Source organism: Nostoc cycadae WK-1, from assembly GCF_002897135.1.
GTDB lineage: Bacteria > Cyanobacteriota > Cyanobacteriia > Cyanobacteriales > Nostocaceae > Nostoc_B.
The window spans coordinates 121561-169111 of sequence record NZ_DF978422.1 but is presented as its reverse complement, the minus strand read 5'-3'; the positions used below and the strand labels follow the sequence as shown (position 1 = coordinate 169111).

Below are 47551 nucleotides of genomic sequence, written 5' to 3'. Positions count from 1 at the left end.
TTCTCTCTACGGAAAGTGACAGAAGAGGGTTATTACACCGAGAGCAGAGATTTAACGAAAAATTTCTTTGCCAGTACAATCAGGTAGGTAATGCTGTACCTCCTATTCTTGCTAAGGTAATTGCAACTCATCTTCTGGAAAAATTAGAGCTATGCCCACAAGTGATAGAAACCCTTTAGTTCATGGATCTAATCTAGAACAGAAGGAGAATCACCGGAAAAAATACCGTGATCCTGAAAGTAAAAGATATCTCACAGAGATTAGAACTGAGTATAATAATTGGCACTCAGCCAATCTCCAATTAGTGGGGCCAACATCTAAACTTACGGAGCAAGATGATGCCATTATTGCTAGTAGGGTAAAACTTCTTTCAGCATACAAGGACTTTTTAGATCAGCAACATTATGCTGAAAAGTTTGACTCTAGATCCAACCTCCACTCTAGTGTACTGGAAGAATTTCTTTACTATTTGTTTAGAGATTTAGCCAGAGATTTTGGAGAAAATGCTCTCATTGGTAAGTCTCATACATTCAAAGATATTTTCTTTGTTCCACCAAGATATTCTGAGATGTTAAAACGTCCCTATGCACGTATTGAAAAGAAAGATCATGATTTTGTAATTGGTGCAACTGTTCACGCATCTCTCGAAGCAGCAACCCCACCTGAGCAAGATGAAAATCCTGGTGAAATGCTAACACTTATTACAGAAGAACCAGAAAACTATTCTGAAGTTAAGGTCACAGGTAGTACTGAAACACACATTTTTGATATACCAGTTGTTGCAATTGAATGTAAAACTTATCTAGATAAAACTATGCTTGAAGGTTCCTCACGAGCAGCAGAGGATTTAAAAGCAAGAAATCCAAATAGTTTATATATTGTACTCATGGAATGGATCAAGCTGACCAGTGATGTAAATCTTCGGAAATATAAAGTTGACCAAATCTATGTGCTACGTCAGCAGAAAAACACTGACAGAGAATATAGATATGAAGAAACATATATTAAAAATCCAATTAACCCAACTGTGATTCAACATCTATATTTATAAAGTGCGGAAACATCTAATAATGGACTGGACTGGCGGAATTGAACACGGAATACAGAGGGGGTGGCTAATTGACGAGTAGTTAATCAACTATGCCTTTTGTGGTTTGTTTATCACTTTAACTTATAACTGCAAATATTGATATTTGTTAGCAAAGATCATTAATTTCAAAATTAATAAAAACGGTAGAGTAATTAACACTCTACCGGTTGCTAATATTTATTTGAGACTCAATCCCAAATATTAACTAAGACTCAATTCCTTGAGGTAACAACTCTCGGCGCTGTTGAGAACTGACTTGCACGTTGCCGTTTTCATCGACATCAACAACAGCGGTATCGCCATCTTTGATGCGACCAGACAGAATCTCTTCTGCTAGGCTATCTTCTAACAAGCGCATAATTGCCCGACGCAACGGTCTTGCGCCATAGCTGGGGCTGTAACCTTCTTGGATGAGCCTGTCTTTGAAGCGTTCGGTGACTTCTAAGGTGATGCCTTTTTCTGTCAGGCGACCAAACACTTCTTTGAGCATGATGTCGGCGATTTGGGTGACTTCTTCCCGGTTCAATTGACGGAAGACGATAATTTCATCCAAACGGTTGAGGAATTCTGGGCGGAAGTACTGCTTGAGTTCTTCGTTAACCAGAGTTTTAATGCGGTTATACTGCGATTCACCAGCATCTTCATTAAATTCAAAGCCGATGGTGGAAGCGCCTTTTTCAATTACCTTGGAACCGATGTTGGATGTCAAAATCAGCAAGGTGTTCTTGAAGTCAACGGTGCGACCTTTAGCATCGGTTAATCGCCCGTCTTCTAAAATTTGCAGCAGCATATTGAAGACATCGGGGTGGGCTTTTTCGATTTCGTCGAACAGCACCACGGTATAAGGACGACGGCGTACAGCTTCGGTTAATTGACCGCCTTCGTTATAACCAACGTAACCAGGAGGCGAACCAATTAGTTTGCTGACGGTGTGGCGTTCCATATATTCCGACATATCCAGGCGGATCATTGCTTCTTCGGAACCGAAGAAGTAAGAAGCCAAGGATTTTGCCAACTCAGTTTTACCTACCCCAGTCGGCCCGGAGAAGATAAAGCTGGCGATGGGTCGGTTGGGGTTTTTCAAACCGACACGCGCCCGACGGATTGCCCGTGAAACTGCTTTCACTGCGTCTTCTTGTCCGATTAATCGCTGATGCAAGGTGTCTTCCATGTGCAGCAGCTTCTCGGATTCAGACTCGGTGAGCTTGTTGACTGGTACACCTGTCCAGGAAGCAACGATGTGAGCAATGTCTTCTTCGGTAACAACTGGTTCTACACCGTCACCACTTGCACCGTTGGTTTTGCTTTGAGCGATCGCCCGGATTTCGGCTTTGATTTCCATTTCCCGATCGCGCAGTTCCCCGGCTCTGTCAAAGTCTTGGGAACGCACTGCATCATCTTTTTCTTTTAAGATTTGGCGCAGTTCTTTATCTAACTCTTTGGCTGCGGGGGGCAGTTGGGAGTTGATTAACCGCACGCGCGAACCTGCTTCATCAATCAAGTCGATGGCTTTATCTGGCAAGTAGCGATCGCTGATATAACGGTCAGACAATTTCGCTGCTGCAATCAAAGCTTCATCAGAAATTTTCAACTTGTGATGTTGCTCGTAGCGATCGCGCAATCCATGCAATATTTCTATAGTTTCATCAACTGATGGCTCACCTACCATTACTGGTTGGAAGCGGCGTTCTAAGGCTGCATCGCGCTCGATGTGTTTGCGGTATTCGTCGAGGGTGGTGGCACCGATACACTGCAATTCACCTCTGGCCAAGGCTGGCTTGAGGATATTTGCTGCGTCGATTGCACCTTCGGCTGCACCTGCACCAATTAGGGTGTGTACCTCATCAATCACGAGAATGACGTTACCCGCCGAGCGAATTTCGTCCATGATTTTTTTCAGGCGTTCTTCAAATTCACCCCGGTATTTGGTACCTGCTACCAGCAAACCAATATCTAGTGTGACTACACGCTTGTCTTCCAGGATGTCGGGGACATCTTTGTTAGCAATGCGGCTCGCCAAACCTTCAGCGATCGCAGTCTTACCAACCCCTGGTTCACCAATCAGCACTGGGTTATTTTTTGTCCGGCGACCCAAGATTTGAATTACGCGCTCAATTTCTTTCGCGCGTCCTACGACTGGATCAAGTTTATTGTCCGTCGCCATCTGGGTTAGGTTCGAGCCGAATTCATCCAAGGTAGGAGTCTTAGTGCGTCCCGATTGCCCGGTCGCCGAAACCTCTGCTGTTTCTCCCAGCATTCGGATGACTTGGGTTCTTACCTTAGATAGATCCACCCCAAGGTTTTCTAGCACCCTGGCTGCTACACCTTCCCCTTCCCGGATCAGGCCCAACAGCAGATGCTCGGTGCCAATGTAGTTATGCCCTAATTGGCGCGCTTCTTCTAGGGATAGTTCCAGAACCCGCTTTGCCCGTGGCGTAAACGGAATTTCCACGGCCACAAAGCCTGAACCCCGGCCTATAATTTTTTCTACTTCAATACGGGCATCTTTGAGATTGACACCCATTGATTTCAGCACCTTGGCCGCAACTCCTGTGCCTTCCCCAATCAGACCCAGGAGGATCTGCTCGGTTCCCACAAAGTTGTGACCTAAACGGCGGGCCTCTTCTTGGGCCAGCATGATTACCTTAATGGCTTTTTCTGTGAAGCGTTCAAACATGGCATTTTTCCCATCACCTGCGTCGTGCCGGTACGCTGATTTTAGCACAGGCTAAGGTTTTGGGTGCCTGTATCACAGATAATCAACATCCAAGGAAGACTACTCAAATTGATGGGTGGATTTGTCAACTGTTGATGAATTTTGCTACGGCTACTGACTTGAGGAGCTTTGATTTACTAGCTTTTCAGCTTGGCTTGTAAATAGTTAGCCGTGATGATTGTAAATTAATTTTTACCAGTCACAAATATTAATTATTAGCATATTTTGACTGTAGATGTCAAAATTTTCTCAAATATATTTTTTATTTAAAACAGAAAAATTATATTTATTAAATATTCTAATGAATTAACAAGTGTAAAAGTTCATTTTTTCTTGGTTGTGAACGGTGATTTGTCCTTTGACATTTGTCATTAGCTGTTTTAGTTCCAGTGCTTTCTCTGATCCCGCTACTAGAAAAGAAAGCTTTTCATATTTGGTTATGAGGTGAGCTTGTGAAGAATTCGCTGGAGAAAGTGCTGATGACTGAGCAAAAATACCAGCCTCTTAATCTCTCTTTTCGGCTAATTAATCAACTGCCAAGAAAATTGATTCAACTGTTTGCTGACAGTAGTGTGCCAGTTGTCTAAAGTTGTTTGAAACTTTGGATGCTGCAACTCTGATAACCAAAGAATTAGGGCATCCTCGCCATTATCTTTGTAATAACGCCGTCGTAACCCAGCGGTTTTAAAGCCAAATTTCTGATATAAGGATATAGCAGCAAGGTTAGAAGCTCTAACTTCGAGGGTGGCTCGCTCTAAACCGCGATCGCCAGCTGTCTTCAAGAGAGCATACAATAAAGCCTGTCCCAAACCTTGACGGTGATATTGGGGATGAATTGCCAAAATTGTAATGTGGGCTTCGTCTACAATCGACCAAAAGCAACCCATCCCCAAAAGTTGAATACTAGACAATGGTGCAAATAACCCAAGTAATTCGCTGTTGGGACTGTCCAACTCTCGTTGGTAGCCATCCATTGTCCAAAGACCACCAAAACAAGCTTGATCAAGTTCGAGGATTGCACTTAGATCATTGGTTGTGAGCGATCGCAATTGTAAGTCTGATGAAATCACAATTTATTCAAAGTGCTGAGTTGAAGGTGCTGAATGTTGAGTTTAAAGACCACTCTGACGTGGTAGTTGATTTATGCCTATGCGAAGTTTTCTCGGATTTTTTACTTTACTCAGCACTCAGCACTGTGTTGGTAAACTGAAAATCGGGATACTTCCTCACGCCCTTAATTTGAACAAGGACAATCTATATAGTTATGGTATCGACTCACCCCACTGAGGTTCAACATACTGGAACTCAGTATTTGCCTCAAAAGCGCAACCCAAACGAAACTATTTCGCCTAACCAGGAACTATTACCTTTAACGGCCAAAGTTAATAGTGATGACTGCCTGGAAATTGGTGGGTGTGATGTCACAACCCTAGTTCAGCAGTTTGGTTCGCCTTTATATATTTTAGATGAAGACACTCTCCGTTTAGCTTGTCGGCAATACCGAGATGCGTTTAAGCAATACTACCAAGGTGAAGCTCAAGTATTGTACGCTTCCAAAGCATGGAATTGTCTAGCTGTTTGTGCGATCGCTGCCTCTGAAGGGTTAGGAATTGATGTTGTTTCTGGCGGTGAACTCTACACAGCTTTAACTGCTGGCGTTAGTCCGGAGAAAATTTACCTCCACGGCAATAATAAATCCCATTCAGAGCTAGTTTTAGCAATTGAATCTGGTGTGACGATTGTCGTTGATAACTGGCAAGAATTACACAATTTGGTGGAATTGACCCAAAACACCCAGCCAGTCCGCATCATGCTGCGGTTAACTCCTGGGATTGAATGCCACACCCACGAATATATTCGCACAGGACACTTAGATAGTAAATTTGGCTTTGACCCCAACGACTTAGATGAAATGTTTACCTTTGTTAGCAAGCAACCTTCCTTGAATTGTATAGGCTTGCACGCTCACATTGGTTCGCAAATTTTTGAACTGCAACCCCATCGAGACTTAGCCGCGGTGATGGTGCAATGGTTCCGAGATACTGCTAAGTATGGTTTAAATTTAACCGAACTCAATATTGGTGGTGGGTTAGGTATTTGTTATACAGAATCAGATGATCCCCCAAGTATTGAAGATTGGGTAAAGGTAATTTGTGAAGTTCTTCAAGAAACTTGTGCAGCCGAAAATTTGCCTTTACCAAAGCTATTATGTGAACCAGGGCGATCGCTGATTGCGACATCTTGTGTAACTGCCTATACCATTGGTGCAACCAAAATAGTCCCAGAAATTCGTACCTACCTATCTGTTGATGGTGGAATGTCCGATAATCCCCGGCCAATCACTTACCAGTCAGTTTATCGGGCTGTAGTTGCTAATAAAATGTCGGCTCCGATCACACAAACAGTCACAGTAGCTGGTAAACATTGCGAATCAGGAGATATCCTAATTAAGAATGCCCAACTACCAAAAACTGAACCAGGCGATATCCTAGTGGTTATGGCAACTGGTGCTTACAATTACAGTATGGCATCTAACTACAACCGCTTACCCCGTCCAGCAGCAGTAGTAGTGGCTAATGGCGAAGCAAATTTGATTTTGCAGCGCGAAACTTATCAAGATTTGATTCGGCAAGATTGCCTACCAGAGAGACTTAAGATTTAGTCAAAAGTCAAAAGGAGCCAGTGCGTTGGGCGGCTTGGCCGACTTGTAGCAACTGGCGTTCCATAGTCAAAAGTTCATAATCAAAAATATTGGACTATTGACTATTGACCATTGACTATTGACAAAAAGTATTAGAGACAGAAAGATAATCCAGATGTCATGAGAGATTGGTCAAAGCATTGGCTGACAAACCTAGGATGGTCGCAGTCCTTGCTACTTGGGACTCTGGATATTGTATTAGTGCTGGCGCTGACGTACATGATACTAGTTATTATTAGCGAGCGCCGGACACTTTGGATGGTGCGAGGATTTATTATTTTAATGCTGGCATCGGCAATCAGCGGTAGATTGGGCTTACCCCTGCTAAATTTTGTCCTAGAAAAATTAGTGATTGGTTGTGCTGTGGCGATGGCGGTAGCCCTACAATCAGAATTTCGGAGATTTTTGGAACAATTAGGCCGTGGAGAAATACGCCAGTTATTTCAAACATCCAGTTTGTCCATCCCCAAATCTGATAGTGTGATTGATGAAATTGTGGATGCGGTTAAAGAACTTTCAAAAAACCGAATAGGAGCTTTGCTAATTTTGGAAACCACTGGCCCAATTGACGAGCGAGATTTTTCTGTGCCTGGAGTTAAGCTGAATGCTGAAGTCTCTAAGGAACTTATACAAACAATTTTTCAGCCGAAAACTTTGTTACATGATGGGGCGACTTTGATTCGCGGCTCAAGAATCGTATCATCAGGTATAATTTTACCACTTTCGGGACGCACAGCCTCGCGCCAGTTGGGTACACGCCATCGGGCAGCAATGGGAATTACTGAGCGGGTCGAAAATTGTATTTGTGTAGTTGTATCAGAAGAAACGGGTTCTATTTCCCTAGCGGAACGGGGAACCCTAAATAGACCACTGACCATTAGAAAACTCAAAGAGTCCTTAGAGGCTCGCTTATCTCCAACTGTAGATCGGGAAGCAGTGGCTCCTGGTCTGTTAAGCTGGGTGCGTCAGATTGGTAGTAAAGCACTGGTACTAGTTTCACGTTTACTTGGATTACCATCGACCGCTTCTCGAGATAAAAAATGACTGTACAACAAACTGAACTGCTATATTTGCCTCCCGACTTGAAACGGGAACTACTGCCCAAACACGTTGCGGTGATTATGGATGGCAATGGTCGATGGGCTAAACTTCAAGGTTTGCCGCGAATCATGGGTCATAAGCGTGGTGTTGATGCTTTGAAAGACTTGCTGCGTTGTTGCAAAGACTGGGGAATTGAGGCACTGACAGCTTATGCTTTTTCTACAGAAAATTGGAAAAGGCCGCAGGAAGAAGTAGATTTTTTGATGACTTTATTCCAAGTAGTTTTACGTCAAGAACTGCGGGAAATGGTTGAGGAAAATGTGCAAATTCAGTTTGTGGGAAATTTGCAGGCTTTACCGCGATCGCTGCAAGATGAAATTACCCGATCAATGGAAGCCACTAAGAATAATCGCAGTATTAAGTTTTCTGTGGCAACTAATTATGGCGGACGGCAAGAAATTTTACAAGCTTGCCGCGCGATCGCCCAAAAAGTTCAGCAAGGTATCCTCAAACCAGATGAAATTGATGAATCAGTATTTGAAAGCCATCTTTACACTGCTGGAATTGATGACCCTGATTTATTAATTCGTACTAGCGGGGAAATGCGCCTTTCCAATTTTCTCCTCTGGCAAATGGCTTACGGGGAAATTTACATCACTGAGACTCTTTGGCCTGATTTCGACCGCGCTGAGTTTCACCGGGCTTTATGTGCATATCAGCAACGAGATCGGAGATTTGGCAAAGTCTAAAATCTGAAATATAAATTTCATCCTTTTTCATACTTTACCCTTGAGACTTCGACCTTTTAAGGGCCAGAAAACACAGCTTGTTCTATATCTTCACGGCTAAGAGAATACTTGAAGGAGCGTTGGATGTCTTGTTGATTGTCTCCAGCCTCAAGATATCTAACTACAATTTGCTCAATATCTAGCCAAAGTTCAGCTTGCCAATCGGATCTTTGCACACGCCAACAATGACGTTGTGTTTCATCTTGTTGACAGCCTTGGTCTTTTAACCATTGCTCAATTTGTGGCAGAGGATGATTATATAAAGGGGTATCTGCTGGCAGAATAGACATAATAATTTGAGATTTTGAGGTAGGAAACTGTTTATTTGAATATGGAAAAGTTATAGTTTTGAGACTCTCCAGAACTAGTTAATTGGGATACATAAGAAATATGCTTCTCGACTTTGGGGGTAAGTAGAGGAGATTGGGTTTGAAAAGCAGCTTCACCACGAGCAAATCCAATCGCCAGTGCTAGTAATAAACATCCTACAAAGGTCAGCCCCAGGATAAATAAAGCGAAGATTTCGCCAGAAGAAAGCGGGCGATCGCTGGCATCAAGGTAAGCTGATTTAGAGTAATCATAAGAATAACGCACAGGACGATGCAAATCCGCAGGTGCTTGAATTACACCAAAGCGAGAATAGCCAATTTTCAAGTCATAGCTGAGTCGCCGTTCTGGATGGCTTAAAGTGGCATAAGCTTCATTAATTTGCTGAAATTTAGCTGTAGCAAGGGTAGCAGGTAATTCTGTAGTGTCAGGATGATAGCGCTTGCTTAGTTCCCGATAAGCACGGCGAATATCAATCACCGATGCTGAGGGATGCAGTCCTAGCAGCGAGTAGTAGGAGGTTTCACTACTTTGTGGCATGGCCCCATTTTGATTCACGGCTGTTTGAGGTTGGCGATCAAGTTTTTTATAATATTGTAAACCTCCTACTCCTGCTCCATACGAATCTTTTATTGTGATGGCATGTACAAGGTACGATAAATTTCATTGCCTAAGTGCCTCTCCATATCGATGTCCAAACGCGCAGATGTTAGCACTAAAAAATTAATCAGCCTTGCACCTGACAACTGGGTAAGATGGGTAACAAAAATACCTGATGTCATTGCTGGGGAAATTCTCAGTTCTGAATTTCAATGGATCAGCAGAGAAAGTGATGTTTTAGTCCGTGCTACCAGTCTTGAATACGGTGAATTTCTCGTCCTCAACGAATTACAATTACGCTATCAATCGCAAATGCCGCGTCGGATGCGTGCATATTCAGCCCTGGCCGAAGAAAAATATAATCTACCAACATATCCTGTTTTAATTAATATTCTGAAGACTACTAATGAACCAATACCTACTAGTTTTGAATCAAACATTGCTGGATTGCGGTCATTACAAGATTATCGTGTGATTAACTTGTGGGAAGTTGATGTGAATATTGTTTTGGAACAACCTCTACCATCTCTACTTCCCTTTGTACCGATTCTTAGAGGTGGTGAAAATGAGTCGATAATTCGAGAAGCATTACGAATTCTCCGTGCTGATGAACAGCTAAACCAATTAGAAACAGTCTTGGCTTTTTTTGCTACGTTTGTTTTAGAAAGTGCGTTAGTTCAAGAAATTATGAGGTGGGATATGGCTGTGTTACGTGAGTCACCTTGGTATCAAGAAATTTTACGCGAAGGCGAGGCGCGGGGTGAAGCGCGGGGTGAGGCGCGGGGTGAAGAACGTGGTCGACGGGAGGAATTATTTTCCGGGATTGAACTGGCCTTGGAAATTAAATTCGGCAATGCTGGGTCAGAGTTGATGCCAAATATTTCCCAAATTAGTGATTTACAGCGATTAAAAGCTATTCAACAAGCGATTAAAACTGTTAACACTATTGAGGAACTGCAACAACTTTTATAAGTTCGTGAGTAGAAAAACCTAACCTAGTAAATCAGCGCGGGGTTTAAAGGTTTCAATTTGCCGAATTTTTTCGTAAAGTTCTTTTTCTTCGGGGCTAATATTTTTTGGTGTAATTATCTGAATCTCCACCAATTGATCGCCGCGTTTACCATTGTCGGTAGGGTAGCCTTTATTTGCCAAGCGGAATCTTTGACCAGACCTAACACCTGGGGGGATGGTCATTTTCACAGGGCCATCGAGGGTGGGTGCTTCAACAGATCCGCCGAGAACTGCTTCACTGGGAGTTACGGGTACTTGACAGGCTATGTTTGCACCTTCTAATTTAAATAAGGGATGTGGCTCGACAGTAATTTTTAGGTATAAGTCGCCACCGCTGATACCTTGGTTTTTTAGGCGGATACTCTGACCTGTAACCATAGCTGGAGGCATTGTCACTTCTAGCGATCGCCCATCTTCTAAACGAATGCGCTCGTTACCACCTTGATAAGCTTTTTCTAATGGTAAGGTTAATCGAGCTTCAATATCTCGCCGGGCTGGTTTTGGCGGATTTTTAGGAACTGTATATTGAACTCTGCTGTTCGGCGAACGAAACGGATCGGTTTTTGTAGTACTGCCATTTCTGGTATCTTGGCGACTACCAACACCTACAACTTGATTGATAAAGTCTTCAAAATTAGCAAATTGACTGGAATCTACATTTTGATTGCCATTGCTGCGATCGCTTGGACGTTCTCCCCAGCCTTTGGTTTTTGGCGTTTGTTTGTTCCCAGCAAAGCCTTTTTGCTTCCAATAGCGGCTAAACTGGTCGTATTGCGCTCTTTTGGCTGTGTCGGAAAGCACTTCGTAAGCTTCGCCAATATCTTTAAATTTTTCTTCAGCGGCTTTATTCCCTGGATTCAAGTCAGGGTGATATTGTCTAGCTAATCGCCGATAGTTCTTTTTAATTTCTTCATTAGAGGCATCTTTATCTACTCCTAAAATCTCGTAGTAATCGCGGAAATTCTGCAAATTTTGCATAGTTCAGTTATTTAAATTTAAATTTTAGATTTTAGATGTTGGTAATAATTATTAAGTAATCAGTACGTAGAAGGCAGGAGACAGGAAGCAGGAGGCAGAAGGTAAAAGCTAGTATGTGATAGGGTTTCACAGGTTGGCATTTTATATTTAATTATGTCTACCTACTTAATACTATTGACTCATTACTTATTACTTATCACCAACGGCTAAATCCGTATTTTGAATCAAATTTCTCACCTTAGTAACGGTGGTTGTTGCCATCTAAGGGCAGTATTACAACCAATCATCGTCATTTTCATCCCAATTATCTTGATAACTAGGGCGGGATGTGCGGCGAGATGGGCGACTGTCATAGGCTGAAGAACGACTGTCTCTACCGTATTCTCTGCCATTGTCTCTACCGTAGTCTCTACTGTTATAGGAATCGCGATCGCGGTAATTATCTCGGTAGTAATCAGGTTCCCGTTCTCTTTCTTTATCGCCGCCTCCTGTGAAAATTTCTTTAATTGTGCCGAACAAGTCATCGTCTTCGTCTTCAGCATAATACTGGCGGACTTCTCGGTTTAGTTCATAAAGGGCATCTTGCAAGTCAGCGTAGGCTTGATCAATGCCGCGATCGTCGTTGGCTTGTAAACTCTCCTTGAGTTCGCGGCTGATATTATCAATGCGTTGGCGACGACTGCGGGCAAATTGCATACCAAATTCTAGGGCTACTTCTCGCAGCTGTCGTTCTGCTTGTAAAATCAATGCTTCGGAACGGGTGCGTTTTTCGACTCGTTCTTTACGTTCGCGATCGACATCAGCGTATTTTTGCGCGTCCTGAATCATCCGATTAATTTCTGATTCACTTAATGTGGAAGCACCTTGAATAGTGATACTTTGTTCCCTGCCTGTTGTTCTATCTAAGGCTGTTACCTGTAAAATCCCGTTGGCATCAATATCAAATGATACCTGGACTTGGGGAATGCCGCGCGGGGCTGGGGGAATACCATACAGCTTGAACCGTCCCAGAGATTTGTTATCTCCTGCCATTTCCCTCTCACCTTGAACTACGTGAATTTCCACGGTATTTTGGTTATTTTCCGAGGTGGAGAAGATATCCGAACGGCGGACTGGGATGGTTGTATTACGGGGAATGAGTTTTTTCATCACACCGCCGATAGTTTCCAATCCCAAAGATAAAGGTGTGACATCCAACAACAGCAAATCCTTCAGTTCGCCGGCGAGGATACCTGCTTGAATGGCTGCACCAACGGCGACAACTTCATCAGGGTTAACATTTTCGTTAGGTTCAATGCCAATTAAGTCACGGACTAGTTGCTTAATCATCGGGATTCTGGTTGAACCACCAACTAACACAACTTCTTCGATATCTTCTGGCCTGAGTCCAGCATCTTTTAATGCCCTTTTGACTGGTGTGCGGACGCGTCCGACTAAATCACTACACAAACCTTCAAATTGAGAACGCGTCAGACGAGTTTCGATATGTTTTGGCCCGTCTTCTGTGGCGGTGATGAAGGGCAAATTGATATCCGTGATGCTCACAGCAGATAATTCAATTTTAGCTTTTTCTGCGGCTTCCATTAAACGTTGTAGAGCTTGGCGATCGCGTCTTAAGTCTACACCTTCGGTTTCTAAAAATTGCTCTGCTAACCAATCTACTATCTTTTTATCAAAGTCATTTCCACCCAGTTGGGTATCACCACTGGTGGCTTTAACTTCAAATACCCCATCGCCAACGTCTAAAATGGATACGTCAAAAGTTCCACCACCCAAGTCAAAGACTAAGATGGTTTCGGTGTCACCTCTATCTAAACCGTAAGCTAAAGAAGCCGCAGTGGGTTCGTTGAGAATTCGCAACACTTCTAAGCCGGCAATTCTGCCAGCATCACGGGTTGCCTGTCTTTGAGAATCGTTAAAATAAGCAGGAACTGTCAAAACTGCGCCTGTAACTGGTTCCCCTAAATAACGGCTGGCATCATCAGCTAATTTCTTGAGTACCATTGCCGAAATTTCTTCGGGGGCAAAATCTTTACTCAGGCGGGGACAAGCAACTTTGATATTCCCGATTTCGTCTTTGCGGATGGTGTATGGCACACGCTTAGAATCTGGGCTGAGTTCACCATACTTTCGTCCAATAAAGCGTTTGACTGCAAAAAAAGTATTTTGCGGGTTGAGGACGGTTTGCCGTCGTGCCATTTGCCCAACCACTCTCTCGCCATCTTTGCTGAAACCAACTACGGAGGGTGTTGTTCGCATTCCTTCTGCATTGGCAATCACCACCGGCTTGCCACCCTCCATCACGGCGACTACTGAGTTGGTTGTACCCAAGTCGATGCCGACTACCTTGCCCATGCGTTACTCTTCTCCTAGTGTGTCTTATATCTATTAATTTATTATGATTGGCCAGGACTACCAATAGCATGAAGCTATTAGTGGAAAACACCTCAATGGTATAATAGTCAATTAAGGCAAAAGTTGAATAAATTTAAGGTTAAGGAGCTAGTTGCAAAACTAGGATAGCATTCACAATGCTGAGTATGTCTAAGTAGCTGGAAATCTCCATAGTCGAAAAACTCTACTTTATCAGCGCTTTAAGTTGGGTAATCCACCCTTTTTTCATTGATTGTTGACTTACTCCTGATACTCAGAAGTTTATTTGAAGAACACTTGCAAGCTTTGAATTTACAAGAGCAATTACGAATTCATCTGTATGAAATCGCCAGAGAACGCGATCCTTTCTTCGCCACAGCAGGACATTTCTTTGTCCAAGAATACATTCGTCAAGAATTAGCACAATGGGGAAGTGTGGAAATCCACACCTTTGTAGTGAGAGGGAAAACCTGCAACAACCTGATTTTAAATTTATCAAGTCAAACAATAGGGAAGCACCAAGATTTACCCCCAATTTTGATTGGGGCGCACTATGATGCTGTACCTGGAACACCAGGGGCAGATGATAATGCTACAGGTGTAGCGGTATTATTAGAATTAGCGCGGAAATTTGCAGCGGAACCTGCTAAATATCCCTTGCGGCTAGTAGCTTTTGATATGGAAGAATATGGCTTACTAGGCAGTACTGAATATGCAAGTTTATTGCATCAACAACAGCAATCACTCCGCTTAATGATTTCTCTGGAAATGCTGGGTTATTGCAACTCTACCCCAGGTTCTCAGGCTTATCCCCGTCCGTTGGAGAAATTTTATCCAAATCAGGGTGATTTTATTGCTTTAATTGGGAATTTGCGGACAATTCGGGATTTAATCAGTCTCAGCCGGAATATTCGCAAAGCAGGTTTACCCAGTCAATGGCTACCAGTACCTAACCGAGGCTTAATCGTACCTCAAACCAGACTTAGTGATCATGCACCTTTTTGGGATTTGGGCTATCCAGCAATTATGGTGACAGATACGGCATTTTTACGGAATCCCAATTATCACAAACCTAGTGATAATATTGCCAGTCTAGATTTAGATTTTCTGACAAGTGTTTGCCAAGGTTTAGAACAGGGAATTAGACGGTTAGCTTAGTCTTTAAATGGCGATGTTATCTGGAAGCGATCGCACATTTGGCGGCAAACTAATTAAATCATCAATATTGCGTTTCATGGTGTTGCAAATTGCATCTAGTGGTAAGTCATTGGCATCATAACCAAAAGGATTTTCGATTTCTAAGCCGATAGCCTCAATGCCAAACAAGGTAAAACTAATTAAAGCGACAATTAAGCCTGTCCACCATCCTAAAGTTTCTACCATTTGAAAGGGCAATAAGCAGCAATACAATAACAATAATTGCTTGAGATGTATGGCATAAGCTAAAGGCATAGGAGTTCTTAAAATCCGTTCGCAAGAGCCTAAATTATCGACTAAATTATTTAATAGTTCTTGCAGACTAGTTAACTGGTAGCTATTTAAGCATTTGCGGTCATACTGTTGTTGTAAATAGTCACCAATCCAAAAAGCAACTTCTAAAGGTGGATGGTTCATCGTCTGCAATTTTATATACTTAGATGTGGGAATTAATTCTTCTAGTTCACTGTTAATTTTTTCTTCTCTTAAATGCAATTTAGTTGTAACTGCAAAGGCTACTAATAAACGTAAGGCAGCAACTTTATGTTCTCTATCTTCTGGAGATACTTCGTCAATAGATACCCAAATTTGTCGGGCTAAATTACGTACAGTGTTGACTATAGATCCCCAAGCTTTTCTACCTTCCCAAAACCGATCATAAGCAGTATTTGTCCGAAAAACTAATAATAAACCTAAGACAATACTGGGAATAACATTTCCTAAAATTGGTTGAGATACAGGTAATTTTAAATAATAAAGAACCGAAATTACAACACCAAAAAATCCACACCAAAAAACTCGTGGATAAATTGAAGATATCACCGAGCCTTTCATCTGAAAAGCCATTTTAGACCAACTGATTTTTTCAACTGCCATGCAATTCCCCTAAAAATCTTCAGCGAACCAAGCAAGTAACTATCTGATAACTTAAAAATCATAACCTTGGCAGTAGCAAAATCGGCATAGAGGAATTTACTATGACTGGGGCATCACCATCTTTGGCAAGTTGGGAATTTTGGATTGATAGAGGCGGGACGTTCACCGATATTGTGGCGAAGCGTCCTGATGGGGATTTGGTAATTCACAAGCTGCTGTCAGAAAATCCTGAACGCTACACCGATGCAGCAGTGCAAGGAATTCGGGAACTGTTGGGAATTGCGGCTGATGCGCCAATTCCAGGCGATCGCATTGCGGCGGTGAAAATGGGAACAACTGTGGCGACAAATGCTTTATTAGAGAGAAAAGGCGATCGCACTGTTTTAGTAATTACTCAAGGATTTCGGGATGCTTTACATATCGGTTATCAAAACCGTCCCGATATCTTCGCCCTTGAGATAATTTTGCCAGAAATGCTGTACGAAAAAGTAATTGAAGTCGATGAACGTTACAGCGCCCAAGGTGAGGAATTAATACCTTTAAATATCGATGCAGTTCGTCCGCAATTACAAGCAGCATACAATGATGGGATTCGTTGCTGTGCGATTGTTTTTATGCACGGCTACCGCTACACCGCCCATGAACAACAAGTCGCCACTTTAGCCAAAAGTATTGGCTTTACTCAAGTTTCCATATCTCACAAAGTCAGCCCTTTAATGAAATTAGTTAGTCGGGGTGATACGACGGTTGTTGACGCTTATTTATCACCGATTTTGCGGCGATATGTTGATCAAGTCTCGCATCAACTCAATAACGAACAAACCACAAAACTAATGTTCATGCAATCCAACGGCGGACTAGCGAATGCAGAGAACTTTCAAGGTAAAGACAGCATTTTATCTGGGCCGGCTGGTGGGATAGTTGGAGCAGTCCAGACAAGCGTTATGGCTGGATTTGACAAGATTATCAGCTTTGATATGGGCGGTACATCAACTGATGTGGCGCATTACAATGGCGAGTATGAACGCACCTTTGAAACAGAAGTCGCCGGAGTGCGTCTGCGAACACCGATGATGGCAATTCACACAGTTGCGGCTGGTGGTGGTTCGATTGTGCAGTTTGATGGTTCTCGCTATCGGGTGGGGCCGGAATCTGCGGGAGCAAATCCAGGCCCAGCGGCTTATTCCAAGGGCGGAAGGTTGACGGTAACTGACTGCAACGTGATGGTGGGTAAGTTGCAACCAGAATTTTTCCCTAAGATATTCGGGGTGAATGGGGATTTACCCTTGGATGTAGAGGTTGTGCAGCATAAGTTTCGGCAATTAACGAGGGAAATTGGGGATGGGAGAACACCGGAAGAAGTCGCTACGGGTTTTTTGGCGATCGCAGTTGATAAGATGGCAAACGCTATCAAAAAAATCTCTCTCCAGCGTGGTTATGATGTGTCAGAGTATACTTTATGCTGTTTTGGTGGTGCTGGTGGGCAACACGCTTGTTTAATTGCTGATGCTTTGGGGATGAAGCAGGTATTTATCCATCCATTCGCGGGGGTGTTGTCTGCTTATGGTATGGGTTTAGCAGATGTCAGGGGAATTCGGGAAAAGTCGGTGGAAGCGGTTTTGGATGAGGGTTTATTGGCGGAGTTGGAGTCAGAGTTTGTAGCTTTGGTGGGAGAAACGAACCGCCAAGACGCAGAGAGCACCAAGACAGAGGTTTATCGCAAAGTGCATCTTAGATATGAGGGAACGGATGCGCCTTTGATTGTGGATTTTGCTGATGTGGCGATGATGCAGCGGCAGTTTGAGGAGTTACATCGTCAGCGTTATGGGTTTATTGCTGCTGAAAAGCAGTTGATTGTGGAAGCTGTGGCGGTTGAGGTGGTTGCGAAACATGATGCGCCGGAAGAAGCTGTAATTGCACGTAAAAATGGGAAGGAACCCGTAGCAGTAGCTACTGTAAAGATGTATACGGTTGGTACATGGCAAACGACACCAGTGTACCAACGCCAAGATTTACAACCAGGAGATTGTATCGCAGGCCCAGCCATTATTGTAGAGACGACGGGTACAAATGTCATTGAACCCCATTGGCAAGCGGAATTAACTACACGCAATCATCTTGTGTTGTCTGTGGTTGGTGTTGCAGACAACAAAGGACAACGGACAAATGACCTAGACGCGTTAGCAGCTTCCCGCAGGGTAGGACAAAAACCAGATCCCGTTATGCTGGAGATTTTTAATAATTTGTTTCGGGCGATCGCAGAACAAATGGGTATAACCTTACAAAATACCAGTTCTTCTGTAAACATCAAAGAAAGGCTAGATTTCTCCTGTGCAATTTTTGATGGCTTTGGTCAATTGGTAGCGAATGCGCCTCACATTCCTGTGCATTTGGGTTCGATGAGTGAAAGTGTACAAGCTTTAATTACTAATTATGGTGACACCATCAAACCCGGTGATGTCTTTGTCTCTAATAACCCCTATAACGGCGGTACTCACTTACCAGATATTACTGTTATCACTCCAGTCTTCCCCGATTTAACACTCAGTACTCCCGACTCTCCACTATTCTACGTCGCCTCACGGGGACACCATGCAGATATCGGCGGTATTACTCCCGGTTCAATGCCACCCAATAGTACAAATGTCGTAGAAGAAGGCATATTAATCGATAATTTTCAGTTAGTTGCAGCAGGTCAATTCCACGAAGCAGAATTAGTAAATTTGCTTACAAGTAAACCTTACCCTGCACGTAATGTTACCCAAAACTTAGCAGATTTACAAGCACAAATTGCTGCTAATGAACGCGGTGTGCAAGAATTGCTAAAAATGGTAGAACACTATGGGTTAGAAACTGTACAAGCTTACATGATTTTTGTGCAAGACAATGCCGAAGAATCTGTACGGCGTGTCATCGAAGTTTTGCAAGATGGCAGTTTTAGTTATGCTTTAGATAATGGTAGTATGATTCAAGTTGCAATTACCATTAACCGAGAAAAACGCAGCGCTAAAATTGATTTTACAGGCACTTCCAATCAGCAGATAAATAATAATTTTAATGCTCCAGCAGCAGTTTGCAAAGCCGCAGTTCTATACGTTTTCCGTACATTAGTTAATGATGATATTCCTTTAAATGCTGGTTGTCTGAAACCTTTAGAAATTAACATTCCTGAAGGTTGTATGTTAAATCCTCGTTACCCAGCGGCTGTGGTGGCGGGAAACGTGGAAACTTCCCAAGCAATTACCGATGCTTTATATGGCGCGTTGGGGGTTTTAGCGGCTTCTCAAGGCACAATGAATAATTTTACCTTTGGGAATGAACGCTATCAATATTATGAAACAATCTGTGGTGGTTCTGGTGCAGGTGCAAATTTTGCTGGTACAGATGCAGTGCAAACCCACATGACTAATTCGCGTCTGACAGATCCAGAAGTATTAGAATGGCGTTTTCCAATTGTGTTAGAAAATTTTGCTATTCGTAAAAATAGTGGTGGTAAAGGCCATCATTATGGCGGAAATGGTGTCATTCGCCGCTTGCGTTTTTTGGAACCGATGACCGCAGCAATTCTATCAAATCATCGTGTAGTTGCACCTTTTGGTTTATCTGGTGGTGAAGCTGGAAAATTAGGAAAAAATTATGTGGAAAGGTGTGATGGAACAGTTGAGGATTTAGGTAGTAAAGCTGTGGTGGAAATGAATATTGGTGATGTATTTGTAATTGAGACACCCGGCGGTGGTGGTTATGGTTTTGCTGATAATATTAATTATTAATGAATGAGAGGACGATTCAGGCGATCGCCTCTCCTAAAATTTAAATGGCTACTTTCTGACGGGGACAATCAAACACCACGACAAAATTAGCTTCCGGCATAAGTTGACGTAAACTTTGTACATGACCATCTGCATCAGAACGGCTGCGAAATCTCGCAACTGTTACCCTTTGCATATCTGGAAATAACCGCGCAACAATCCAAGAATTTAGCCGTTCTTTGTAAGCAAATACCTGAGTCTGCGTTTCTGAGGAGAAATCTTTGTCATCGCTGTTGTGTGGCATGATTAATCTATCCATAAGCAGTCTAATGAAGAGCGTTAGCTAGTTTCTTGGCGGGGATACTGCGGGATTTATATCAATGCACTGAAGCAGAACTGATGCAAGCAGTCCAAAAATTGATTTCGGATCAAGATACTTAGCTTTGCTTGAATATTGTCTGAATAACTGAGTTGCTTTTTGATCAGCAAGCGATCGCATACTCTCACACTAGAGATAAATCAGTCCTCTCCCCTGCGAGAGAAGACAAAAAATAAAGACTTATTCTCGAAAAAAGAATTTTCAGCCTGATGCTGGGATTTTGCAAGTCAACCTATCAAAGTACTTTTGTTGTCCACAATTATCTAATTAACTGCGCCGCTGAGTTAAAAAACTGACGACACAACCCCCTTGTAACTAAAATTGTCGTCAGTAAGTTTGCCACAGCAACCATAAACACAATTAAAATTTCATAAGAGACAGCATCTAAAGGGTTCACACCGCCTAACAACTGTCCAGCGGTAATACTGGGAAGGGTAGCCATACCAATGAGCATCATTTGATTGATGGTAGGAAGGAATGCGGCGCGAATGGCTTCTCGGCGGTACTGACTGACAGCTTGTTGGGGCGTTGCGCCTAAACTTAAGTGAGTTTCAATTTCCCCAGCGGAATTATTGACTGTACTAACCAGACGTTCACCGGCGATCGCTGCTGCATTCATTGCGTTACCAATAATCATCCCAGCAAAGGGAATCATATACTTTGCTTCGTACCATCTATCTGGTTGGAGAATCAAGAAGTTGGTGTAAAAGAGCGTGAAGGCGGTACTTACTAAAATTGCTCCCCAAACCACAGGTAATACTAAGGGAATTTTCTGGCTGATTCGGTTGCGGGCGACAATCGCTCCCATTGTCAGCATAATTGCTACAATTCCCAAAACCGCCCAAGCATTATTTACGGCAAAGATGAAATCGAAAACGTACCCCAATACCAGCAGCTGTAAGATGGTTCTGCCAGTTGCAATTGCCAAATTTAACTCTAATCCTAATTTTTCCCAGGCGGATAAACCAATGGCGATCGCCATTAACCCCACAGCCAAGGCTAAATCAGCTAAATCTAGTTTGATTAAATCCGGCACAGTTTTTTCACCTCCTGGAATTGTCTGATCACAACAGCTTACATACTTGAGAGTTGAATTTCAATTATTCAAGTACAGAGAGAGTATCCACCTCAGATCTGTTATATGAATCAGGTTATGTCTGCTAAACAGAATAATTCTCTATCATCTTTGCGTGAGGTTTTGATCAATTTCATAAAATGACTCCCTATAAGTCATGTATATTGACACTTTTTGAGAGTGGCCTAATTACAAATTACAAATTACAAATTACGAATTAGTATGATATTTTTGCCCATACAATAATTTCAGTAACCACCCTTTTTGATGCGTATCCGGGGAGACAGTCTATTAGCCAACTGTTTGATGAAAATTCAAGCAGCTAAAGTCTACTGTCGAAGTGCATCCTTTGTATCTTCAAATAACATAAAAACTCATGTTCCAAAGCGTAAATTCTGTTCCTGCCTTTGATATCAAGCAGCAATACGTCACTATCGAAGCAGAAGTGAGTGCAGCAGTGCTAGAAGTTTTGTCTTCCGGGCGTTATATTGGTGGCCCCATAATTGAAAGCTTTGAGCAACAATTTGCTGACTATCATGGTGTTACTAATTGTATAGCTTGTAACTCTGGAACTGATGCACTCTACTTAGCGCTACGAGCTTTAGAAATTGGTGCAGGCGATGAGGTGATTACAACACCGTTTACCTTTATTGCGACGGCTGAGGTGATCAGCTCTGTAGGAGCCAAGCCTGTATTTGTGGATATAGATATTAATACATTTAACTTAGATTTGCGGCAAATAGCTGGGGCGATTACACCCAAAACCAAGGCGATTATTCCGGTGCATTTATTCGGACAGCCTGTGGATATGACAGAGTTAATGGCGATCGCCAATACTCACAATTTAGCCATAATTGAAGATTGCGCTCAATCTACAGGTGCAGTTTGGGATAATCAAAAAGTTGGCAGCATAGGGCATATTGGTTGCTTTAGTTTTTACCCTACCAAGAATCTCGGCGGTTGTGGCGATGGTGGGGCAATTACAACTAATGATCCAGAGTTAGCAGCGAAGATGCGGGTAATTAAGGAGCATGGGCAACGAAATCGCTATTACTACGAGGAAGTTGGCGTAAATAGCCGCTTAGATGCCATTCAAGCCGCAATTTTGCAAATTAAGCTGCGTTATCTTGATAATTGGAATCAAAAGAGACAAGCGATCGCATCTTACTACCAACAGTTCCTCAGCCAACTTCCGGGAATTGTTGTCCCTGAAGAACTTCCTGGCGGCGAGAGTGTCTGGAATCAATTCACAATTCGTGTAGTTAGTGAATCACGCAATGGTGCTAGTGCTTCGCGGCGCGATTGGGTAAAAAATCAATTGCAAGAACGGGGTATAAATTCAATGGTTTACTACCCTTATCCACTGCATTTACAGCCAGTTTATCAACATTTGGGTTATCAATCAGGGCAATTGCCAGTAGCCGAGCAAACCTGTCATGAGGTTTTATCTTTGCCAATGTTCCCTGAACTTACAACCCAGCAGCAAGACCAGGTGATTTATGCGCTAAAGGATTGTTTGGTTTAAGGGGAGTGGGGAATCGGGAGTTGGGGAAGTAATGTACTAGTCATCAATACTTTTCAAATATAAAGTTGGGTCATCCCAGATTAAGATCCCCCACCTGCGGCGACCCCCTTTTTAAGGGGGTAAACGAAAAAATAGCCCCCCTTTTTAAGGGGGGTTGGGGGGATCAACAAAAACTCATAACGGTAAACTGAGAATTATTGATTTACTACTCCCTACTCCTTAGACAACTGCGCGGTTGTTGGCAGTTGCTAATGCTTCTACTAAACCACGTACAGCAGCAATCATAGCGATTTCGCTGTTGAGTTGGTTGATAGCAGAACCAACACCAACACCAGCAGCACCAGCAGCAATAGCTAATGGTGCTGTAACGTTAGAAATACCGGAAGCGCATAATACTGGTACAGATACAGCGCGAGAAATTTCGTAAGCTGCTGCCAAGGTGGGAGCAGCTTTTTCAATTAATCCCAAAGTGCCAGAGTGAGCAGGTTGGCTGCTGGTTCCGCCTTCGGTTTGGATGATGTCAGCACCAGCTTTAACGAGTTCTTCTGCTAGTTGTACTTGCTGATCTAGTTCCAGAATGTGAGGAACTGTCACAGATAAGGTGATTTCTGGTAAAAGTGCGCGGGTTTGCTGAGTCAAGGCTAAAACTTCCTCAGCTTCAAATCTGCGTCCTTGCGCGTAGAAAGAATCAAAATTACCAATTTCAATCAAGTCTGCGCCAGCTGCCACAGCTTGCACAAATTTTTCTGGTTCAACTGCTGATACACACACTGGTAAATTAATCAAGCTTTTCGCCATTGCGACTATTGCCGGATCAGCAGCGATATCAACAAAGGTCGCACCACCAATTTCAGCAGCTTTAATAATAGCAGCCACGCGATCGCGGTCAAAGTTATGCAAACCACTAATAACTTTCAGAACGCTGCGGTTGGTAAATGCACGTTGCAGTGCAGAATTTATGGTCATAGTTCGTTTTTTGGAGCTACGAAGGTAGGAATATTTTTACACTACTGAGCGTTTGCGGCTAGGGGGTAGTCAGCGGTTCAAGACAGAATTTTTGATGTTGAGTAAGGGTGCAGGGGAGAAAAAATCTATCTATATTCACTTTCCAAATGTCTGGAAAATTTCAATACTTACCACTAGGCTATTACTTAGGATAAATTGTTAGCATTCTAATCTTTAGATAAACTAACATAGAGCTTAACTAATAAACTAAACATTTTTGCGGAAAACACCAGCCACTCTGTGTGAATATGAGCCGTTTAGCTTCTGTTTTGATTACAAATCCTGTGTTGGAAATTTTACCCAATAGTTTTAGCGATCGCAACTGGCTGCCCACAAGGCAGTTATGGTTACTAATATTAAGTTTGGCTTATTTGTGTTCGGCTTGTGGTCGAGCTTCCGAAGCTCAATCAACAGGGAAAGATGCCGGTAAAAAACGACCTGTTCCTGTCATGGTGGCCACTGCTACTCAAAAAACAATCCCAATTTTCATCAAGGCTACAGGTACAGTAGAAGCATATTCAACCGTTTCTGTCAAGTCACAGATTGGGGGACAGTTAACAGGGGTGTATTTCCGCCAAGGACAGAACGTCAAAAAGGGGGATTTGCTGTTTCAGATCGATTCCCGTCCCCAGCAAGCAGCACTGATGCAAGCAATAGCAGCGAAAGCCAAAGATCAGGCGTTAGTCAAGCAGTCCGAGGCTAATGTTAACAAAGCGATCGCTCAAGTTAACCAAGCCAAAGCCACAGTCTTAAAAGATGTAGCCCAGGCGAATAATGCCAATGTCCAGGCACAACGCTATGCGGGGTTACTGCAACAAGGTGCGATTAGTAAAGAGCAGTCTGAACAATACCAAACAAGTGCCATTGCTCAAACAGCAACAGTCAAAGCAGACCAAGATGCAGTAGCTAACGCCCAAGCAGCAGTAGAAGCCGCTAAGGCAGATGTAAAAAATGTCCAAGCAGCAGTAGTCGCAGACGAAGCCGCAATTGATAATGCTAAAGTCCAGCTTTCTTATAGTTATATTTATTCGCCAATTACTGGGCGCACGGGTAGTCTCAAGCTAAATCAAGGTAATTTAGTGACTGCTAATTCCACAGATCCCTTAATTACCATCAGCCAGATTCGCCCGATTTATGTTAACTTCTCGATTCCCCAGCGAATGTTGCCAGACTTGAAAAAGTACACCAGCAACCACAAATTAGAAGTTGATGTCATCCCCCCCAAAGATTCAGGGAATCCTGTACATGGTTATCTCACCTTTGTTGACAGTGGTGTAAATACTCAAACTGGCACAATTCAACTCAAAGGCACATTTAGTAATAACGACGAGCGATTGTTACCAGGGCAATTTGTCAATGTCGTTCTGAAATTATCTGAGATACCCAATGCTGTGACTGTACCAACCAAAGCCATTCAAGCTGGACAGCAACAGCAATTTGTGTATGTTGTTAAACCCGATAACACAGTAGAAATGCGCCCTGTAGTTGTGGGAGATGCAGTCAATAATGAAACTGCGATCGCTCAAGGCATCAAACCAGGTGAACAAGTAGTCATCGACGGCCAATTCAACCTTGTACCTGGGGCAGGAGTGCAAGTTAAGCAGGGATTAGGAGGAGGCAGAAGGCAGGAGGCAGCAGGCAGAAGGTAAAAATTACTCTTACTGACATTCTTACTTTCTATCCAGATGCTCTTGGCTATAAAAAATAGGAAAATCTATGAATATTTCCGAGTTATTTATTCGTCGCCCAATCATGACGACTTTGGTAATGGTTGGCGTTTTGATTTTCGGGCTGATGAGTTACCGAATGTTACCTGTGAGTGACTTGCCGAATGTGGATTTTCCCACAATTCAGGTGAGTGCTAACTTGCCTGGGGCGAATCCAGAGACAATGGCGGCATCGGTGGCGACACCACTAGAAGCGCAATTTTCTAGTATTGCTGGATTGAGTTCGATGAACTCTACTAGTTCTTTGGGTAGTAGTCAGGTAACACTGCAATTTGATTTGAGTCGAGATATTGACGGGGCTGCCCAAGATGTGCAGGCTGCGATCGCCAAAGCCACGCGGCAATTACCTGCGGATATGCCCAGTCCCCCCTCCTATCGCAAGGTGAATCCGGCAGATCAGCCCATTCTCTACATATCGCTGAATTCTGCTGTGCTGCCACTGTCCACAGTAGACAAGTATGCAGAGACGCAACTAGCACAACGTTTATCAATGGTGAATGGGGTAGCACAGGTGCAAGTCTACGGTTCGCAAAAGTACGCCGTCAGAGTTTTGCTTGACCCTGAATCTCTCAGTGCCAAAGGTATAGGAGTTGATGAAGTTGCCGATGCCATTAGTAAAGGTAATGCCAACATACCTACGGGGACACTTTACGGTCAAGAACAAAATTATACAATCCAAGCCAACGGACAACTTAATGATGCGGCTGCCTATCGTTCCTTAATTGTCAGCTATCAAGGCGGTGCGCCAGTCCAACTCGGAGAAATTGCCCAAGTCTTAGATAGTGTAGAAAATGACAAAGTTGCGAGTTGGTATTTTACCAAGACAGAAAAGCGGAACAAAACATCTAATTCTGGTGTAAGGGCAATTGTTTTAGCAATTCAAAAGCAACCAGGAACTAATACTGTCGAAGTCGTGGAAGCGATTAAAAAACTGCTGCCGAAATTCCGCGAACAAATCCCCGCAGCCGTGAATATGGAAATTCTCTACGATCGCTCCCAAGCCATCCGCGAGTCGGTTGATGATGTACAGTTTACGCTGTTACTGACTATTGGTTTGGTTGTGTTAGTAATTTTCCTATTTCTTCGCAACCTACGAGCAACGATTATTCCCAGTTTGGCCGTACCGCTATCTTTAGTTGCCACCTTTGGCGTAATGTTACTGCTGGGCTTCTCCCTCGATAACCTTTCACTCATGGCGTTGACTCTTTCCGTCGGTTTCGTGGTGGATGATGCCGTAGTCATGCTAGAAAATATCGTCCGTCACATGGAGATGGGTGAAAATCGTTTAGAAGCTGCGTTGAATGGCTCACGGGAAATTGGCTTTACAATTTTGTCCATGACTATTTCTTTAGTCGCCGTGTTTATTCCGGTACTGTTTATGGGCGGAATTTTGGGGCGATTGTTCCGCGAGTTTGCTGTGACTATCAGCGTGGCGATTTTGGTATCGGGAATAATTTCTCTGAGTTTAACCCCAATGCTGTGTTCTCGCTTCTTGCTTCCACCTCATCATCAGCAAGAAGATGAAGGAGAACCAGTGAGAAAAGGTTTAAAAGGTAAAATCCAACGATTTAACCGGGGACTTTATAATACTTCCGAAAAATTTTTCGATGTCATCTTGGGTGGCTATGAGTGGAGTTTAAAGCGATCGCTCAAATATCATCGCACGACAATGTTTATCTCTGGGGCAATTGTTGTCGCCACAGTTTATTTATTTATGATTGTGCCGAAAGGCTTTATTCCGACTGCGGATGTGGGACAAATCACCGCCTCTACCCAAGCCGCCGAGGATATCTCCTTTGATGAAATGGTAAAACATCAACAGGCAGTAGCGGCGATCGCAGATCGTGACCCAAATATCAGGGCGATTAACTCCAGCGTCGGTGCTGGGGGGGCAAATTCTTCTAGTAATACTGGGCGCTTATTTATCAGTCTCCAACCCCGCGAAGAACGTAAACTAAGTGCCGATGAAATTGTCCAAGAACTGCGCCCCAAGCTGTCACGCATCCCTGGAATGAAGGTTTTCTTACAAAACCCACCAGCAATTAATATTGGTGGACAACAAAGCAAAGCCCAATATCAATTCAGCTTACAAAGTCCCAATATTCAAGAGTTATATCAATATGCGCCAACTTTAGAAGAAAAACTCCGGGGACTACCAGATTTACAAGATGTCAACAGTGATTTGCAAATCAAAAACCCCCAAGTCCAAGTTGATATCAACCGTGATCAAGCTGCATCAATGGGGCTAACTGCCGAACAAATCGAAACAGCCCTGAGTAATGCCTACGGTACACGACAAGTTTCCACAATCTACGCTTCAGATAGCCAATATCAAGTAATTATGGGAGTCGAACCCAAATATCAGGGAGACCCCAGTGCTTTAGAATTGCTGTCAATTCATTCCCCGACTGGACAGCTAGTGCCATTAAATGCTGTCGCCAGCATCTCGAAAGGTGTGGGGCCTTTGACTATCAACCACTCAGGACAGTTAGCTTCTGTAACTATTTCTTTTAACCTCAAACCCGGTGTATCTCTTGGTAGCGTCACTGAGAAAATTGAACAAATCGCCCGTCAAACATTACCTGCGAGTATTACTACAGGTTTCCAAGGTTCCGCACAAGCGTTTCAGTCTTCCTTGCAAGGGTTGGGATTATTGCTATTGGTGGCGGTTTTAGTAATTTATATTGTGTTGGGAATTCTCTATGAGAACTTTATTCACCCTTTGACAATTCTTTCGAGTTTGCCTTCCGCTGGATTTGGGGCGTTGTTAACCTTGTTGTTATTCCAAGTTGATTTGAATATCTATGCCTTTGTCGGCATTATCTTGCTAATTGGGATTGTGAAGAAAAACGGCATTATGATGGTTGACTTTGCCATAGAAGCCAGGCAAAGTGGTAAAACTCCTTACGATGCCATCTATGAGGCTTGTGTTGTCAGATTTCGCCCCATTATGATGACCACAATGGCCGCTTTGATGGGAACTTTACCCATCGCCCTGGGGTTGGGTGCAGGCGGAGATACACGCCGTCCCCTTGGTTTAGCCGTGGTTGGGGGATTGCTGTTTTCCCAATTTTTAACGCTGTATTTAACGCCTGTGTTTTATACATATATGGAATCTTGGCAAAGCTTTATGAAAAAACGCCAGTGGCGCAAACAACCAGATTCTCATGCAGTGTAAAACTATAGCAGTCCTAAATCATTTGTAAACAACAAGATCCCCGACTTCTCAAAGAAGTCGGGGATCTAAACCTCATTTTTAGCCTCTATCTAATTAACATTAACAGAGTCAACTATTACCACCAAATCCGATTACCATTTTCGTCAACTCTGGCTTGACGAATCACATCAGAAATTTCTTCCGCATCTTTCACATGGTGCAGTGCTTTTTTCTCACCATCAGGTTCTTCCACAACAAAGTAGGTCGGAACTGTGATGTGATCGCCTGTAATATCTGGTGAATCAACAGCAACTTGTTTTGCTTTCTCTTCTACAGATTCAGGTTTATCTGAGATTCTGTCTCCTGGATTTGCTGTTAAGTTTCTTTCTTTAGCTGTTGGTTCTTCGCGGGAATGCCAATCTTTGCTAACAGGCTGTTCAATTTCTGCTTGATTATTTTCTGGTTGATTATTTTGATTTTCTAGTTCTTTAGTCATGGCTATTTCACAAATTAAAACTATGTATTTACTAACTTAATTTATAAAATTGCAGTCATGATTAATTCTTTCCTCAGAGAGAGTTTCTGATGAAATTAAAAGTTACATATCTGGAGTGATATATTAGCTTTGATAGATAAAATTTTACCTCTTTCTTCAGAAATAGCCAAATAATTTATCACTACTACTTATCGACAGGTTGCTGTTGTTTAGTTCCCGTTGTCTTTATCAGTTGAAATGGTGTATATTTACCGCCCAAAGCTTCAACAATGGCGCGTGTATTTGCCTCCATCATTTTGATGTATTTTTCTCCATCACTACCTTTTGCGCCAATTGAATCAGAGTAGAGTTGATGTGGTGCTAGTTTCACGCCTGCTTCTTGAGCTACAGTTTTAATTAAGGTGGGATTAATGGTAGTTTCGGCAAAAATTGCTGGTACACCCGTCTTTTTAACTGATTCTACCAATCTTTGTACAGTTTGGGCGCTTGGTTGTTCTTCGGTGCTGATGCCAATTAAAGTTCCCGCGATCGCAATTTTGTAAGCATGTCCATAATATTGAAAAGCATCATGGGTGGTAATGAGTCGGCGTTTATCTGGCGGAATAGTTTGAATCTGTTGATTTATCCATATATGCAGTTGTTTTAATTCAGCAGTTAGTTGTGCAGCATTTTGCGTAAACTTTTCTTTATCGGCTGGCGATAACTCTATCAAAGCATCTCGAATTACGTTTACCATTGCGGCTGCATTTTCCGCACTTCCCCAAACATGGGGGTCTGGTACTATTTCACCTTTACCTTTATCTAATTCCAAAGGTTTGACTATTTCACCTACGGCGACTTTACGTCCTTTTCCCGCCGCATTCATTAACTTAATTAGACCTGGTTCTAAGTTGTAACCGTTATACAAAATTAAGTCAGCTTTTTCCAAAAACCGACTATCTGCGGGAACTGGTTCATAAACATGAGGATCAGCACCAGGTTGGAGTATTCCCTTGAGTTGAATTTCGTCGCCGCCAACCTCTTGGGTTAAGTCTGCAATGATTGTACTAGTGGCTACAACCGAAGGTTTCTCACTACCTTTGGCAGTTGTGGAGTTGGTGTTGTTTTGACTACAACTAAACAAAGTCAATGGTAAAAGCATTCCCAGACACAGCCGAAAAATCAAGCTAAAAATTTCTGGTTTCCTTCTAGGGATGGTGGACTTTTGTTGGACGAGAACGCCCTCTATCTCAGGTATTACGCTCATTTATTTGTGACATTACTGCTTATTATAGATTTTTTCATATTTTTCTCATTTTTGTAGTAAGCTCAAGTAATAAATATGAAAATACCCTTATGGAAAACGTTTCTTTTTACGCCAACTTGGGACATACCCGGAAAATTGGTGAACGTTCTGCATCGTATATCAAAGCTATTGATATGAATTCCACAGATGCAATTTCTATTGCCCACTTGGGAGTACATTACCGGACTCAAGAAGCCTTGAGAGATATTAACTGTGTGATTCAACCGGGGAGATTAACAGGGATTTTTGGCCCGAATGGTGCTGGAAAAAGTACGCTGATGAAAGCAATGTTGGGTTTAGTTCCTGTTAGTAGTGGTGTGGTGAAGTACCAAAACCAACCCTTGATGCAGCAGAGGTCAAAAGTTGCTTATGTACCTCAACGTAGCCAAATTGATTGGACTTATCCCGCCACAGTTTGGGATGTAGTGATGATGGGACGGGTGAAGAAAACAGGTTGGTTGCGTAGCTTTTCGGGAGTGAGTCGCCAAATCGCCAACAGCGCCTTAGAAAGAGTGGGGATGAGTGAATTTCGCGATCGCCCTATAGGACAATTATCAGGAGGACAACAACAGCGAGTCTTTTTAGCCCGCGCCTTGACACAACAAGCAGACATCTTCTGTTTTGATGAACCATTGGTAGGTATTGATCAAAAAACCCAAGCCGTAGTTTTTGAAGTCTTCCAAGAACTCGCTGCTGAAAACAAAATCGTCCTAGTCGTCAACCATGACTTAGGCGAATCCATCACCCACTTTGATGACTTGATTTTACTCAACCGCGAATTAGTCGCCACAGGTTCCCGACAACAAGTCCTCACAGAACAAAACCTACATCTGGCTTATGGCGGTAAAGTTATGTACTTCTCCGACGCAGCTTAAACTCTCTTTCTCTGTGTCCTCCGCGCCTTGGCGGTTCGTTTAAATATCTATGCTAGAAGCACTAATCGAGCCATTACAATATGGCTTTATGCAGCGATCGCTCATCATTGCAATTTTAGTTGGTTTGTTGTGTGCAGTTGTGGGTAGTTACTTAATGGTGCAACGACTCGCACTGCTGGGTGATGCTATCAGTCATTCTGTTTTACCAGGATTAGCGATCGCCTTCATGATAGGCGCAAATATCTTTGTTGGCGCATTTATCGCCGGGGTTTTGAGTACAATGGCGATCGCCTGGATTAGGACGCGATCGCCAATTAAAGAAGATGCAGCAATGGGTATAGTTTTTTCTGCATTCTTCGCCCTTGGTATCACCTTAATTACCGTTGTTCAAAAAGATAATAAAATTGACCTGAATCACTTTCTTTTTGGCAATATTCTCGGTGTTACCGTTAACGAAGTGCGAGATACAGCCATCATTGCCACGATTGTTTTAGTAGTAGTTGTTTTAATATACAAAGAACTTTTATTTTACACCTTTGACCCTTTAGGCGCTCAAGCCGCAGGTTTACCAGTCAATCGGCTAAACTTTGGTTTAATGTTGCTGATTGCTTTAACAATTGTTGCCAGTATGAAAGCTGTCGGTGTAATTTTAGTCCTATCGCTGTTAATTACCCCCGGTGCGACTGCATATTTATTGGTCAAACGCTTACACGAAGTGATGATTATTGGTGCAATAATTGGTGTATTTTCCAGTATTAGTGGGATGTATCTCAGCTACTTTTATAATTTGCCTTCTGGCCCGGCGATTGTTTTGGTAGTATCAGGATTATTTCTTTTGGCATTGTTATTTAGTCCCAAACATGGGGTTTTGATGCCAAATGTGAATCAGAAATAAGTTTTTTAACGCAGAGGTGCGCTAAGGTTAACGCAGAGAGACACAGAGTATTTCTCACGTTAGTTTTTCTGACTTTTATTGATAGATATTTAATACTTCTTCGATAAATTTCTGCCATACTTCATTCGGAACCCAAATTTTATGTAAATCTTGTTCGGCTGCTGCATTATTCAACCCTTGATGTATGCGGCGAAAAAGATATATGAAAGCCGAAACTCTCATATTAGCAGCGCAGTGAACAAAAATTTTCTTATCTGAATTTGTTTCCATGACACCAAAAAACTTTGTCACATCTTCCAGCGTCGGATTTTCCCACAATACTGGAATGTGTACATATTGCATTTCTTGAGATTCGACAATTTCTTGTTCATTAGGTAAAGCATTACTTGATGTTGGTAACGCTAGATTAACTATTAGTTGATAGCCTGCTGCTTTGATGGCTGTAAATTGTTCGGCAGTTGGTTGTCCTGAAGTGGCAATTGCATCTGATATTTGGAGGAAGTTATATATTTCTGCGAGATGATTTTTAACAGACATAAATCTTTTAAATCTTTATTGATTAAATAGCCCATAATCTAATTTAGTTTCCCATTTATTGCTAGTTCTTTCCATATATAGCAAATTGCCATATTGTGGTGTTATGGGACAAAAAGCAGTCAGCTGAATTAACGCTTGAGAAAAATCATCCGAAAAACCTGGACGAGTTAATGTATAGAACATAGACCATCTATGATCATATTGATTGAAAAGGTTGTGATACTCTGTGCGAGACAGTAGATTCACTTTGGGATTGTTAATCCATGAACTTAATAAGGAAGGTTGGCTGTTAATCGATATCCAATTATCAAAAGTCTCTTTTTGGAGAGCAGGAAAACCTAAAATTCTCATACCATACATCTCTGTTTCTTTTATCCGCAGATTTTCCCAAGTAATATCCTTAAGACTAGTTTTAGTAATCACAGAACTGGACTCTTCTAAAAGATATTCTCCTGCTATACTGTAATTTTCAATTAATGTCGCAAAAATATCTGTTTCATGTTGCGATCTCATATTTTATTACTATTCTTTGATGGTTAAAAAAGCCATGACGATATCTCCCTAATCAGAGATATTTTCAAGCTTGATTAATTTGTACCCGATTTCAAAACAAAGTTAATCGGTAATTACCGCGTTGGGTGGGATTACTAGAAGTCACAACTATATAATAAGTACCATCTTCAGGTAATCTAGCTCGGTCAATTAGGGCGCTATATTTACCATCGCGATCGCTATTAGCCGCAATCCTCTGTCCTTGAGAATTGAGTAAAACTATATAAGGTGAAAACTCTTCATTTACACTATCTACACGAATACTCACTAGTTGATTTTTTGTGCCTTGAAATTGTGTCACATTATAAGGTGTACCATTTTGTTTAAGGACTAAGTTTTGCTGACTCAGTTCTCCAGATTCATCTAAAATATAGCTGGCTCTATCATCTCGGATAGCAAGACTATAACGGCCTGTATCACCTGGGTTTTGACTGGTGACTGCGATCGTATATGTACCCGCTACAGGTAATCGCGCAAATATAAAAGCATCTCTATCTGTTTCTCCACCGCCTCTTTTGAGGATAACGTTATTATTGGGGTCGAGGAGAAACATATAAGGACGTAAACTTAAGTTATTAGAACGTCGTTGATCTGCACTACCCAATAGCCGAATTTGAATCAGTTGGTTTTCTCTACCCTCAAATTGGTAGAAATGATATGGTCTACCTTGAGCTTGAAAATCTTTTTTATCTAAAATCCCGAAAGCAATATCGACAAAGTTGATTTTTTTATAAGCAGGTGTTCCAGAGGATGCAGCAGCTACGCCTCTGGGTTTTTGGTTTCTGGTTCTACCTGAATTAGTGTTTGGTGTTTGTCTTCGTCCTGGAGTTGTAGGTGTAGAACGAGTTTGTGATGGTTGCGGTGTGGGATTAGTTTGTCTAGGAGTAGATCTAGTAGGTGCTGGTTGTGGTGAGTTGGTTTCTCTTGGTGTAGCTTGTCTAGGAGTAGATCTAGTAGGTGCTGGTTGTGGTGAGTTGGTTTCTCTCGGTGTAGAGTTTGCAGGTGCTGGTTGCGGAGTTGAATTAGTTTCTTGAGGTGTAGAGTTTTCAGGCGCTGGTTGCGGAGTTGAATTAGTTTCTTGAGGTGTAGAGTTTTCAGGCGCTGGTTGCGGAGTTGAATTAGTTTCTTGAGGTGGGACACGCGGTGGTAACGGTGAATCAATAGATTGATTAGGTTGTGGAGTTACAGGTGGTTCCGCAGCCGGAATTTGCTCAATACCTTGTTGTACTGCTTCTGGTTGGCGTTCATCGGGGGTTTTAGCAAGTTGGAATTGTCTAGGAAGTGTGGGGATTTCTAAAGCGCTGATGGGTAGGATATGACTGGCGATCGCTAAACTACTACTAATAGAAACAAGTAAATTCAATTTCATCCGCAAGGGAGATTGCTGATTAAATTTTTCTGCCATAGTTCACTCCTCTTGATAATTCTCTGTGATTTTTTATGCCTGTAGATAGATATTTTTATTTAATAAATAATGATGATAAAAAATAACTAATATTTTTTTGCCACATTTATTACTCAGCACTGCTTTTGTTATATGTGGAGAACATATAATTGAGACATTACAAATAATAAACAGTATTTAAAATAATACCAACAATCAATAAAATTACGGTAGCATGAATTTATAATCACTAATATAAGTGTATATTAATGAATTAGTTTTTAGGGAAATTCTAGCAACTTTATAGCGAAATAATACGTCATCAACTAACATATATACAAACAGATAATGGATTCCCAGTATGGTCTGCTGCTTGAATCCCGATTGCCCTGAGCCTTTAAATTCTGATGCAAACCAGTATTGTCAAAGTTGCAATACACCATTAGTAAGATTATTAAGAGGGCATTATCGTGTCATTAAAGTATTATCAGATGAAGGCGGATTTGGCAGAACCTATCTTGCGGAAGATGCAGATAAACTCAATGAATGGTGTGTAGTTAAACAATTCGCACCTAAAGTTCAAGAAGCTGGTGCTATCAAGAAAGCAATTAAACTATTTCAAGACGAAGCGCAACGATTGCAACATTTAGGAGAACATCCGCAAATACCTGCATTATTAGCTTATTTTGAGCAAGATAATTATTTATTTTTAGTCCAACAATTTATAGATGGACAAAATTTACTAGAGGAATTACGTCAAGGAGTAACTTATAACGAAACTCAAGTGATTAGAGTTTTACTCGATTTACTCCCTGTACTGAAATTTATTCACGATCGCGGCGTAATTCATCGAGATATTAAACCACAAAATATAATTCGTCGTCAGAGTGATGGCAAATTAGTCTTAATTGATTTTGGTGCATCTAAGCAATTAACAGCCACAGTTCAGACTAAACTAGGTACAACCATCGGCTCACATGGTTATACTCCCATCGAACAAATGCAGGATGGACAAGCTTTTCCAGCCAGTGATTTATATAGTTTAGGTGTCACTTGCTTTTATTTACTGACGAGAAATGCACCGTCAAAATTATGGATGCAGCAAGGCTATGGTTGGGTGAAATATTGGCGAAGATATCTACCAAATACAGACAGAGGTAGGATAACCATAGGTGCAAAGTTAGGTAAAGTTTTAGATAAACTCCTAACAACAGATATCCGCCAACGTTATCAAGTAGCAGATCAAGTCATCCAAGACTTGAAAAAACAATCTTTAACATCTCCAACATCAACAAGCTTATTGACAGCAGCGCCAACTTTACTTACAGTTCCAGGAACTCATCAGCGGTTATTTGCACTCAAAATCAATGACAATTTGCAAAAATTATTGCTTGTCAATGTTGTCATTATACTTTTGGGATTAGGCGGAATTTGGTATTTTCAGTCTTTACCTAAGTTCAATACTACCGAAGTCTCAGAAAGTGCAGAACAACCTAAAACTTTTAGGGGACATGCGAGTGATGTTAATTCTGTTGCTTTTGCACCCAATGGGCAAATTTTGGCTAGTGGTAGCGATGATAAGACAATTAAACTGTGGAATCTAGCAACGGGAACAGAACTTCAAACCCTCAAAGGACACTTGAAATGGATTTGGGCGATCGCATTCCATCCTGATGGTAAAATTCTCGCCAGTGGTAGTGCAGATAAGACAATTAAACTGTGGAATCTGGCGACAACCGAAGAAATTCGCACACTCACAGGACATACTGATGGGGTAGCATCTGTGGCTTTTAGTTCTGATGGTAAAACTTTGGCTAGTGGTAGTTTAGATAAAACAATCAAACTCTGGAATCTGACAACTGGTAAGTTAATTCGCACTTTTATGGGACATAGCCAAGCTGTTGCAACCATAGCCTTCAGTCCCGATGGTAAAACTCTCGCTAGTGGTAGTTGGGATAAAACTATTAAACTCTGGAATGTGGCAACTGGGAAACAAATTCGTACTCTCGAAGGCCATTCCGACTTTATTCTTTCTCTAGCGTTCAGTCCCGATGGCAAAACTCTGGCGAGTGGTAGTAAAGATAAAACACTTAAACTTTGGGATTTAGCAACAGGTGAGACAATTCGCACTCTGAAACAGCATTCTGATAAAGTCAATTCCGTCGCTTATAGAGAAACTGCCCACGGTATTATGCTGGTGAGTGGTAGTAGTGATAATACGATTAAATTGTGGAATCCGACTACTGGTCAAGAAATTCGCACATTGAAACGCGATTCTGGCTATATTTATTCTGTCGCTGTTAGTGCAGATGGTAAAGCGATCGCTAGTGGTGGTAGTGCCGAGAATATTATCAAAATTTGGCCAATATCGCAGTAGAGACACGAAATTCCGCGTCTCTACTAATTACTCCTATTCGTAATTACTTGCGACTAGTAGTAGTTGACATTGCCTCTTGAAGTAACTGTGGTATATGCTGCTCAATTTTTTGCGCTGTTTGCTGTTCTTGTTGCAAGTTTTGTTGCAGTAATTTGACTACCTCTTTTTGTTTTATGTGTTCTGCACCTGTAATCAAACCTTGATAGGAAATAACCTCAAAATTTTCCACTTTTGCTAATGCTCCTGCTAGTGTGAAATCTAAAAGACTCGGATTATCACTAGTCAACAATAAACACCTTTGTCCTTCATTCACGAAAGCTGCTGCAACATCAGAATTAATCCGCTTTGGTTGTTGTCCCATAGCACTAAAAACTTGCTCCAAGTTTCTGATTTGTTGTTCAGTCTCTCGAATGTGAGTTTCGATTAATGACTGCAATTGTTTATTTGTAGTACATTGCACCATCATTTTCTGAGCTTCTAAAAATCGAGATTCTGCGTCATACATACCGCAGAGTTCGTAATGCAATTTTTCCTGAAGATTGGTGATTTTGGTAATAGCAGAGGGACGCTCTTGTAGGTTAACCATTATTATTCTCCTGCTTGTTTGTTGTTGTCTGATTTCACAGACACATCTTCAACCTTACTGTCGTCCTATCTGCTACTCCTCATACCAAAGAGGCAACTGATTGTAAACAATAATAGTTCAATAGAATACGGAATTAGATAAATAGTCTTGGGAAAATTGCTTATGGATGAATCTCGTTATTGAATTTGCTTAATAAAATTATGATAATTACTATTACTTTATTTAAATAAATTAAAATAATGAATTTTTAATTTCCAAGTATTCTTTAAGTATTAATTGCCCCACGTACTAAGATTACTGTACTCTCTACACCAGAGGCGATCGCTTCGGGAATATTACCTTGAATGGCTTGTTGTAATAATCCTTCGCGGGTAGCACCTAAAATTACAACATCAAACCCTTTGTGTTTGACTAAGTTAATCACACCCTCAGAAACGGAGTCCGCTTGTACTGGCGTAGCCACAAATACATTTCTGGATAGTTGACGGTAACGCATCAATTGATGGATGGCTTGGTCTAAAATCTGCATATCCGGTCGTAAATCAGATGGTTTGAATACTTGCGTTAAGTGAATTTCTGGTTCATTTCCCAAGGTCAATAATGCAGGTAACAATTTCATGGCGAATTTAGCATTAGGGCCGCCAGCCGTTGGTATTAACCAGCGGTTGAATTGGGGAGTAAAAGTAATTTCTGACAATTGACTCTTGACAATTGACTCTTCACTATTGCTTAGTTTTACTAAGATAACTTCACAGGTGGCTTGACGAATGATGGTGTCAACAACGTTGCCAAAAATCCGTCCTGGGGTGGAAGTATTACCTTTCCAGCCCATTAAAATCATGTCGATGTGACGTTCTTTGATAGTTTCTAATATAGCTTGGGCGGGATCATGGGCGACACGAATTTGTGTATGTAAGGGAATGCGCCACTTTTTAGCTAAAACTTCCGCGTGTCGCAATAAGCGCCGACTTTTGGCAGTTCTGACTGGGGTTTCACAGGGGGAACTGTGGCGCGACACTAACATGATCTGGACACACTCTATTTCATAATGGCGATCGCGGGCAATAGCTGCGGCCATTTGCAATAAAGTCGCCACAGTTTCCGGGTTAGCTATTGGTACTAATAATCGACCTCTGCCAATACTCGGCGATCGCGTTTGGTAAACTATGTAGGAAGGTTCTGCTTGTGGCGTTGGGGTAACATTTCCCCCATTGAGATGGTCGGCTTCGGCGCGAATAATGTCTGCACGGGTAATAATCCCAATTAATTTGCGCCTATCTATTACTGGTAAACGACTGATTTGATAGCGGTCAAGTAAATACAGTACATTACTTAGGTTATGTAAGGGTGTGACCGTTATCGGTGCAGGGTTCATAATTGCTTTTAGCAAAGTCTCATTTGGCAAGTTGCGATTTGGTGTTTTCGTCAAATCTGATTGGGTGACGATTCCTACTAACTTGCTATTTTTGACGACAGGGAACCCCCGATGATGAGAACTAGAAAATGCCTGTTTTGTTTCTTCTAAAGTCATATCTGCATCTAGAGTTTCTACCTGCTGCTGCATTACATCTCTAGCAGTTAATGTTGTTAAAATAGCTTCTGCGGAGGCAACTTTTGTTAGAGTAATGCCTTTTAATTGTAAGAGCGTATCATAAAGCGAACCTGGCATGACTTTATCTGCAACCAGGTAAGCTACTACAGCCACAATCATTAAAGGTAAAACTAGATTGAAATCGGTTGTCATTTCAAAGACAATCACAATGGCGGTGATTGGTACTTTAGAAACAGCACTAAAAAATCCCCCCATTCCGGCTAAAGCATAGGTAGGTAAAGAACCTATACCCAATAAATGAGCTTCCCAAACTCCAACGAAGTGACCTAAGCAAGAACCTAAAATCAGACTAGGCGCAAATAATCCGCCAGGCGCACCAGAACCAAAGGCGATTAACGTGAGAATAAATTGAGCAATAAACGCGATCGCTGCTACAGAGGCGTTAGAATCACCTGTAATGATATACTCTCGTAAGCCAGTATTATTCCGAAAATATTCTGGGAGAATTGCTACTACTATCCCAGAAATAAATCCGGCTAAAGCCACCTTTAATGGCAAACTAATGTGTAAACTTTGATAAAATTTGATACTAAAAACTATCCCGCGATTAAACAACGCACCGAGTAAACCTGCTAAGATTCCCAACACTAAGAAAAAGGGAAGTTCTGGCAGAGAAAATTGACTCGAAAAGTGGATTAATTGCAAATTTAATTGCAAACTGCGACCACCCAACAACCGCGATACTACGCCGCCAATAAATGAAGCAACGATGGCGGTTCCTAAAGTTATCCCAGATAAATCTTGCAGTAATTCTTCAATAATAAATATTACACCAGCCAGGGGCGCATTAAACGCAGCTGCTAAACCTGCACCTGCACCTGCTGCAATCATCTGTCGCCGATGATCTGGGGAAGTAGGCACAAAGCGACTCATTCCTGCGGCTAAACTTGCGCCGACTTGCACAGTGGGGCCTTGTCTGCCTAAAGTTATACCCGAACCAATGACAATCATAGCGCTGAGTAACTTAACAGCTGCTACACGCCAAGATAATTGCGTTGGCACATTGGCTAGGTTAGCTTTAACTTGCGGGATACCACTACCAGAAGCTTCTGGTGCAAACCTTTGTACCAACCAACCAGCCAGATAGCCAAAAACTAACCCGACCACTGGTAAAGCTAACCATGCAGGAAAAATATGGGAAGTATGTACGCGCCATGCTCCCAACCATCCCGATCCAACTTTTAACAATACCGCAGATAAAGCCGCTACAATCCCAATAATAGAAGCTTCAGCGATCGCTAAACCTTTTCTAGGCTGCCACCAACGACGCAAGCGCTGACTCAGAATAGGAAGCGACATCATATAAAATTGAGGTTTTATTTATGATTCCTGTTCATAGTTATACCTTGAAATAGGAGATAGAGATTAGCAGCTAGGCAAGATGGTTCAGTTTTATGGGGCGATCCCGTCTTGAGGAAAACATAAGTGATTATAGCAACGTAAGTGGCTAGAGACTTGGAAAAGTCAGACAGTAGATTATTACAAATAGCGATAGCTGAGATCCCCATTCAGCTTGTGTTATCCTATCAGCAGGTATAAGTAAACAGCCATGACTGCTTTAGTACAAGAACTTCTAGATACCTTCGACCGCTTAACAGACTCAGAACGGTTGGATTTGTTATCAGGGATTCTGAAGCGGATGGTTTACCTAGATTTTCCACCCTTGTCTGATGAAGATTTAGTTCTGAACGCTGAGGAACTTTTTCTCGAACTGGATCAACAGGAAGCCATGTATGAGTAGCCCTGAACGTGGTGAAGTTTGGCTAGTTGATCTGGGTTATGTAGCGAAAGTCAGACCATGTTTGGTAATCAGTATTCCTGCTCTCAATCAAGATCGTGCATTAGCAACTCTAATTCCACATACAACAAGTCTACGCGGTTCAAGGTTTGAGGTGCAAATCAAAATTAAGTTCCTTCGAGAAGGAGCCTTTGACGTACAAAACGTAATCACAATTCCTCATACAAAACTTTTACGCAAATTGGGTAGTTTGACATCTGAAGCAAATGGTAGAAGTTGAGGATGTGCTGGTTTTATGGTTAGGGTTTAAAGAAACCGATCCTAAAGAACAAGAAGAGTAATCAATAGTATTGGCTGTGACGTGAGCAATGCGGTAGCATAACGATTATGATTTTGAGACGATTGCTCAAGTGCGATCGCTCCAAAACTTCCGCTTTCAACCTTGAATCTCTCCCGTAATGCACTGACGGGGTGATTTAGTGAGTGCAAAACGCCCGGATTTGGCTTTTAAAGTTGGTTCATCTTAATGAAACAAATCACTAGCAACAGCATCAATACCCGTTTAATGATTTCTGCTGGTGGTAGATAGTCCTTCAACTATTAAAGATGGGGTATAACAAGAACCATTCCAATCCGCATCATTACCCAACTCTACAACGTGTTTTAAGGCTGTGTACACATTACCTGCAACCATCGTGTCTTTTACACGGCCAATAACTTGACCATTTTTCACCCGGTAGCCTAAATCAATGTTGATGGAAAAGTCTCCCGAAATACCACCGCTACCACCTAACATTTGATCTACAATTAGACCGTTATCTAATTGCCGAATTAAATCTCGCAGTGGTGCAGCACCAGGCTGAATTAAGAAATTAAATAAACCAGGAGTGGGATAGCTACCTAAACCAGGGCGAAAACCATTACCAGTAGAGCCGACACCTAGTTGATAGCCTGTAGTGCGATCGCCATAAAAATGCTGTAATATGCCATCTTTGACAAACACTAAAGCTGTTGTCGGCGTTCCTTCATCATCAAAAGGGCAACTATAAGGGCCAGCTTCCGGGTCTTGATAAAGTGTCAAATTAGGAGCAACGACTTGTTGATTCATCCGTTCTCCCCAAGGCGAAGCTGCTTCTAAGACACGTTTACCATTTAAAGCTGCTTGGGCAGTTCCCCACAGCATATCAGCTGCTTTAGAAGTAAATAAAACCGGTATGCGACCGTTAGGCGGCGCAACATTTTCTTTTGCCCAGACTAACCTTTGTAAAATTTGATAAGCTAACTTTTCTGGGTCTAGAGTATTGCGTTGAGTTTGACCATCAGAAACACTCAAAAAATCATCACCCCTGACCCATTCGGCTGACATATAACAACTCAGGGTAGTATCAGTGTAGTAACAATCTAGACCTTGACTATTCACAAGTCTAGTAGTTTCCACATCACATTCCCAGTCACTGTTGCATAGCACATCTGGGTAAGTATCGCGGATAATGGCGATCGCTTCTTTACCCCAGTTGACTAAAACTTCTATGGGTACACTTTCCCCCAAGTCTGGGTAATCTGGCTTAGAGTTACTCACCAACTCGATTGTTTCTGGCGGATTTAGTTCACTCAAAGCTAAAGCCCGTTCCACCATCGCCTGGGGTGAAACATTACCATAAGCAACAGTTAGTCCTGGACAACCATTGCGCCATAACCGTAGCGTTGTACCTTCCGATTGACTGGTTTCTAGTTGTTTAAGGCGGTTAGCCTCAAAAAAAACCGGACGAGAAAGCGAATGCGACTGATACACCTCAGCGGCTTCGGCTCCCGATTTAATGGCTAGTTCCAGCAGCTGTTCTGCTAGTGTATCGTGTGAGAAATTTTCAGAACCCATGACCCTTGGTGAATTGTGGATTTCGGATTTTGAACTGCAAGCAAACGCAGATAATTATCCCAAATCATTGGAGCCTATCCGCGCAAATCAGCAATTTGCTTTTGACAACGGAGAGGGACGCAGATAATTATCCCAAATCATGGACATCTATCAGCGTTCCATCAATGCAGAGAATTCCCCAAAAATCATCAGTATGTATAAGTCTGTACCTAGAAAATGGCAGGGTGCGGGGTGCAGGGAGCAGAGGCGAGAGTATTTGCTCCTTGCACCTTGTCTCTCTTACCTGTTCTACAGCAAAGTCACCTCTTGCAACAACCAAAACCCCGCAAAAGATTCTGCTTGGGGACTTGACTGTACACCAATAAAATGCACTCCATTGGCTTTTTGTTTAGCTTCGGCAAAACCTTTAGCTTCTACTAAAAGTTGGGGATTTTTGATATTTGCCACAATCCAACTTTCTGTAGCGCCAGTCTCCAGAATTAACCTTGTACCAACACTCTGATCAACTCTTAAAAAAGCTAACTCTAAACCAGACATCCAACCCGCTAAAGGTAAAGCCCTGGGTGAGAAAATCAAAACTCCCGGAATGCGAGTCTCTGGAGATAATTGCGCCATTTCTAAAGGAAAAGCTTCACCAAAGCCAATATCCCACTCTGGCATTTCTGCCAATTCCCCTGCTGATAAGCTGACAAACACCCATTGCTGTCCTTCTAACGCATCAGGTAAACGCTGAGGTAAAGGACTGTCTAAACGCACAGAAGGGTTGTTTCCGCCTTGATAACCCGGTTCTTGAGGATAAACTTCCTCCATCCGCTGTTGTAGCCATTGGTTTAGCAACAAAGTGCGGCGACTAGGTTGAGCCGGAATTCCCAAATCTTGGCAAGCCTTAGTAATCATATTGTTCATTTGGCGGCGGAAAAAGCGAATTTTAATGGGCGCTTCTCCGGCTTTGTTAATGGCTTCCTGCAACGCCGTCCGCAACCAGCCCGAATTGACTTGGGTGCTAGGACAATATTGAGCATAGCGAAATAACGAATCTGTTTGCGCTCGAATATCCAACGGACTTTCGCAGACTACAACTTCCCAAACTTTTTTTTGATTTTCATCCAAAATCGGACGAGAGTAAAAATCGAGTTCCCAAATACTGCTCATGTTATGCCGTGAAAATCTGGCGACTTTATATTTTGCGGATATCTTGATCATACGAGGCTTAGGGCAGCAGGGGAACCAGCATCAATTACAAAGGGGTGTGAGGGAGTAAAGGTGTATGGTTTGTAAAGGTTTTGAAATTTAAATTAGATTTTGGACTCGTAAATCAGATTTCTGACTCACAAATTAGATTTGTGATTCGTAAATCAAATTTCTGACTCGTAAATTAGATTTTTGATTCGCAAATTAAATTTGTGATTTGCAAATTAGATTTCTGGTTCATATATTAACTTCCTGAGTCATATACCAAACTTTTTATCCAAAATTCAGCAAAATTACTCGCATTTACTTAAGCTTACTCATGCCAATGCAGTCTAAGTTCTGTAGCTTTACTCAAGCTAGTAAACCTATTTATTGCGTACAGTAATGTTATCTAAAAAACTCCGTGTAGATTCTCAACAGGAAAACTTTATGGCGCAACGGAAACGCAATTCCATCGCACTTACCAAGGCTGAACGACGGATTGAAGGAATACAAGCAATTAACCCTGAGTTAGACTTTGGCAATGGGTGTTCAATCGTTACTTACAACACGAAAATTTATGACGTAAGAGAAAAGTTAGCCGCCTATAATCAAGCCCGAATCATGGTAGAAAAAGCGCAGAATGCTTTATTAGAATCAGAACGTGGCTTGAATGACTTTTCAGAACAAATGCTGGTGAGTGTTGCATCTCGCTTTGGCAAAGATAGTTATGAGTATGGCATGGCTGGCGGAACGCGCAAATCAAACCGCAAAAAACCACGCTCGACGATCAAGCAAAAGATAAAACCTGTGGCGTAATTTAGTTTGTATCAAAATCAGCAGCATTGTTTTATGCTTGTAACGTGCGTTGTCGCAAAATGCAACACGCTATTAAGATTAACGTGAATTTGATCAACCTCTCCCCAACCCCTCTGTCTTGAAAAGTTTTGCGCCGGGGAACCCGTCCAACGCACTGGCTCAACTTTTCGCTCTGACGCGGAGCTACGGTGTACACACAAGTCTTGAAAAGCTACCCAACAGCGTTTCGATCCCCCCTAACCCCCCTTGAAAAGGGGGGAATTAGAATCAAAGTCCCCCTTAAAAAGGGGGATTTAGGGGGATCAGATTACTTGTGTGTACACGGCAGCCTTGTAGGGAAGGGGCTGGGGGTTAAGTTTGAGATAAAGTTACACACGGCGTTTATTAAAGTAAAAACAGTAATTAACAACTATTTCTGAAGCGCCTGTTGAAATGTCTTAATAGCATCAACATGATTCTCCATATTAATGCAGCGTAACAATAAATCTAAATCTATTCCTTTGACTTCTTCACTACTAGTAATTTTCTCATAATGAAACGCGTTACCCTCTTGCCGCAGATGATAAACTTCTAACACCCCATCTTCCCAAAACCAAACCTCTGGAATTAACAGCCGCTTGTATGTCTCTAATTTGTTAATTCCGCCACTGGTAAACACCACCTCAATCGCTAAATCAGGACGCACTCGACCAGGTGCAAGTTTATAAGATTCATCAGCCTCTCGCTTCACAGCACCCGATTCACTTTCCAAAGTCATTGAGCCAGTTGGTGTAAAGTCAAATCCTGCCATAAGCAGGTAAAGTTCCAACAATGCAGCAATTCTTTTCTTAACGGTTTCGTGTGCTTCTCCTGGCATTTTGCGGATCTCCAAAATTCCATCCAGAAAAGACAGCAGATATCCTGGACGGTCTAATAACTGTTCAACTGCTTTAAATTCTCTCCAAGTCATTCCCTCAAACAACAGGGGTGATTCTTTTATCGGTGTAGCGGTTGCTATGGTCATTTTATTTTCCAGTCTGTTTCCAAATGAGAAATCATCAGCTTTGGAGGGCAGTTTACTGATTTTAACTTTTTCTAGAATATGGCGATCGCCCTTTTTCAATCTCTAATAGTGCGGTAATTTACCTAGGCGATCATGTTTTTTGTAAGCAACAAGATTATTGTGTCACAAATTTATTTTGGAGTGATGCCTTAATGCTATGTTTACGGCAAGCTCCTCTACACATCGCTACAGTAATGTTTATCGTTACAAATTGCGAAGATAATATTTTTTAGGATGACCGTAATCAATGTAGTGTTTTTCACCTTGCGCTTACTTGTCCTAACAGCTAAGATTAATTGTTAATTTGCTCAACTTATAAAATCTATAAAGAGTTATCAGTGGAAAACGGACAAAAGGCAATTAGTGATTTATTTGAACCTCGTAGAATTTTCAACATTCCTAAATATCAAAGAGCATATGCTTGGGAAGAAAAACAATTACTAGATTTTATTAGTGATCTTGATAATCAAACTTTAGGTAAGGATTACTTTTTTGGCACAATATTATTGCAAATTTGTGATAACGAAGGTTACTTTAAGATTATTGATATTGTAGATGGTCAACAACGACTTACAACGCTCACCATTTTTATAAGGTTGTTACTTGAGCAACTTGCATTATTTGGAGATGATATATCTATTCTTCGAGAAACTTATGTTCAATACCGTAATGAATACAAGTTACGAGTTTTAGAATACGATCAAGAATTTTTTCATAAATGTATATTGGAAGATTGTGAACAAGCTGAAAGTTTAATTAAAACTCCTTCACAACGTCGTCTTTTAGAAGCAAAAAAATTTTTTATCAAAGACTTAGAACCTCGTTCTATTGAAAATTTACGAGAACTACGTGAGAAAATTGAAAATGCTAAAGTATTAACATATGCTGTTGTAAATAATGCTGAAGCAACATTAATTTTTGAGACTACAAACGATAGAGGTAAACCTCTTACTGCTTTAGAAAAAATAAAAAGCTTTTTAATGTATAAAGTTTATATAGCAGCAGATGATCCAGAAAATCATCTTAAGCAAATACAGGAAAGATTTGGAAACATTTATAGAGATTTTGAAGAAACACTTCTTCACTTAAACACTGATGAAGAATTTATTCTGCGTAATCATTATATTACTTTTGAAGCTGATATAAAAAGAGATAGCATACATGACTATGGTAGTCATTTATGGTTAATCAAAGAAAAAATTAATTCTCTTACAGGGAACTCTGCAACATTTGCTAAAGCTACTAATTTTATTGATAACTACTCAGGCAGTTTGAAGCAAACTTTCTCAATTTTCAAAACAATTGCCCAAGATCAAGATAAAAATTTAAAGAATCTTTACCGTTTAGGCAGAACTGCAAACTTTTTTCCAATACTTATTGCATCTATGAAATATGGATTTGAATCGAATTATATTGATTTCTGCCGTGTTACAAAACTGTTAGAGGTGATTAGTTTTAGAGTTTATGGTATACGAAAGCGAAAGTTAAAAAACTCTGCGATATTAAAACGATTATATGAATTGGCTCAATCTTTTCAAGGTGATTTTGATAATCTAATTGTATCTTTAAAAGATATTATCGGAGAATATTGTAGTGATCATGAGTTTCGTAATAGACTTGCTTCATCAGATTTATATGAGAATATTTCAACAAAAGACCTAAATTATTTATTTTTGCAATACGACAATTATGTCAGACAAATTGAATATCCAGAGAAGGAAGTAATAGAATTTAGCCAATATAAAGGTCTTTCTATTGAGCATATTATTCCTCAGACACCAAGAAGAGATTATGTTTGGGCAGGTAAAAGCTATTTGAGTGATTATGTAAATAGTATAGGACTAGTATTTGATTTTTGAAAATGATCCGTACATCTGGAGAGACGGAAAATCAAAGAGAGTGTTTTTAATGAACCACTCAAACATCCACTTAAGATGAGAAAATGTTGGGATTAAAGCACAAACACCCAAGTTTTTGCTTGCAACCAAACAT

At 41.6% G+C, this 47551-nt stretch carries 37 protein-coding genes and 1 pseudogene; 17 read left to right on the top strand and 21 right to left on the bottom strand.

The annotated features are described in order from the left end of the window. Positions 1-151 precede the first annotated feature (151 nt). Positions 152-1051, top strand: a complete 900-nt coding sequence (locus NCWK1_RS02835) for a Bpu10I family restriction endonuclease (protein ID WP_245894809.1) — start codon at positions 152-154, stop codon at positions 1049-1051. A 244-nt stretch (positions 1052-1295) separates the two neighbouring features. Here the strand turns inward: NCWK1_RS02835 and NCWK1_RS02830 are convergent, their stop codons facing one another. Both NCWK1_RS02830 and rimI read right to left on the bottom strand, forming a co-directional pair. Beyond that, positions 1296-3767 carry an ATP-dependent Clp protease ATP-binding subunit gene (locus NCWK1_RS02830; RefSeq protein WP_096580359.1) on the bottom strand — a complete coding sequence of 824 codons (2472 nt, stop codon included), beginning with the start codon at positions 3765-3767 and terminating at the stop codon, positions 1296-1298. 560 nt (positions 3768-4327) lie between these two features. Continuing rightward, positions 4328-4876 carry a ribosomal protein S18-alanine N-acetyltransferase gene (rimI, locus tag NCWK1_RS02825; RefSeq protein WP_096580361.1) on the bottom strand — a complete coding sequence of 183 codons (549 nt, stop codon included), beginning with the start codon at positions 4874-4876 and terminating at the stop codon, positions 4328-4330. A gap of 194 nt (positions 4877-5070) precedes the next feature. Between rimI and lysA the strand changes: the two genes are divergently transcribed. The 3 genes from lysA (at position 5071) to uppS (ending at position 8297) form a co-directional block, all read left to right on the top strand. Beyond that, the gene (lysA, locus tag NCWK1_RS02820; protein ID WP_103123642.1) at positions 5071-6468 is read left to right on the top strand and encodes a diaminopimelate decarboxylase; all 1398 of its coding nucleotides are present in this window, start codon (positions 5071-5073) and stop codon (positions 6466-6468) included. 159 nt (positions 6469-6627) lie between these two features. Continuing rightward, positions 6628-7551, top strand: a complete 924-nt coding sequence (cdaA, locus tag NCWK1_RS02815; protein ID WP_096580365.1) for a diadenylate cyclase CdaA — start codon at positions 6628-6630, stop codon at positions 7549-7551. Then, positions 7548-8297, top strand: coding sequence for a polyprenyl diphosphate synthase (gene uppS / locus NCWK1_RS02810; RefSeq protein ID WP_096580367.1), 750 nt, complete (start codon positions 7548-7550; stop codon positions 8295-8297). The genes cdaA and uppS overlap by 4 nt, the downstream gene beginning before the upstream one ends. 56 nt (positions 8298-8353) lie before the next feature. On the opposite strand, the gene NCWK1_RS02805 is transcribed toward uppS, so the two are convergent. Both NCWK1_RS02805 and NCWK1_RS02800 read right to left on the bottom strand, forming a co-directional pair. Beyond that, positions 8354-8626 carry a DUF3143 domain-containing protein gene (locus NCWK1_RS02805; protein ID WP_103123641.1) on the bottom strand — a complete coding sequence of 91 codons (273 nt, stop codon included), beginning with the start codon at positions 8624-8626 and terminating at the stop codon, positions 8354-8356. 31 nt (positions 8627-8657) lie between these two features. Beyond that, a complete protein-coding gene (locus tag NCWK1_RS02800; RefSeq protein WP_096580371.1) occupies positions 8658-9203 on the bottom strand; it encodes a J domain-containing protein in 546 nt (181 codons plus the stop codon). A 150-nt stretch (positions 9204-9353) separates the two neighbouring features. On the opposite strand from NCWK1_RS02800, the gene NCWK1_RS02795 reads away from it, so the two are divergent. Next, complete coding sequence (locus tag NCWK1_RS02795; RefSeq protein ID WP_103123640.1) at positions 9354-10235, top strand: RpnC/YadD family protein; 882 nt, start codon at positions 9354-9356, stop codon at positions 10233-10235. An 18-nt stretch (positions 10236-10253) separates the two neighbouring features. Here NCWK1_RS02795 and NCWK1_RS02790 read toward each other — a convergent pair whose 3' ends face one another. Both NCWK1_RS02790 and dnaK read right to left on the bottom strand, forming a co-directional pair. Further along, complete coding sequence (locus NCWK1_RS02790; protein WP_103123639.1) at positions 10254-11252, bottom strand: DnaJ C-terminal domain-containing protein; 999 nt, start codon at positions 11250-11252, stop codon at positions 10254-10256. A gap of 273 nt (positions 11253-11525) precedes the next feature. After that, entirely contained in the window at positions 11526-13607 is a 2082-nt protein-coding gene (gene dnaK, locus NCWK1_RS02785; RefSeq protein ID WP_103123638.1) for a molecular chaperone DnaK, read from the bottom strand. A gap of 324 nt (positions 13608-13931) precedes the next feature. Between dnaK and NCWK1_RS02780 the strand changes: the two genes are divergently transcribed. Then, a complete protein-coding gene (locus NCWK1_RS02780; RefSeq protein WP_103123853.1) occupies positions 13932-14783 on the top strand; it encodes a M28 family peptidase in 852 nt (283 codons plus the stop codon). A gap of 3 nt (positions 14784-14786) precedes the next feature. On the opposite strand, the gene NCWK1_RS02775 is transcribed toward NCWK1_RS02780, so the two are convergent. After that, the gene (locus NCWK1_RS02775; protein WP_096580377.1) at positions 14787-15698 is read right to left on the bottom strand and encodes a bestrophin family protein; all 912 of its coding nucleotides are present in this window, start codon (positions 15696-15698) and stop codon (positions 14787-14789) included. A gap of 101 nt (positions 15699-15799) precedes the next feature. Here NCWK1_RS02775 and NCWK1_RS02770 point away from each other — a divergent pair, with 101 nt between their 5' ends. Next, positions 15800-19468 (top strand): hydantoinase B/oxoprolinase family protein, encoded by a 3669-nt coding sequence (locus NCWK1_RS02770; protein WP_103123637.1) that lies wholly within the window; start codon positions 15800-15802, stop codon positions 19466-19468. A 40-nt stretch (positions 19469-19508) separates the two neighbouring features. Here NCWK1_RS02770 and NCWK1_RS02765 read toward each other — a convergent pair whose 3' ends face one another. After that, on the bottom strand, positions 19509-19751 hold the full coding sequence (locus tag NCWK1_RS02765) for a hypothetical protein (protein ID WP_096585278.1): 243 nt from the start codon (positions 19749-19751) through the stop codon (positions 19509-19511). A gap of 334 nt (positions 19752-20085) precedes the next feature. Continuing rightward, complete coding sequence (locus NCWK1_RS02760) at positions 20086-20862, bottom strand: ABC transporter permease (protein WP_096580381.1); 777 nt, start codon at positions 20860-20862, stop codon at positions 20086-20088. Between the two features lie 415 nt (positions 20863-21277). Here NCWK1_RS02760 and NCWK1_RS02755 point away from each other — a divergent pair, with 415 nt between their 5' ends. Continuing rightward, complete coding sequence (locus tag NCWK1_RS02755) at positions 21278-22426, top strand: DegT/DnrJ/EryC1/StrS family aminotransferase (RefSeq protein ID WP_096580383.1); 1149 nt, start codon at positions 21278-21280, stop codon at positions 22424-22426. A 219-nt stretch (positions 22427-22645) separates the two neighbouring features. Here NCWK1_RS02755 and NCWK1_RS02750 read toward each other — a convergent pair whose 3' ends face one another. Further along, a complete protein-coding gene (locus NCWK1_RS02750) occupies positions 22646-23392 on the bottom strand; it encodes a DUF561 domain-containing protein (protein ID WP_103123636.1) in 747 nt (248 codons plus the stop codon). A gap of 287 nt (positions 23393-23679) precedes the next feature. On the opposite strand from NCWK1_RS02750, the gene NCWK1_RS02745 reads away from it, so the two are divergent. Both NCWK1_RS02745 and NCWK1_RS02740 read left to right on the top strand, forming a co-directional pair. Next, entirely contained in the window at positions 23680-25080 is a 1401-nt protein-coding gene (locus NCWK1_RS02745; protein WP_103123635.1) for an efflux RND transporter periplasmic adaptor subunit, read from the top strand. A gap of 67 nt (positions 25081-25147) precedes the next feature. Continuing rightward, on the top strand, positions 25148-28336 hold the full coding sequence (locus tag NCWK1_RS02740) for an efflux RND transporter permease subunit (RefSeq protein WP_103123634.1): 3189 nt from the start codon (positions 25148-25150) through the stop codon (positions 28334-28336). A 115-nt stretch (positions 28337-28451) separates the two neighbouring features. Here the strand turns inward: NCWK1_RS02740 and NCWK1_RS02735 are convergent, their stop codons facing one another. Beyond that, a complete protein-coding gene (locus NCWK1_RS02735; RefSeq protein WP_096580391.1) occupies positions 28452-28811 on the bottom strand; it encodes a hypothetical protein in 360 nt (119 codons plus the stop codon). 184 nt (positions 28812-28995) lie between these two features. Beyond that, positions 28996-30057 carry a metal ABC transporter substrate-binding protein gene (locus NCWK1_RS02730; RefSeq protein ID WP_187308031.1) on the bottom strand — a complete coding sequence of 354 codons (1062 nt, stop codon included), beginning with the start codon at positions 30055-30057 and terminating at the stop codon, positions 28996-28998. Between the two features lie 89 nt (positions 30058-30146). On the opposite strand from NCWK1_RS02730, the gene NCWK1_RS02725 reads away from it, so the two are divergent. Further along, positions 30147-30971, top strand: coding sequence for a metal ABC transporter ATP-binding protein (locus NCWK1_RS02725; protein WP_103123633.1), 825 nt, complete (start codon positions 30147-30149; stop codon positions 30969-30971). Positions 30972-31020: 49 nt separating this feature from the next. After that, a complete protein-coding gene (locus NCWK1_RS02720; RefSeq protein WP_103123632.1) occupies positions 31021-31866 on the top strand; it encodes a metal ABC transporter permease in 846 nt (281 codons plus the stop codon). Between the two features lie 75 nt (positions 31867-31941). On the opposite strand, the gene NCWK1_RS02715 is transcribed toward NCWK1_RS02720, so the two are convergent. The 3 genes from NCWK1_RS02715 to NCWK1_RS02705 all read right to left on the bottom strand — a co-directional run bounded on the left by NCWK1_RS02715 (position 31942) and on the right by NCWK1_RS02705 (position 34360). After that, positions 31942-32403, bottom strand: coding sequence for a protein tyrosine phosphatase family protein (locus NCWK1_RS02715; protein WP_103123631.1), 462 nt, complete (start codon positions 32401-32403; stop codon positions 31942-31944). Positions 32404-32418: 15 nt separating this feature from the next. Beyond that, the gene (locus NCWK1_RS02710) at positions 32419-32916 is read right to left on the bottom strand and encodes a hypothetical protein (RefSeq protein WP_103123630.1); all 498 of its coding nucleotides are present in this window, start codon (positions 32914-32916) and stop codon (positions 32419-32421) included. Between the two features lie 91 nt (positions 32917-33007). Then, positions 33008-34360: a PPC domain-containing protein gene (locus NCWK1_RS02705; RefSeq protein ID WP_103123629.1), complete on the bottom strand. Its 1353-nt coding sequence runs from the start codon at positions 34358-34360 to the stop codon at positions 33008-33010. A gap of 340 nt (positions 34361-34700) precedes the next feature. On the opposite strand from NCWK1_RS02705, the gene NCWK1_RS02700 reads away from it, so the two are divergent. Further along, complete coding sequence (locus NCWK1_RS02700) at positions 34701-36716, top strand: serine/threonine-protein kinase (RefSeq protein WP_103123628.1); 2016 nt, start codon at positions 34701-34703, stop codon at positions 36714-36716. Positions 36717-36759: 43 nt separating this feature from the next. Here NCWK1_RS02700 and NCWK1_RS02695 read toward each other — a convergent pair whose 3' ends face one another. Together NCWK1_RS02695 and NCWK1_RS02690 are read right to left on the bottom strand one after the other, a co-directional pair. Further along, positions 36760-37302 (bottom strand): YciE/YciF ferroxidase family protein, encoded by a 543-nt coding sequence (locus tag NCWK1_RS02695; RefSeq protein WP_096580403.1) that lies wholly within the window; start codon positions 37300-37302, stop codon positions 36760-36762. A 265-nt stretch (positions 37303-37567) separates the two neighbouring features. Then, positions 37568-40213: a chloride channel protein gene (locus tag NCWK1_RS02690; protein WP_103123627.1), complete on the bottom strand. Its 2646-nt coding sequence runs from the start codon at positions 40211-40213 to the stop codon at positions 37568-37570. A gap of 250 nt (positions 40214-40463) precedes the next feature. On the opposite strand from NCWK1_RS02690, the gene NCWK1_RS02685 reads away from it, so the two are divergent. Further along, a complete protein-coding gene (locus tag NCWK1_RS02685) occupies positions 40464-40655 on the top strand; it encodes a hypothetical protein (RefSeq protein ID WP_103123626.1) in 192 nt (63 codons plus the stop codon). Beyond that, positions 40648-40932, top strand: a complete 285-nt coding sequence (locus NCWK1_RS02680; RefSeq protein WP_245894808.1) for a type II toxin-antitoxin system PemK/MazF family toxin — start codon at positions 40648-40650, stop codon at positions 40930-40932. The genes NCWK1_RS02685 and NCWK1_RS02680 overlap by 8 nt, the downstream gene beginning before the upstream one ends. Before the next feature lie 282 nt (positions 40933-41214). On the opposite strand, the gene NCWK1_RS02670 is transcribed toward NCWK1_RS02680, so the two are convergent. Together NCWK1_RS02670 and NCWK1_RS02665 are read right to left on the bottom strand one after the other, a co-directional pair. Next, complete coding sequence (locus NCWK1_RS02670; RefSeq protein WP_103123625.1) at positions 41215-42528, bottom strand: TldD/PmbA family protein; 1314 nt, start codon at positions 42526-42528, stop codon at positions 41215-41217. A gap of 288 nt (positions 42529-42816) precedes the next feature. Continuing rightward, complete coding sequence (locus NCWK1_RS02665; RefSeq protein WP_096580411.1) at positions 42817-43680, bottom strand: Tab2/Atab2 family RNA-binding protein; 864 nt, start codon at positions 43678-43680, stop codon at positions 42817-42819. Positions 43681-44103: 423 nt separating this feature from the next. On the opposite strand from NCWK1_RS02665, the gene NCWK1_RS02660 reads away from it, so the two are divergent. Beyond that, positions 44104-44517 carry a hypothetical protein gene (locus NCWK1_RS02660; protein WP_245894807.1) on the top strand — a complete coding sequence of 138 codons (414 nt, stop codon included), beginning with the start codon at positions 44104-44106 and terminating at the stop codon, positions 44515-44517. Between the two features lie 409 nt (positions 44518-44926). Here NCWK1_RS02660 and NCWK1_RS02650 read toward each other — a convergent pair whose 3' ends face one another. After that, on the bottom strand, positions 44927-45520 hold the full coding sequence (locus NCWK1_RS02650; protein WP_103123851.1) for a Uma2 family endonuclease: 594 nt from the start codon (positions 45518-45520) through the stop codon (positions 44927-44929). Between the two features lie 377 nt (positions 45521-45897). Here NCWK1_RS02650 and NCWK1_RS02645 point away from each other — a divergent pair, with 377 nt between their 5' ends. Further along, the gene (locus NCWK1_RS02645) at positions 45898-47418 is read left to right on the top strand and encodes a DUF262 domain-containing protein (protein ID WP_187308030.1); all 1521 of its coding nucleotides are present in this window, start codon (positions 45898-45900) and stop codon (positions 47416-47418) included. On the opposite strand, the pseudogene NCWK1_RS02640 reads toward NCWK1_RS02645, so the two are convergent. Then, a pseudogene (locus NCWK1_RS02640) lies at positions 47401-47551 on the bottom strand (IS630 family transposase); the annotation flags it as partial. The gene NCWK1_RS02645 and the pseudogene NCWK1_RS02640 overlap by 18 nt on opposite strands.

Coding starts and splice junctions, on each gene's coding strand:
- NCWK1_RS02835 (WP_245894809.1), top strand. CDS start 152: ATGCCCACAAGTGATAGAAACCCTTTAGTTCATGGATCTAATCTAGAA.
- NCWK1_RS02830 (WP_096580359.1), bottom strand. CDS start 3,767: ATGTTTGAACGCTTCACAGAAAAAGCCATTAAGGTAATCATGCTGGCC.
- lysA (WP_103123642.1), top strand. CDS start 5,071: ATGGTATCGACTCACCCCACTGAGGTTCAACATACTGGAACTCAGTAT.
- cdaA (WP_096580365.1), top strand. CDS start 6,628: ATGAGAGATTGGTCAAAGCATTGGCTGACAAACCTAGGATGGTCGCAG.
- uppS (WP_096580367.1), top strand. CDS start 7,548: ATGACTGTACAACAAACTGAACTGCTATATTTGCCTCCCGACTTGAAA.
- NCWK1_RS02805 (WP_103123641.1), bottom strand. CDS start 8,626: ATGTCTATTCTGCCAGCAGATACCCCTTTATATAATCATCCTCTGCCA.
- NCWK1_RS02800 (WP_096580371.1), bottom strand. CDS start 9,203: ATGCCACAAAGTAGTGAAACCTCCTACTACTCGCTGCTAGGACTGCAT.
- NCWK1_RS02795 (WP_103123640.1), top strand. CDS start 9,354: ATGTCCAAACGCGCAGATGTTAGCACTAAAAAATTAATCAGCCTTGCA.
- NCWK1_RS02790 (WP_103123639.1), bottom strand. CDS start 11,252: ATGCAAAATTTGCAGAATTTCCGCGATTACTACGAGATTTTAGGAGTA.
- dnaK (WP_103123638.1), bottom strand. CDS start 13,607: ATGGGCAAGGTAGTCGGCATCGACTTGGGTACAACCAACTCAGTAGTC.
- NCWK1_RS02775 (WP_096580377.1), bottom strand. CDS start 15,698: ATGGCAGTTGAAAAAATCAGTTGGTCTAAAATGGCTTTTCAGATGAAA.
- NCWK1_RS02770 (WP_103123637.1), top strand. CDS start 15,800: ATGACTGGGGCATCACCATCTTTGGCAAGTTGGGAATTTTGGATTGAT.
- NCWK1_RS02765 (WP_096585278.1), bottom strand. CDS start 19,751: ATGCCACACAACAGCGATGACAAAGATTTCTCCTCAGAAACGCAGACT.
- NCWK1_RS02755 (WP_096580383.1), top strand. CDS start 21,278: ATGTTCCAAAGCGTAAATTCTGTTCCTGCCTTTGATATCAAGCAGCAA.
- NCWK1_RS02750 (WP_103123636.1), bottom strand. CDS start 23,392: ATGACCATAAATTCTGCACTGCAACGTGCATTTACCAACCGCAGCGTT.
- NCWK1_RS02745 (WP_103123635.1), top strand. CDS start 23,680: ATGAGCCGTTTAGCTTCTGTTTTGATTACAAATCCTGTGTTGGAAATT.
- NCWK1_RS02740 (WP_103123634.1), top strand. CDS start 25,148: ATGAATATTTCCGAGTTATTTATTCGTCGCCCAATCATGACGACTTTG.
- NCWK1_RS02735 (WP_096580391.1), bottom strand. CDS start 28,811: ATGACTAAAGAACTAGAAAATCAAAATAATCAACCAGAAAATAATCAA.
- NCWK1_RS02730 (WP_187308031.1), bottom strand. CDS start 30,057: ATGAGCGTAATACCTGAGATAGAGGGCGTTCTCGTCCAACAAAAGTCC.
- NCWK1_RS02725 (WP_103123633.1), top strand. CDS start 30,147: ATGGAAAACGTTTCTTTTTACGCCAACTTGGGACATACCCGGAAAATT.
- NCWK1_RS02720 (WP_103123632.1), top strand. CDS start 31,021: ATGCTAGAAGCACTAATCGAGCCATTACAATATGGCTTTATGCAGCGA.
- NCWK1_RS02715 (WP_103123631.1), bottom strand. CDS start 32,403: ATGTCTGTTAAAAATCATCTCGCAGAAATATATAACTTCCTCCAAATA.
- NCWK1_RS02710 (WP_103123630.1), bottom strand. CDS start 32,916: ATGAGATCGCAACATGAAACAGATATTTTTGCGACATTAATTGAAAAT.
- NCWK1_RS02705 (WP_103123629.1), bottom strand. CDS start 34,360: ATGGCAGAAAAATTTAATCAGCAATCTCCCTTGCGGATGAAATTGAAT.
- NCWK1_RS02700 (WP_103123628.1), top strand. CDS start 34,701: ATGGTCTGCTGCTTGAATCCCGATTGCCCTGAGCCTTTAAATTCTGAT.
- NCWK1_RS02695 (WP_096580403.1), bottom strand. CDS start 37,302: ATGGTTAACCTACAAGAGCGTCCCTCTGCTATTACCAAAATCACCAAT.
- NCWK1_RS02690 (WP_103123627.1), bottom strand. CDS start 40,213: ATGTCGCTTCCTATTCTGAGTCAGCGCTTGCGTCGTTGGTGGCAGCCT.
- NCWK1_RS02685 (WP_103123626.1), top strand. CDS start 40,464: ATGACTGCTTTAGTACAAGAACTTCTAGATACCTTCGACCGCTTAACA.
- NCWK1_RS02680 (WP_245894808.1), top strand. CDS start 40,648: ATGAGTAGCCCTGAACGTGGTGAAGTTTGGCTAGTTGATCTGGGTTAT.
- NCWK1_RS02670 (WP_103123625.1), bottom strand. CDS start 42,528: ATGGGTTCTGAAAATTTCTCACACGATACACTAGCAGAACAGCTGCTG.
- NCWK1_RS02665 (WP_096580411.1), bottom strand. CDS start 43,680: ATGAGCAGTATTTGGGAACTCGATTTTTACTCTCGTCCGATTTTGGAT.
- NCWK1_RS02660 (WP_245894807.1), top strand. CDS start 44,104: ATGTTATCTAAAAAACTCCGTGTAGATTCTCAACAGGAAAACTTTATG.
- NCWK1_RS02650 (WP_103123851.1), bottom strand. CDS start 45,520: ATGACCATAGCAACCGCTACACCGATAAAAGAATCACCCCTGTTGTTT.